The following is a 56,367-nucleotide window of genomic DNA, read 5'->3' on the forward strand; positions in this document are numbered from 1 at the left end:
ACGCACCCGTCGCGGGTGTTCACGCGCGAGCAGCTGCTCAGCGAGGTATGGGGCTACGACTACTTCGGCGGCACCCGCACGGTCGACGTGCACGTGCGACGGCTCAGGGCGAAGCTCGGCGACCAGGAGCAGATCATCGGCACGGTCCGCAACGTCGGGTACCGCTTCAACGTGTACGACGACGAGAGCCTCGTCGGCACGGGGTGACCGGCGTTCACACGCCCGACACCTCCCGGTGCTTAGATGTACCCCATGATCGATCCCGCACTCGCCGACGCCGGCCTCGGTGACGCCGAAGACGACGACTTCGATGCCGTGGAGTCCCCGGACTCGCAACTGCCCGACCACCGGTACCTGGACCGCGAGCTGAGCTGGCTCGCGTTCAACCAGCGTGTGCTCGAGCTCGCCGAGGATCCGACGTTGCCCGAGCTGGAGCGCGCGAACTTCCTGGCGATCTTCGCGAGCAACCTCGACGAGTTCTTCATGGTGCGCGTCGCCGGCCTCAAGCGCCGCATCATGACCGGCCTCGCGGTGCCGACCAACATCGGCCGCTCCCCCGTCGACGCCCTGGCCGACATCTCGCGCGAAGCACACGCGCTGCAGCTGCGGCACGCGGCCGCGTGGACCAACCTGGTGCGTCCCGCTCTCGCCGACTCCGGCATCGAGATCACCGAGTGGTCCGACCTCACCGACGAGGAGCGCAGCGCGCTGTCCGACTACTTCGGCGCGCAGGTCTTCCCCGTGCTCATGCCGCTGGCGGTCGACCCCGCTCACCCGTTCCCCTACATCTCCGGGCTGTCGCTGAACCTCGCGATCCGCATCCGCAACGCCCGCACGGGCCGTCAGGAGTTCGCCCGTCTCAAGGTGCCGCCGATGCTGCCGCGCTTCGTCGAGGTGCCGTCCACCGGGGAGATCAAGCGCTTCCTGCGCCTGGAAGAGCTGATCGCCAACCACCTCGGCGACCTGTTCCCCGGGATGGAGGTGCTCGACCACCACGCGTTCCGCCTCACCCGCAACGAGGACGTGGAGATCGAGGAGGACGAGAGCGAGAATCTCATCCAGGCGCTGGAGGCGGAGCTGCTGCGCCGCCGGTTCGGCCCGCCCATCCGCCTCGAGATCACCGACGACATGGACGACGTCACGATGGACCTGCTCGTGCGCGAGCTCGACATCACCGATCTGGAGGTCTACCGCCTTCCCGGACCGCTCGACCTGCGGGGCCTGTTCGACCTGTCACGCATCGATCGTCCCGACCTGCGCTACCCGCCGCACCTGCCCACGACCGCGGTGGCGTTCCAGCCGGCGGGATCGAGCAACCGGGCCGACATCTTCAAGGCCATCCGCAAGTCCGACGTGCTCGTGCACCACCCCTACGAGTCGTTCACGACCAGCGTGCAGGCGTTCCTGGAGCAGGCGGCGCGAGACCCGCACGTGCTGGCGATCAAGCAGACGCTGTACCGCACCTCGGGCGACAGCCCCGTCGTGCAGGCACTCATCGACGCCGCCGAGGCCGGCAAGCAGGTGCTCGCCCTGGTCGAGGTGAAGGCGCGGTTCGACGAGGCGAACAACATCGTGTGGGCACGCAAGCTGGAGAAGGCCGGCGTGCACGTGGTCTACGGGCTGGTCGGCCTCAAGACGCACTGCAAGCTCGCGCTCGTGATCCGCGAGGAGGACGGCCTGCTGCGGCACTACTCCCACGTCGGCACGGGCAACTACAACCCCAAGACCAGCCGCATCTACGAGGACTTCGGCCTGTTCACCGCCGACGCCCAGGTCGGCAAGGACCTGACCCGGCTGTTCAACGAGCTCAGCGGCTACGCGATCGAGAAGAAGTTCAAGCGCCTCCTGGTCGCGCCGCTACACCTGCGCAAGGGCCTCATCCGCCTGATCGACGCCGAGCGCCGCAACGCCGAGGCGGGCGTGCCCGCACACATCCGCATCAAGGTGAACTCGATGGTGGACGAGGAGATCATCGACGCCCTGTACCGCGCCAGCGCCGCAGGCGTGAAGGTCGACGTGTGGGTGCGGGGCATCTGCAGCCTGCGCACCGACCTCGAGGGCATCAGCGACAACATCACCGTCCGCAGCATCCTCGGCCGCTACCTGGAGCACTCGCGCATCTTCGCGTTCGAGAACGGCGGCGACCCGCAGGTCTACATCGGCAGCGCCGACATGATGCACCGCAACCTCGACCGTCGCGTCGAGGCGCTCGTGCGCGTGACCGACCCCGCGCACCTCAAGGAGCTCACGGCGTTCTTCGACCTCGCGATGGACGACGGCACGTCGTCGTGGCACCTCGGCGCCGACGGCGTCTGGGAGCGCCACGCCGTGAACGCGGACGGCAGGCCGCTGGTCGACCTGCAGGACAAGACCATGGGCATGATCCAGCGGCGCCGGCGGGCGCGGGCGGTCCGATGACGGCGCGGCAGCTCCAGCTCCCCGAGGACATCGCCCGCTCCAAGTGGGCGGACAAGGCCGTGTACGCCGCGGGTGCCGTGGTGTGGCGCCTGGTCGACGGCAAGCTGCGCATCCTGCTGATCCACCGCACGAAGTACCGGGACGTCACGCTCCCCAAGGGCAAGGTCGACCCCGGTGAGATGCTCGCGGAGACGGCCGTGCGCGAGGTGCACGAGGAGACGGGCATCCGCGTCGCCCTCGGCGTCCCCGTGGGGGTGAGCCGCTACCTGCTCGCCTCACGCAAGCAGAAGGTCGTGCACTACTGGGCGGCCGAGGCGACCGACGAGGCCATCCGGGCGTCCACGTTCGTGCCCAACCGGGAGATCGCCGCGCTCGAGTGGGTCAGCGTCAAGAAGGCCCGCGCCGCGCTCAGCTACCCGGTCGACCACGAGATCCTCGACGCGTTCGCGGCCCTCGTCGACGACGGCGTCCTGCGCACCTTCCCGGTGATCGCGCTCCGCCACGCGAAGGCCCTCCCCCGCTCGGAGTGGGACGGCGCGGACTCCGCGCGGCCGCTCACCGAACGCGGCCGACGCCAGGCCAAGGCGATCGTGGGTCCGCTCCGCGCGTTCGGCGTGCGCAAGCTCATCACGAGCGATGCGGTGCGCTGCGTGCAGACGGTCACCCCGCTGGCGAAGGCCCTGGACCGCAAGCCGGTGAAGACGGAGAAGATCAGCCAGGACGCGTGGGAGGACGGCACCGCAGACCTCCGCGCGGTCGTCGGACGCCGCATCCGCTCCGGCAAGCCCGCCGTGCTGTGCAGCCACGGCCCCGTGCTGCCCGCCCTGCTCGCCGAGATCGCCCTCGCCACCGGCACCGTGCGCGGCTCGTACGTGACCAGCGCCGCCGATCTGGAGACCGGCGCGTTCTCCGTCGTGCACGTGTCCGCCACGAATCCCGGCTCCGGGATCATCTCGATCGAGACGCACGCGCCGAAGGTCTGACACGTCGGCGACCCGCGAACGAGGGCGCTCGAGCCCGCGCGGCGCCTGGGATCGCCCCCAGAGCGTCTCCGGTCGTTCACCTGCCGTTCACCTGCGAGGGAGAGTCTCGTTAACCGTCGCCCCTAGCGTCACTGTGTGCCCTGCACCGGGCCCCAACCCTCCACGATCGAAGGATCCACAGTGAAGATCTCCCGAATCGCACGAATCGGCGCCATCGGCGCCGTCGCCGCTCTCGCACTCGCCGGCTGTGCCGCGAACGAAGGCGGCACCGGCGGCTCCACCGACGAGCCCAGCGAGTCCACGCTCTCCGGCACGATCGACGCGACCGGCGCGTCCTCCCAGACCGCAGCCCAGGAGGCCTGGGTCGCCGCGTTCCAGACCGCCAACCCCGACGTGACCGTCAACTACGAGCCCACCGGCTCCGGCACGGGCCGCGAGAACTTCCTCGAGGGCGGCAGCAACTTCATCGGCTCCGACCGCGCGTTCAACGACGAGGAGATCGCCGCCGGCGGCTTCGGCGCCTGCACGACCGACGACATCGTCGAGGTCCCGCTCTACATCTCGCCCGTCGCGGTCGCGTTCAACCTCGAGGGCATCGACACCCTGAACCTCGACGCCGCGACCATCGCGGGCATCTTCGCCGGCACCATCACCAACTGGAACGACGCCGCGATCGCCGCTCTCAACGAGGGCGTCGAGTTGCCCGACCTGGCGATCTCGCCCGTGCACCGCTCCGACCCCTCCGGCACGCAGGAGACCTTCGCGAAGTACCTCAGCGCGACCGCTCCCGACGTGTGGACCTACGAGGTCTCGGACGAGTGGCCGATCCAGGGCGGCGAGGCCGCTCAGGGCACCTCGGGCGTGAAGCAGGCCATCACCGCCGGCAACGGTGCCATCGGCTTCCTCGACGCCTCGCAGGCGGACGGCCTCGGCCAGGTCGCCGTGGGCGTCGGCGAGGAGTTCGTGCCCTACTCTGCCGAGGCCGCAGCGAAGCTCGTCGAGGCCTCGCCGCTCGCCGAGGGCCGCGGCGAGGGCGACCTCGTCTTCGACGTCGACCCGGCCTCCGCCGCGGACGGCGCCTACCCGATCGCCCTGGTCAGCTACCTCATCGGCTGCGAGCAGTACGAGGACAGCAACGTCGCGGAGCTCGTGAAGGCCTACTTCACGTACATCGCGAGCGCCGAGGGCCAGGACGCCGCCGCGGAGAACGCCGGCAGCGCCCCGATCTCGGACGGCCTGCGCGAGCAGGTCCAGGCCGCGATCGACCTGATCCAGGTCGGCTGATCCCGCCGATCCGCTGACACGGTGCCCCCGCGTCCCGACACGGACGCGGGGGCTCCGCCGGGTCAGCACCCGATCCATCTCCACCCGGCCCGAAACAGGGAGATCATGAGCACGACCGCGCAGGAGCCCACCACGGCACCGGCACCGACCCCGGCGCCGCCCGCACCGATCAAGGCCAAGCAGCGACTCGGTGACCGGGTGTTCTCCGGCACCGCACTCGGAGCGGGGATCATCATCCTCGTCGTGCTCGCCCTCGTCGCCGCGTTCCTCATCATCCAGAGCCTTCCGGCCTTCCAGCTCGACACCACCGACAACCACATCCTGCGCGGCGAATCCTTCTGGGCCTATGTCTGGCCGCTCGTCTTCGGCACGCTGTGGGCTTCGTTCATCGCCCTGATCATCGCGGCCCCCATCGCCATCGGTATCGCGCTGTTCATCTCGCACTACGCGCACCGCCGACTCGCGGCCGTGCTCGGCTACATCATCGACCTGCTCGCGGCCGTGCCGTCCGTGGTGTTCGGCCTGTGGGGCGGACTCGTGCTCGCCCCGCTGCTCCAGCCGATCTACGTCTGGCTGAACGACAACGCCTCCTGGGTGCCCTTCTTCGGCGGTCAGGTCTCCGCCACGGGCAAGACCATCCTCACCGCGGCCCTCGTCCTCGCCGTGATGTGCATCCCGATCATGACCGCCATCTGCCGCGAGGTCTTCCTGCAGACGCCGAAGCTGCACGAGGAGGCCGCCCTGGCCCTCGGCGCCACCCGCTGGGAGATGGTGCGCATGGCCGTGCTGCCCTTCGCCCGCGGCGGCATGGTCTCCGCCGCGATGCTCGCGCTCGGGCGGGCCCTGGGCGAGACCATGGCCGTGACCATGGTGCTCTCCCCCTCGGCGGTCGTGAGCTTCCTGGTGCTCACCGCCACGAACCCCACGCCGATCCCCGCGAACATCGCCCTCGCCTTCCCCGAGGCGCACGGCACGGGCGTCAACACGCTCATCGCGACCGGCCTCATCCTCTTCGTCGTGACCTTCGCGGTCAACGCCGTGGCGCGCTGGATCGTCGCCCGCCGCGCCGAGTTCTCTGGAGCGAACTGACATGACCGTCCTCACCAGCGCTCCCACGACGCCGAGCGCCTCCCTCACCTCCGGCCGCCTCCCGAAGTGGGCGCCGTGGGCTCTGCTCGGCGTCTCGTTCGCGGTCTCCGCGGCCGTGTTCGGCGTCGCCGCCGCGGGGTCGGACACGCCGCTCGCCGACTTCAACATCGCGGGCACCGTGATCGTCGGCATCCTGCTCTACATGGTGATCATCACGGTGATCTCGTCGATCGCCGAGAGCCGCCGCAAGGCCGTGGACCGGCTCATGACGGCCCTCGTCGCCACCGCCTTCCTGATCGCGCTGCTGCCGCTGGTGTCGCTGCTGTGGACCGTGGTGGCGAACGGCATCGAACGCTTCGACGCCGAGTTCTTCAGCTACTCCATGCGCAACGTGGTCGGCGACGGCGGCGGCATCGTGCACGCCATCTGGGGCACCGTGCTGATCACCCTGACGGCCACGATCATCTCGGTCCCGATCGGGCTCATGACCTCGATCTACCTGGTCGAGTACGGGCGCGGGAAGATCGCGAAGGCCATCACGTTCTTCGTCGACGTGATGACGGGCATCCCGTCGATCGTCGCCGGTCTGTTCATCTACGCCGTGTTCGCGCTGCTGCTGCGACCGGGCATCTCGATGGGCTTCATGGGCGCGCTCGCCCTCGCCGTGCTGATGACCCCGGTCGTCGTCCGCGGCAGCGAGGAACTGCTGCGCATCGTCCCGAACGAACTGCGTGAGGCCTCCTACGCGCTGGGCGTGCCGAAGTGGCTGACGATCCTCAAGGTCGTGCTGCCCACCTCCATCGCCGGCATCATGACCTCGGTCATGCTCGCGATCTCCCGCGTGATCGGTGAGACCGCCCCGCTGCTGCTGACCGCCGGCTTCACGCAGAGCCTCAACACGAACATCTTCGACGGTCAGATGATGACCCTGCCGGTGTTCGCCTACAACCAGTACATGAACCAGGGCACCAACCCCGACGCCGCTGTCGCGCGCGCCTGGGCCGCCGCCCTCACCCTCATCCTCATCGTCATGGTGCTGAACCTCCTCGCGCGTCTGATCGCGAAGTGGTTCGCCCCGAAACTCTCCGGCCGCTGAGCCCGAACCTCAGAACAGGAAACCCCGTGTCCAAGAGCATCGAAGTCAACGACCTCAACGTCTACTACGGCAACTTCCTCGCCGTCGAAGGCGTCTCCCTCGACATCCAGCCGCGCAGCGTGACGGCGTTCATCGGCCCCTCCGGCTGTGGCAAGTCCACGTTCCTGCGCACCCTCAACCGCATGCACGAGGTCATCCCCGGCGCCCGCGTCGAAGGGGAGGTGCTGCTCGACGGCAAGGACCTGTACGGCGCCGGCGTCGACCCGGTGCTCGTGCGCCGCCAGGTGGGCATGGTGTTCCAGCGCCCCAACCCGTTCCCCACGATGTCGATCAAGGAGAACGTGCTCGCGGGCGTCAAGCTCAACAACAGCCGCATGTCCAAGAGCGACCAGGACGACCTGGTCGAGAAGTCGCTCACCGGCGCGAACCTCTGGAACGAGGTCAAGGACCGGCTCGACCGCCCCGGCTCCGGCCTCTCCGGCGGTCAGCAGCAGCGTCTGTGCATCGCCCGCGCGATCGCGGTGTCGCCCGAGGTGCTGCTGATGGACGAGCCGTGCTCGGCGCTCGACCCCATCTCGACGTACGCGATCGAGGAGCTGATCGGCGAGCTCAAGAACGAGTTCACGATCGTGATCGTGACCCACAACATGCAGCAGGCGAGCCGTGTCTCGGACAAGACGGCGTTCTTCAACATCGCCGGCACCGGCAAGCCCGGCAAGCTCATCGAGTACGACGACACGACGTCGATCTTCACCACGCCGTCGGTGCAGGCGACGGAGGACTACGTCTCCGGCCGCTTCGGCTGAACCGCCGGTACGACAAGGGCCCGGGTGCGACGGCACCCGGGCCCTTCCGTGTCTGCGGCCTCAGTCGCGCGGCGAGAGCAGGTACGCGTTGAGCTCGTCCGTGAGCGCGGCATCCACCGGCAGCGGCACACCGTCGACCGCGGTGATGGCCGCCGCGAGACGCACGCTCGACACCAGCCACGCCGCATCGGCCCGGGTGAGGTCGCCCGCGGGGATGCGGTCGTAGCCGACCTCGAACCCGCGCGCGCTGAGGTGGTCGTACACGCTGAGCTGTGTGGTGCCGTGCAGGATCCCGCCGTTCGGCGCCGGGGTCGTGAACCGGTCGCCGAAGCGCAGGAGGAGCGAGGCCGTCGGCGCCTCCAGCACGAAGCCGTCGCTCGAGAGGAACACCGCGTCGTCGGCCCCGCGCCGCTTGGCCTCGCGCAGCGCCGCCATGTTCACCGCGTACGACAGGGTCTTGGCGCCCAGCAGCAGCCACGGCGCCCGCTCGGCGGCACCGAGGTCGTACCCGCGGTCGAGCGTGACCACCTTCACGCCGTCGCGGCGCACGGCGGAGAAGTCCGCGGCGGGAGCGGCCGTGACCCAGGCGGTGGGTGTGGGTCCGTGCTCCACGCCGCGACTGAGGATCAGCTTGATGACCGACTCCCCCGCGCCGAGCTGCGCCGCGGCCCGCTGCACCGCCTGCCGCCACTGCTCGAGGTTCGGCTCGGGGAGGTCGCACAGTCGCGCGGAGTGTGCCAGTCGCTCCAGGTGCGGCACGACCTCCTGCGCATGACCGTCGACCACGCCGATCGACTCGAACACGCCGTCCCCCCGCTGGGTGCTCAGCTCGCCGACGCTCAGGGCCGGAGCCGTGGCGTCGACCTGCGTGAACGTGCCGGTGTAGTCGTCGCGCTGCTCGTCGGCGGCGACGGGGTCGAGCATGAGGGCGAAGCGTCGGGTCATGCCACGAGCCTAGAACGCCGGGAATACCTGTCGCGCGCTCGCGTTACACTGGAGTGGCCGGGCCGCATAACCCCGGGCTCCAATTTTCGCCGCTGCGAGCGGCCTTCCGCCGAGAGGCGTTCTTGCGGCCCGGTCTTTCTCTGTCCGGGCGCCGGCCGCGGCGCTGTCAGGCCAGCGCGCCCATGCGCCACAGCGCTGCCGAGGCCGAGAGGTCCTGCGCGTACGTGCTCAACCGCAGCGCCCGCGTGGTCAGCTCGCTCGCGCGCTCCGGCTCCGTCACCTCGTAGTCGTCCGCGGTGTGCGTCGCGCCCGAGGCCTGCACGCGGCAGAACGCCGCCGCCCGGTCGAGCGCCACCGCGAAGTCGCCCCGGAAGGCGCCGCGCAGGATCGTGTCGATCAGCGCGACCAGCTCGTCCGGGCTCGCCGGCACCGGGGCACCCGCCACCACGGCGTCGGCGGAGGGCAGCTCGACGCGCCCCCGGTCGTACAGGAGCGCGGCGGTGCGCGGGTCGCCGTGGATCGCGAGCTGCAGCACGTACAGGCGCCACAGCGAGCCCGGCAGCGTGCGCGACGGCGCGGTGGACCACAGCTCCGCGATCTCGTCGATGCCGTGCTCGCGCGTGAACGCGATCAGCCGCTCCACGCTCGCGCCGGTCTCGTCCTCGCGCACGCGCGTCAGCAGCGCGGAGGCCGTGGCGTGCGCGACCCTGCTCTCCTGCGCGGGGTCGCTCGACCCCACGATGTTGTCGAACGCGTGGGAGGGGCGGCGCACGGGCCGGTGGTGCTGCTCGGGCATCCCTCCAGGGTACGCCCGCCGCCGCGGCTCAGGCCGTGGGGATGACGATGACCGGATCCGTGGTGGGCTGCCCGGACGGCGAGCCGCCCTCCTGCTCCACGGTCACCGCGATCGCGTCACCCGCCCGCATCTCGCCCTCGAGCAGCGCGGTCGCCGCGCCGTCCTCCGGGTCGAACACACCGGCCGCGATCGGCTCCTCGCCGCGCACGAACCACAGCTCGTACGTCTTGCCGGCGTCGGTCTCGGGCAGACCGTCCGTCACGAGCACGGCCTTGCCGACCGAGCCCGACCAGTGGGCGGTGGCCGTGGCCCCGCCGTCGAGCTCGACCGTGGCCTGCTGCGCATCGCCCGCGGCCTCGATCTCCTGCAGCGCCACGACGCTGGCGGGACGGGTGAGCTGTGCGTTGAGCGCCACCGCTCCGATGCCGACGCCGACCAGCAGCGCCAGGCACGCGGCGAGCGCGAAGGCCAGGCGGGTCCAGCGGCGCGGCCTGCGGACGGCGGGCTCCTCGGGGCCACCGGCGGACGCGACCCCGGGGGTGCTCCCCGCGGTGTCGTGCGCGTCAGTGTCGTGTGGGTCGGTGTCGCCCTGCGGCGTCCGGGCGATCTGGGCGAGCAGAGCCGCACGAACGCCGGGCGGCGGGGCGACCGGCGTCACGCCCTCACCCAGCAGCGCGACGCTGTCCGCGTCGACGTCTGCCACGGCCGCCCACTCCGGATGCTCCACGAGCGCCCGGCGGTACCGGTTCTCGTCGTCGGCGGACAGCGCGTGGAGCGCGGCACCCGCCGCGAGTTCCGCGAAGTCCTTCTCGTTCATGCCGTCACCCCCATCGCCGTGCGGAGACGGGTCAGTCCGTCTCTCATCCGTGTCTTGATCGTCCCCAGCGGCGCCCCCACGAGCGCCGAAATCTCGTTCTGACTGTAACCGCCGTAGTAGGCCAGGACGAGCGCCTCCCGCTGCGCGTCGGGAAGCCCTGACAGCGCCGCGACGACCCGCTCTCCCTCGATGCCCAGCTCCACCCGCTCCGCGACACTGTCGTGCGCGACACCGAGGTCTTTGAAGCCGGCTCGCACATCGCGGTCGGCGCTCGACTGCGATGCCCGCACCCGGTCGACGGCCCGTCGATGGGCGATGGTCATCACCCAGGTTCGTCCCTGTCCTCTGTTCGGAGCGAACCGCGAAGCGGATTGCCAGATCTCCAGGAACACCTCCTGGAGCACCTCCTCGCTCTGCGCGCGGTTGACCAGCACGCGGAGGATGAGGCCGAAGACCCGCGGGGACAGGGAGTCGTACAGCTCGGCGAAGGCAGCCTGATCACCGGACGCGACGCGGACGAGGAGGTCGGCGACGGCATCCTGCGGCGCTGCCCCGTCCTCCGGGACGTCCATCCCGTCGATGACCATCTCCATAAGCATGCCGTATCTCCTCCCCGTTCCCGTGCAGACGTCACCCGAATGTGAAGGAATAGACCTCGACACCGGCCGGGACCTCGAGCGTGAGCGTTCCCTTCGCGATGTCGCCCTGCTCGACCAGGCCGTACGAGCGAGGCGTCCCGTCGATCGCGATGGTCTGCTCCTCACCGTCCTGATCGCGCACCACGACCTCACCCGAGCCCGCCACGACCATCCGCACCTCCCCCGCGCGATACTCCAGGCGGATGCGTCCGTCGTCGCTCGCCGGGGTCACGTACTGCGTCTCGACCGTCCAGTCGCCGTCCAGCGCGAAGCTGTCGTCGGGCTGGTCCTTCGGGAACGAGAAGCTGCCCTCACCGCGGCGGTACTCGTCCCCGCCGCCGTAGTTCACGTCCTTCGACGAGCCGAGGAAGGTCTCCCGTGTCGTCGAGCCGAGCTCCGGCGTCTCGTCCTTCACGTCCGTCGCCGGCGGCAGCTGCACGTCCGGATCCGCGTCTTGCAGCAGCTCCCGGATCATCGACTCCGTCGCCGCGTAGTTGCCCTCGCCGAAGGAGATGTGGCGCACGGTGCCGTCCGCGTCGATCAGGTAGTGCGCCGGCCAGTAACGGTTGCGGTAGTTCGTCCAGGTCGACAGGGTGTTGTCGAGCGCGACGGGATACGCGATGCCGAAGTCGCGCACGCCCGCGGCGACGTTGCCCGGATCCTTCTCGAACGCATACTCCGGCGAGTGGATCCCGATGACCTGCAGTCCGGCGTCGCGGTACGCCTCGTCCCAGGCCACCACGTGCGGGATCGACCGCTGGCAGTTGATGCACGAGTACGCCCAGAAGTCGATCAGCACGACCTGCCCCCGGAGGTCCTTCAGGTCGATCGCCTCGCCGTCGGGCGTGTTCAGCCACTGCTGGATGCCCTTGATCGACGGGGCAGTGCCGCAGGACTCGAGCTCGGTCGCACCGTTCGTGCACTGGTCGAGGTCCTTGTTCTCGTCGTTGACCAGGCCACCGAGGTCCAGCGCGTCCTGCACCTGCTCGGAGTCGGCGATCTGCTCCTGCAGCGGAGCCGTGTAGTCGGGAAGGAGCCGCTGCAGCGCCTGCGGCACGTTGAACACGAGCCCCACGGCGAGTGCGATCATGGCGATGCCGGCGGCGATGCGCAGTGCGCGCTCCTTCGACCGGAAGGCGCGGATGCGCTCCACCACGCTGCGACCCGCGAGCGCGAACACCAGCAGCGGGACGGCCACGCCGATCGCGAACGACACCGTGAGGAGCACCGTGCCCACGCCGATCTGGCCGGTCGAGCCCGCCACGATGATCGCCGCGAGGACCGGTCCGGCGCACGGCACGAACACCGCGCCGAGGGCCAGTCCGACACCGAAGCCGTTGCCCCGGTTCTTCACCTCACGCTGCCCGAAGCGCTGAAACGGCCGCTCCAGGAGGTGCTGGAACCGCGGCACGATCAGGCCGACGCCGATCACGACCAGCACCGCGATGCCCACCCAACGGATGATGTCCTGCGGCAGGTTCAGCAGACCCAGGATCAGCGAACCCACGAGCGTCACCAGCGTGAAACTGAGCACGAGGCCCGCGATCACGAAGTACGGGCGGCTGCGCCGGGCGGGCACCGCCTCTCCGTCGTAGGCCGCCGACTGCGCGCCGCCGGTGAGGAAGATCACCGGGAGCACGGGCAGGATGCACGGGGAGATGCCGGTGATGAGCCCGCCGAGCAGGCCGATGATGATCAGGTCCATGAGGTCCTCGCTTCTGTCAGGCTCTGTTCGCTCCGAGCCGCCCAATGGATTGGATCGGACCCCGCGAGGGAGGATTCGCGAACTTTTTCCGAATTCGTCCCATCCGATCCCGAGACGGTTCCGAACACCGGTCAACGCCACGGAGAGGCCGTGGCTGGAGTTTCGAAGGAGCTCGACATGTTCAGCACCAAGAAGAAGGTCACCGCAGCAGTCACCCTGGGTCTGGCGAGCGCATTCCTGCTCTCCGCGTGTTCCATGGGCAGCGGCAGCACGACGGAGGAGTCGTCGGAGCCCAAGGCCCCCGAGACGTCGGAGTCGACGCCGATGGAGATGGACCCCGCCGCGAACCTCGTGGGCCCGGGCTGCGCGGCCTACGCCGAAGAGGTCCCGGACGGCGCCGGTTCCATCCAGGGCATGTCGCAGGACCCGGTCGCGGTCGCCGCGTCGAACAACCCGATGCTGACCACGCTGGTGGCCGCGGTGAGCGGCCAGCTCAACCCCGACGTGAACCTGGTCGACACGCTCAACGGTGACGAGTTCACCGTGTTCGCGCCGGTCGACGACGCGTTCGCGAAGATCGACCCCGCCACGATCGAGGCCCTGAAGACCGACAGCGCGACGCTGACGTCGATCCTCACCTACCACGTGGTGCCCGGCCAGATCGAGCCGGCCGACATCGCCGGCATGCACACGACCGTGCAGGGCGCGGACCTCGAGGTGACCGGCAGCGGTGACCAGTGGATGGTCAACGACGCCAACGTCATCTGCGGCGGCGTGCAGACCGCGAACGCGACCGTGTACCTGATCGACTCGGTCCTGATGCCCCCGGCGCAGTAAGCGCGGGGAGGTGCCGGGCGACCCGACCGGCACACGGCCTTCTCTGATCGGGAGGAGTCAGGGAAGGTGATAGGGCCGTCGGCGAGCTGTGCGCCGACGGCCCTTCGTCGTGCGCCCTAGACTGGGAGCACGGGCCTCTAGCTCAGTTGGCAGAGCATCGGACTTTTAATCCGCGGGTCGTGGGTTCGAGCCCCACGGGGCCCACCGTCATTCCTCCGTCGGCGCCGCTGCGGGTGCGTGCGGCGTCACGACCGTGGCCAGGTCGATGCGGCGCGCACCGGGGCGGTCGGCATCCCGGTAGGGGGCGAGCAGTTCGGTCAGACCGCTCTGGATCGTCGCGAGGTCGGCCTCGGTGACGTGCAGGGGCGTCTGACCGAAGCCGACGAAGCCCCGGGCCGCCGGGTCGGGGTCGGCGAGGAAGCGGTCGAACCCCGCCCCGACCTCCCCCAGGAACGTGAGGAACGCGCTGCGGAGCCGGGCGTCGTCCATCGCGCCGAGCTCGTCCTGGTCGACGTGGGCCATGCGGTCGCCGAGCGCGAGCGTACGTTCGATCGCTCCGCGGATGCGTCGCTCCTGCACGACCGCGAGGATGCCGGCGTCGACGAGCGCCGACACGTGGCGGTACAGCGTGGCCTGCGTCACGTCGGGCAGGGCCTGGCGGAGCTCGGCCGTGGTGAGTTCCCGTCCGCCGAACTGCTGCACGATGCGCAGCCGGACGGGGTGCAGGACGACGTCGGCGATCGGGGCGGATCGGGTCACGTGCGCTCCATTGTTCTCATGATGATAATGTTCTCAACGACAACCCCATCGTACGTCGAGAGGAGCGTCCATGACGCACCCACCCCTGCGCGGTCCCGCCATCGAGGTCACCGCTCTCACGAAGCGCTACGGCGAGCTCACCGCGGTCGACGGCGTCTCCTTCCGCGCCGAGCCCGGCCGTGTGACCGGGTTCCTCGGGCCCAACGGCGCCGGCAAGTCCACGACACTGCGCATGATGCTCGGCCTCGTCCGTCCCGACGCGGGCACGGCACGGTTCGACGGCGTCACCTATCGCGCCCTCGCCCGACCGAGCGGCACCGTCGGGGCCGTGCTCGACCTCGCCGCGGCGCACCCTGCGACGTCCGCCCGCGACCACCTGCGCACCTATGCCGCCCTTGGCGGGCACCGCGCGCAGCGCGTCACGGAGGTGCTCGCCCTCACCGGCCTGCACGAGGCGGCCGACCGCCGCGTCAGCGGCTTCTCCACCGGCATGCGCCAGCGGCTCGCCCTGGCCACGGCGCTGCTCGGCGAGCCGCACGCCCTGCTGCTCGACGAGCCGTCGAACGGCCTCGACCCGGCCGGCATCGCCTGGCTGCGCGCGTTCCTCCGCGACTTCGCGGCTCGCGGCGGAACCGTCGTGCTGTCCAGTCACGTGCTCAGCGAGGTGCAGCACAGCATCGACGACCTCGTGGTCATCGACCGCGGCCGGGTCGCCTGGACCGGGGCCGCGGCGAAGTTCACCGCCGACGGTCGCACGCTCGAAGAGGCGTTCCTCGCCCACACCCACGAAGGGATCGTCCGATGAACCTGCTCCGTGGCGAGGCCGTCCGCCTCCTCTCCACCCGGCTCCCCCTGTGGGCCCTGGTCGCCGCGGTCGCGAGCGGGGCGGGGCTGACCGGGCTGCTCGCCCTGATCGGCCCCGAGAACGCCACGCCTCCGCTCCCGGGAATCGACACCGCCCAGGGCGTGGGCTTCGTGGTCGGCCTGAGCGGTCTGACCCTCTTCCTGCCGGCACTCATCGGCACGATCGCGATCACGAGCGAGTTCCGCCACCGGACCATCGGAGCGACCTTCCTCGCCGCACCGCGTCGAGGACGTTTGCTGGCCGCGAAGCTCGGGATCTTCGTCCTGCTCGGGCTCGGCTACGGGGTCGCGATGGCGCTGTCGGCCGGACTCGCCCTGCTCGGCGCGGCGGCCCTGCGCGGAGCGACGCTGGGCGTGACCGCGGGGACCCTCGGGATCATGCTCACCCAGCTCGCCCTCGCGGCAGCGGTGTACACGGTCCTGGGAGTCGCAATCGGTGCGCTCGCGCGCCACCAGCTGCTCGCCATCGGGATCGTGGTCGGCTACTTCTACCTCCTGGAACCGGTGCTCATGCTCGTGCCGGGGGCGAACCTCGTGTACCCGTACCTCCCGGGGGGTGCGACGGCCGCGCTGATGGACTTCACGCTCCTCACCGATACCCTCGCGGAGCAGGTGCCCCTCGCCGCCTCCGTGCTCGTGGCGCCCGTGGTCGGAGCCGCGCTGCTCGGCGCCTACACGCTGCTCGGGAGTCTCGCGGCCGTGCTCGTCCCGCTTCAGCGCGACCTCGCGTGAGCCCGCCCTCGTATCATCCGCGCGGCCTCCTGGCCACCCCCTGTCCGCGCTCCTGGCCCCCGAGAGGGTGATGGTGCGCCCGGATCCGGGCGACTCCCCCAGCGAAAGGACAGACGATGACTCTCAGCGGAAACCGCGTGGCGTTCCTGGCGACCGACGGCTTCGAGGACAGCGAGCTGAGCAGCCCGTGGGAGGCCGTGACCGCGGAGGGCGCGAGTGCGACCATGATCGCCCCCGACGGCGCCGCCATCACCGGCAAGAACGGTCACGAGCAGGCGGTCGACCTGACCGCGGCCGATGCCTCCGCCGACCAGTTCGACGCGCTCGTCCTCCCGGGCGGCGTGGTGAACGCCGACCACCTGCGCATGGACGAGGCGTCCATCGCACTCGCCCGCTCCTTCTTCGAGCAGCACAAGCCGGTCGGGGTGATCTGCCACGGCGCCTGGATCCTGATCGAGGCGGGCGTGGTCGACGGCCGCACCCTCACGAGCTACCCCAGCCTGAAGACCGACCTGCGCAACGCGGGCGCGAGCTGGGTGGACGAGGAGGTCGTGGTCGACGAGGGCCTGGTCTCCAGCCGCACCCCCGACGACCTCCCCGCCTTCAACGCGAAGCTGGTCGAGGAGATCGGCGAGGGCAAGCACGCGGGACAGACCGCCTGACCCTCACCCGACGCGCGCCCGATGGCGCCGCACGGCCGCCCGGTTCGCGCACCTCACGGAGCAGAACCGCTGGCGGCCGTTGCGCGTCACATCGGCGACCACGTTGCGGCAGGGTGCGGCCTCGCAGCGTCCGAGCCGGTTCATGCCGCGCGTGACCAGGTGCAGCGCGGTGCCGAGGTTGATGGTCGCGCGCAGCACGAACGGCAACGACCGCACGTCGTCGCGGTAGTGCAGGTGCCACCCCTCGTCGTCGTGGTCGACGAGTCGCGGATAGGCGCCAGCGGCGGCGAGCTGCGCATTCAGCAGGGCGGCGCGCTCGTCGGGGTCGGGCGCATCGACGATGGAGAGCCAGTCGTCGATCACCGCCCGCACCGCGGCGTGGTCGCCGTCGGCGGGCGGGAAGGTCTGCGTCATCCCGAGGGCGAGCGTGCGCTCCTCGATGCCCCGCCGGTCGGCCGGCCAGTCGTTGGCCAGCGACGCGGCCAGCAGCACGGCATACTCGCCGTAAGGGTTGAGATGCATAAGACCATTACATCACGCTGGTCCCATGACCGCCGCCGACACCCTTCCCGTCCCTCTCGTCCCGCCCGTCGACCGCCACGAGCACGCCTGGCTCGTGGAGTCGCGGCACCCCACCAGCGAGGGCGTCGTGCTCTACGTGCGCTGCCTCGACTGCGGCACGCGCAGGGTCGACGTCGCCGCGCATCCGCACCTCCCGCCGCGCGCGCTGAGCCGCCCCCTCGCCGCAGCTCCCGACGGCTCCGACGCCGCCGACGCTCCCGCCGCTCCCGCCGAGGCCTGAGGTCCCCGCGCCCCGCCCGGCTCAGGCCGTGAGATCGATGAGCTTCTGCGTTGTGCGCAGGTTGCGGGCGGTCCCGGCCACCCCCAGGGCACGGTTGAGCACGCTCGTGGTGAGCTTCGTGGAGTGCACTCCGCCCGCGGCGTAGTCGATCCACAGGTCCTGGCCCACCAGCGCGATCCGCTCCCCTGGCACGAGTCGCTGCTCGACCGCCGCGACGGCACCCGGCGCGGGCGGCCCCTCCAGGAACATCGCGTGCACGAACTTGGCCTCGCCGTCGGGGAACGGCTGCGCGGCCGCCGTCGCCACGAGCTCCGCGTGTGTCCGGTGGATGACGGGCGTGTCGACGCCGAACTCTTCCGCGATCAGGCGGCGCACCGTGGCGCGGGCCGCCTCGGGGTCGTCGGGCGTCGCGCAGAGGATGTTGCCGCTGGCGATGTAGGTCGAGACGGCGGCGAGCTCCGTCCGCTCCGCCAGCACCTCGCGCAGTCGCGCCATCGGCACGCTGTTGCGCCCGCTGACATTGACCGCGCGCAGCAGCAGGACGCTGCGACTCACGCGTCGCCGCTCTCGGCCAGCACCGCACCCGCGTGCACGAGCTCGGCCAGCGCGGCCTCGCTCGAGGGGGCGGCCACCCCCGCGATCAGGTCGGTGAGGACGCGGACCCGCACGCCGTGCGCGATCGCATCCAGCGCGGAGGCGCGCACGCAGTGGTCCGTCGCGATGCCGACGACATCGGCCGACACGACTCCGGCGGCAGCGAGCACGACGCCGGCCGTGTCGCCGTCGTCGGTGACGCCCTCGAACAGCGAATACGCGGGCACACCCTGCCCCTTGCGGACGTGGTGGGTGACCGCGGTCGTGTCGAGCAGCGGGTCGTAGTCCGCGCCCGCCGTGCCCGCGACGCAATGGGCCGGCCACGTGTCGACGAAGTCGGGCGAGCCGGAGAAGTGCCCGCCGTTGTCGCCGTCCGCATCGTGCCAGTCGCGGGAGGCGAGGATCACGTCGTAGTCGGCCGCGTGCACGGCGAGAAAGGCGGAGACGGCCTCGGCGACCGCGTCTCCCCCCTCCACCGCGAGCGCCCCGCCCTCCGTGAAGTCGTTCTGGACGTCGACGATGAGGAGTGCTCTGCTCATGCCTCGAGGGTACGCCGTGCGGGCGCCGTCGACCGGGCAGCGCTTGACCCTGTCATCATGACAAGGTGTGGAATGGACGGCGGAGGCAACCATGACCGAACAGCATCCCCTCGACCCGGCGTCGCGACTGCGCGCTGCCCTGCAGTCGACCGCGTCCTCGGCGCGCCTGCAGGCCGCTCTCACGGCCGGCACCATGCCGAACCCCTGCTACATCGACGTGCTCGTCGAGCAGAGCGCGGTGGAGCCCGACTTCTTCGTGCGCGACATGCTCACGTGGGCACTCACCCGACACGACGCCGAGCCGACCGTGGACCGCCTCCTGCCGGAGCTGCGGTCACCCGTGGCGCAGGCCAGGAGCCAGGCCCTGCACACGCTGTCGAAGATCGGCGACCGTCGTGCCTGGCCCGCGGTGCCGCCCGAGCTGCTGCGCGACGACGACCCCGAGGTCGCACGCGCGGCGTGGCGCGCCGCGGCGGGGCTCGTGCCGGACGAGGAGCGGCCGGCGCTCGCGCGGGAGCTGGCGACCCAGCTCGGGCGCGGCGACCGGGAGCTGCAGCGCAGCCTCAGTCGCGCCATCGCGATGCTCGACGACGCGGGGGCCGCCGTGGCCGCCGCCGCCGCACACGATGCCGACCCCGCCGTGCGCGCGCATGCCCTGGCGACCGCGCGGCTGATCGACGACCCCGACGACGACTTCGGCGCGGCGATCCGAGAGGCGCAGCGGATCGTGGCGCTGCAGGCGTCTCCCGCTCCCGCGGAGGGCTGAGGCGTGCTGATCGGCGAGGTCGCGGCGCGCTCGGGCATCAGCGCGCGCATGCTGCGGCACTACGACCGCATCGGCCTGCTGTCGCCCAGCGAACGCACCGCGGGCGGGTACCGGGACTACTCGGACGCGGATCTTCGCCGGCTGTTCCACATCGAGAACCTGCGCTCGCTCGGCCTCCCGCTCGCGGACATCCCCGCGGCTCTCGCGGACGACGCCCGCGCGCCGTCCGACACGATCGAGCGGCTCCTGCATCGCACGCGCGCGCGGCTCGCGGTGCTCACCGAGCTGGCGGAGCGCCTCGAACAGGTGCGGTCGGGCGAGCCGCGGGACTGGTCCGACGCCCTGCGCATGGTGGAGCTCCTGCGGGGCCTGGAGGCGCCGGACGCGTCCGCGCGGCAGACGCTCGCCCTCACCGCGGACGCCGACCACGCGTCCACGGCCGTCCTCGTCGCGGCGCTGCTACGGGAGGATGACCTCAACACCGCCGGGGCCCTGCTGTGGGCGGTCGCGCGGGCCGGGGACGACGCCGTGCCGACGCTGGAGCGAGGACTGCACGACGCCGAGGCCGCGCGTCGTCACCGCGCGATGCGCGCGCTGGAGAAGCTCGACACACCACGGGCGCGGGCCGCCCTCGGCGCGCCGATCGAGCACCCCGACCGGGAGATCGCGGCCGCGGCCGCCCGAGCGCGGGGCCGCGACGGGGACACGGCTGTGATTCCCCGGCTGGTGGCGGACGTGGCAGCCGGGGTCGACGACGTCGCCGCCGCGGAGGTGCTCGAACGACTCGCGGAGGACCCCGCAGCCGCGCGGACCGTGGCCGAGCACGTGCAGCGTGCCGCCGACGGCGCCTCGGTCGTCGCGCGTCGCCGGCTCGCCGCCGCACTGGCGGGGGTTCGTGGCCTGAGCGCGGACGAGGCCCTGGGCGGATTCGCACGGGATGAGGATCGCGGGGTGGCGCTCACGGCGTCCGCACTCCTGGCACGGCGCACCTAGGCGTCGGCGCCCGTGCCACGCCCGATGGCGCAGCTCCGCACACGCAGAAACCCCCGGGATCTTGAGGATCCCGGGGGTTTCACTGAGCCGCTTGTCAGAATCGAACTGACGACCTTTTCATTACGAGTGAAATGCTCTGCCGACTGAGCTAAAGCGGCGTGCGACGCGTGAGCGGCGCGATCACCGATATTACCCTGTCTCGGCCTCGCTCGCGAATCGAGCCCGCCCTCACTCGCAGCGCAGGCCGTCCTCGGGCACCACGTCGTCGAGCAGGAATCCCTCGACCGCGTCGTCGACGCAGGTGTTGCCCTTGTTGTAGCCGGTGTGCCCTTCGCCCACACGGGTGATCAGCACGCCCTCCTCCAGCTGGTCCGCGAGCGACTCGGACCACTCGTACGGCGTCGCCGGGTCATTGGTGGTACCGACGACGACGATGGGACCGGCGCCCTCCGCCGCGATCTCCCCGCGCGTCCCCGTCGGCGGATAGGGCCACACTTCGCAGGGGTCCGGGCCGGTCCAGTAGGGCGCGATCGTGGGTGCCCCCTCCGCGATCTTCGCGGTGATCGCCGCCTCGGCCGCCGGGTCGTCCTCCACCGGATAGTCCATGCAGTTGTACGCGCGGAAGGCCTCGCTGGAGTTGTCGATGTAGGTGCCGTTCTCCCGACCGTTGTAGAAGTCGGCGAGCACGAACGCGGTCGTGGGGTCGCCCTGCAGCGCCTCCTCCAGGGCCTGGGTGAGGTAGTCCCAGCTGTCCTGCGAGTACAGCGCGGCGATGATCGCGGTCATCAGCGCATCGGCGCCCATCAGTCGTCCGTCCCCGTTCTCGAGGGGCGTGCGGTCGGCGCTGGCCAGGAGCGCTCCGAGGTCGGCCATCGCCTCGTCGACCGAGCCGCTGAACGGGCAGTTGCCCGAATCGAGGCAGTTCTGCATGTACGCCCGCAGCGCCGACTCGAATCCCAGCGCCTGCGTGGCCCCGACCTCGAGTCCCGGGACGGAGGGGTCGATCGCCCCGTCGAGCACGAGGCGTCCGGCCTTCTCGGGGTAGAGCTGGGCGTAGGTGGCACCGAGGAACGTGCCGTACGAGTAGCCGAGGTAGTTGAGCTGCTTGTCTCCCAGCACCGCGCGGATCAGGTCCATGTCGCGGGCCGCGTTGACCGTGGTGATGTACGGCAGGATGCCGTCGCTGTTGGCGTCGCACGCCTCAGCGAAGGCGCGATGCCCGTCGAGCAGCTCCTGCTCCCACTCGACGCTCCCCCGCTGGGCCTCGGGGATGCCGTAGAGGTAGTCGTCCATCTCGGCGTCGTCGTAGCAGGTGACGGCCGTCGACCCGCCTACCCCGCGAGGGTCGAAGCCGATCACGTCGTAGTTCTCGACCAGTGCGGGGCCGACCGCATAGCCGAGGCTGCTGAGTACCAGGTCGACCCCGCTCGCGCCGGGCCCGCCGGGGTTCGTGAGGAGCGAGCCGACCGCGGTGCCCTCCGCGCGATGCCGCACCACCGCGAGCTGGATCTCGCCGGAGCCGGGGTTCTCCCAGTCGAGAGGCGCCGTGACGTCGGTGCACTCGAAGCCGGTGCCGCACTCCGTCCAGTCCAGCTTCTGGGAGTAGTAGGGCAGCAGGTCGCCCGCGACACCCTCGGTGTCCGGCTCCTTCTCGCCCGCCGGGCGTGCCGACTGCTCGGGGATCATCGCGTAGAGGCAGCCCGAGAGGGCGACCGAGGCGACGGCCAGTCCGGCGATGAGCGCGGCCGCGCGACGCAGGCGCGACAGAGGGCGAGTGTTCACGGTTTCCTCCCGCTCGTGACCGTCACGAGCAAGCTCTCCAGGGCGAGCAGCGGAGCGACGTTGCGCTCCAGCGACTGCCGGGTCTCGGCAAGGTGGTCGAGGACGACCAGGGTCCGGGCGACGGGCCAGGCCGCCGCGAGATCGACGAGTTCGGGGCGCAGTTCGCTGTTGATGAGGTCGTCGCTGCGCCCGAACTGGAGCATCACGACATCACGGAACAGCGACTGCATGTCCGTGAGCACGCGGTCGATGCCGTCGCGCAGACTCCGCGTGGCCCGCTTCTTCTGCTCGTCCTCCAGGGCGGACACCTGCGGGCGGAGCGCGGGTGGCACGGCCTGCCCTTCGGCCACGCCCACGGTGCGCAACAGCGCCGCCCGTTCGTTCGCGTCGCGCTCGGCCGTGAGCGCCTTGGCGTCTTCGGTCGCCGCCTGGATGATGCGCCCGGCGACATCGACCGCGTCGTTCACACCGCGGACACCGATGACGGCGCGCAGCGTCTCTTCACGACGACGTCGTGCGGCGTCATCGGTGGCGAGCCGCTGGGCCATCCCGATGTGCCGCTGCGCGTGACGCGCCGCCTGCTCGGCGACCGCCTCATCGACCCCCGTGCGGAGGCTGATGAGTCGTGCCACATCGGCGACGTCGGGTTCCCGCAGCCGCAGCGACCGCACGCGCGAACGGATGGTGGGAAGCAGATCCGCCTCACTCGGCGCGCAGAGGATCCAGACCGTCTGCTCCGGGGGCTCCTCCAGAGCCTTGAGCAGAACGTTGGACGTGCGCTCCACCATGCGATCGGCGTCTTCGACGACGATGACGCGGTAGCGCCCGGCGGACGGGGCGAAGTACGAGCGTTCGACCAGGGATCGCGCCTCCGCGATCGTGATGATGACCTTGTCGGTGCGCAGCGCCGTGACGTCGGGATGGGTGCCGGCGAGGACCTGGCGCATGGTGGCATCGTCATCGGGACCCTCGGCGATCAGCGCCGCGGCGAACGCGTACGCGAGCGTCGACCGCCCCGACCCCGGCGGGCCGGTGATCAGCCAGGCGTGGGACAGGGCCGACGGATCGGCTGCCGCCGCGCGCAGCGTGTCGACCGCCGCGTCCTGGCCCCAGACGTCCGCCCAGGGGAATGCGGGGGCGAGAGTCGGGGGCATGTCCTCAGCCTAATCGGGACCGCCGACGCCGCGGGGACGTCTCCCGTCATCCGTGGTCGCAGCCGTCTTTGTTCGGCCTGTGGAGGATCAGTCCAGGAGCTCAGCGACGCGAGCTCGGATCCCTTCCGCGATCGCCTCGGGCTGCTGTGCGGCATCGAGCACGAGGAAGCGCTCCGGCTCCGCGGCGGCCAGGTCGAGGTAGGCCTCGCGCACGCGCTCGTGGAACTCGGCCTGCTCGGCCTCAAGGCGGTCGAAGGGCTTGTCGGCCGAGTCGAGTCGGGTGCGCGCCGCGGCGGGGTCGAGGTCGAGCAGCACCGTGAGATCGGGAAGTGCGCCCTCGGCCGCCCACAGCGACAGGTCCCGCACCTCGGCCGGGTCGAGCACCCGACCGGCACCCTGGTAGGCGACGGACGAGTCGAGGTAGCGGTCCTGCAGCACGACCTCACCGCGCGCGAGCGCCGGGCGCACGACCGTCGCGACGTGATGCGCCCGATCGGCGGCGTACAGGAGGGCCTCGGCGCGCGGCGCGATGTCCCCGCGGTGGTGCAACACGATCTCGCGGATCAGCGTGCCGACCTCGGATCCCCCCGGCTCCCTGGTGCGCACCACGGTGCGCCCGCTCTGCTCCAGCCAGTCGGCGAGAACGTTCGCCTGAGTGGTCTTGCCCGAGCCGTCCCCGCCTTCGAGAGTGATCCAGGCGCCGCGGCTCGCGGTCACGAGCCGGCCTTCTCCGCTGCCTTCGCCGCCGCGTTCGCCGCGCGCGTCGCCGCCGCCTTCTTCGCCGCGGCCGAGCGCGCCGCCGACGTGGAGCCCGCGGATTTCCCGGTCTTCTTCGCCGCCGTCGCCTTCGCCGTCGTGGCCTTTCCGTCGGCGCTCGCCTTCTTCGCCGGAGCCTTCTTCGCCGGAGCCTTCTTCGCGGCGGTACGCGAGCCGCGCTTGGGCGCAGGGCCCTTCGCGCGCTTGTCGGCCAGCATCTGCACGGCGATCTCGAACGTGATGTCCTCGGGCTTCTGGCCGCGCGGGATCGTGACGTTCGTCTCACCGTCGGTCACGTAGGGACCGAAGCGACCGTCGCGCACGCGGATGGGCTTCCCGCTCACGGGGTCGGCGTCGAACTCGGCCAGCGCGCTCGAGGCGCGACGACCTGCACCGTACTTCGGCTGGGCGTAGATCTCGAGGGCCTGGTCGAGCGTCACGTCGAAGATCTGCGACTCGCTCTCGAGCGACCGCGAATCGGTGCCCTTCTTCAGGTACGGGCCGAATCGGCCATTCTGCGCGGTGATCTCGTCGCCGGACTCCGGGTCGACACCGACCACCCGCGGGAGGCTCAGCAACTGGAGGGCCGTGTCGAGGTCGAGCGTGTCCACCGACATCGAGCGGAACAGCGAGGCGGTCCGCGGTTTGGGCGCCGTCTCCTTCTTCGCACCTCGCTTGGGCTTGGGAGCCTCGACGACCTCACCGGTCGCCTCGTCGACCGCGGCGTCGTCCGAGACCGGGTCGTTCTCCTGCACGTACGGCCCGAACCGGCCGTCCTTGACGACGACGATCTTGCCGTTCTCCGGATTCGTGCCGAGCACGCGGTCCCCCGCCACCGGGGCGTCGATCAGCTCCTGCGCCTTCTCCGCCGTCAGCTCGTCGGGCGCCAGGTCCTCCGGCACGTTCACGATGCGCGGCTTCGCGTCCGGGTTCTCCGGATCCGTGACCTCCAGGTAGGGGCCGTACTTGCCGAAGCGCAACGTCGCGGTGTCGGTGATGCGCGTGGAGTTCAGGGCCCGCGCGTCGATCTCACCAAGGTTGTCGACGACCTGCCGCAGCCCCACGTGCGACTCGGAGCCGAAGTAGAACGACTTGAGCCATTCCACGCGGTTCTGCTCGCCCCGGGCGATCGTGTCGAGGTCGTCCTCCAGCGCCGCGGTGAAGTCGTAGTCGACCAGCTCGGCGAAGTGCTCCTCGAGCAACCGCACCACGCTGAACGCCAGCCACGTGGGCACGAGCGCCTGTCCGCGCTTGACCGCGTAGCCACGGTCGAGGATGGTCTCCGGGATCGTGGCGAAGGTCGACGGACGACCGATGCCCTTCTCCTCCAGCACCTTGACCAGCGACGCCTCGGTGTAGCGCGGCTTCGGGGTCGTGCGGTGGCCCTTGGCCTCGGCGTGGGAGACGGCGAGCTCATCCCCGACGGCGACGGCCGGGAGCGACTGGTTCTCGGCGGCGTCCGCGTCGCCGCGCTTCTCGTCGCGACCCTCCTCGTAGGCCTCCAGGAAGCCCTTGAAGGTGTAGACGGTGCCGGATGCGGTGAACTCGGCCGTCTGGCCATCGGCATCCACGGCGATCGTGACGGTCGTCGTCTCGTACTTGGCGTCCGCCATCTGGCTCGCGACCGTGCGCTTCCAGATCAGGTCGTAGAGACGCTGCTCCTCGCGGTCGAGCTCGGAGGACAGCGACGACGGCGTGCGGAAGTTCTCGCCGGAGGGACGGATGGCCTCGTGGGCCTCCTGGGCGTTCTTGCTCTTCGATTTGTAGACGCGCGGCTTGAGCGGCACCGCGCTGTCACCGTAGAGAGCGACAGCCTGGCTCCGCGCCGCCTGCACCGCCTGGGTGCTCAGCGCCGTGGAGTCGGTACGCATATAGGTGATGTACCCCTTCTCGTACAGGCGCTGGGCGACGCTCATCGCCTGCTTGGCGCTCATCGAGAGCTTGCGACCGGCCTCCTGCTGCATGGTGGACGTCGTGAAGGGGGCGTACGGGCTCCGGGTGCCGGGCTTCGCCTCGACCTTGGTGACCGTTCCGGCTCCGGTGGCGTCGACGGCTCTGGCCAGGGCAGCAGCCCGTGCCTCGTCGAGCACGACGACGGCCTTCTTGAGCTTTCCGGTGTCGTCGAAGTCGGTGCCGCGGGCAAGCTGGCCCCCGTCAACCCGCACGAGGCGGATGCGGAACGAGGTACCGGTCGCGGCCGCGTCGGCGTCGACGTCCCAGTACTCAGCCGACACGAAGGCCATGCGCTCGCGCTCGCGGTCGACGATCAGACGCGTCGCCGCGGACTGCACCCGCCCGGCGGAGATCCCGGTCTTGACCTTGTACCAGAGCACCGGCGAGACGTCCCACCCGTACAGACGATCGAGGATACGGCGGGTCTCCTGCGCATCGACCAGGGCATGATCCAGCTCGCGCGTGTTCCCCACGGCGGCCTGGATCGCATCCTTGGTGATCTCGTGGAACACCATGCGCTTGACGGGCACCTTGGGCTTGAGGGTCTCGAGCAGGTGCCAGGCGATGGCCTCACCCTCGCGGTCCTCATCGGTGGCGAGCAGGAGTTCGTCGGCGCTCTTCAGCGCACGCTTCAGCTCGGCGACCGTCTTGGTCTTGCGGTCGGAGACGACGTAGTACGGGTCGAACCCGTTGTCGATGTCGATCGAGTACTTCCCGTACGCCTTCTTGTCGTCGGCGGGGATGTCCTTCTTGTCGGCGAGGTCGCGGATGTGGCCGACGGAGCTGAGCACCTCGTAGCCGTCGCCGAGGTATCCCTGAATAGACCGCATCTTCGTCGGGGACTCGACGATGACGAGCTTCTTGCCTTCAGCCAAGGGTGCGTCCTTTCTTCGAAGCACACCATACACACCGCTGTGCGGGGTACTTCACAGCGAGCGAGGGTCGCGCCGCCGTCACGGTTCCTCGGGTTGCCCGGCACGGGCGCGGGAGACGGCTGCGAGTCCAGCGTACGCCGCCGACACCGTCACGGTCGCCACGTCCCCGGCCAGCGAACACGCGATCAGGCGTGCCCCTCCGGCCTGGGCGACGTGCGCGGCCAGGTCGCACGGCGTGCGAGCCGTGGGAATCGCACCGCTGCGCGCATCGGCGGCGGCGAGCGCCGCGGCGTCCGCTGCGTCCGCTGCACGCTGTGCGGTCACGGCCGCCCCGCCGACGGCGGCGAGCCCGACGGAGAGCGTCGCGCCGACGACGAGCACGCCGGCGGCCAGCACCGTCCCCGCCATCACCGACCCCCGTCGAGAGCGCAGCTCGCGGCGCGTAGCGGGAGGCGCATCAGCGGTCCCACGGTGAGGTCGAGCGTCGCCGTCGCACAGACGAGATCGTTGACGGCGGCGAACGTCACCCTGGCGTCGGGAAGCGCCCGCCGCACCACAGCCGCGGCCGCGGCGTCGCCCTCGCCCCGCCCCAGCAGACGGGCGGCGTCCGCCGTCGCATCTTGGAGCGCGACCTGTCGTGACGATGCGGCGAGCGCCCCGACGCCGAGAAGAAGCACGAGCACGACGGCCGGCAGGGCGAGCGCCAGTTCCGCCGCCACCGCGCCGCGCTCGCCCAGCGGCCTGCTCATGACACCGTGAGCGCGCGCCGCACGAGATCGGTGAGGATGCCGCGCACCTCGTCCGACCTCATGATGACGACGAGCAATCCTGCGAACGCGACCGCGGCCATGGTGGTGATGGCGTACTCGGCCGTCGCCGCTCCCGTGTCGTCGCCGAACAGGGCGGCTGCACGACGGCGGTCGAGTCGGGGAATGGTGTTCATATTCTTCCTTCTTCCTCTTTATTGGGTGGTTCGAGCGACTCACGCAGGAATGGACGTGGAGGCGAGCACGCTGAGCATCAGCGGAGCCACCCCCAGCAGGAGGAACGCCGGCAGAGTGCAGACGCCGAGCGGCACGAGGAGTCGCGTCGAGAGCACTGCCGCGCGGAGGCGCCCCTGCACGCGCGCTGCATGTCGGTCCTGCGCCGCGGAGGCACGCAGCAGCTCGACGGCGGGAACGCCCGCCGTCCGGGACAGCTCCAGGACCCGGCGCACGCTCTCCTCCCCTCCTCGGTCCACGACCGCCGCATCTGCCACGAGCCGGAGTGCACGGTCGATCGGGGCGCCCCCGCGAAGGGCGACCGCGACGAGCTCGGCGGCGATCCCCGGCGTCCCCGACGCGGGCTGCGCACGGCGGAGCAGCCGTCGCGTCCACATGCGAGCCGCTCCGACCAGCAGCAGCCCGGCGACGGCGCAGGTCGCCCCGGCGGGTGTGCCGAGGAGCACCCCGATCGTGTCGAAGCCGAGGCCGACGCCGAGGAGCAGTCCCGCGAGGGGCATCCACAGCAGCAGTCGCGCCGTTCCGGCGGGCTCAGCCAGCGCGACGCGGACATCGTCGGCGGCGGCGGCCGCGTCGCGCAACGACCCGGCGATCGTGCGGAGGACCTCCGCGAGGGGCGCGCCCACGACGGTGGCGATCTCCCAGGCCGCGGCCAGCTCCCGCCAGCGACCGCCGGCCGCATCGATCGCAGTGACGAGCGGTGTTCCGTCGTCGACGCGCGCGAGGACCGCGATCGCATTCGGGTCGCCCGTCCCGGCGAGATGGCGCCACGCCACGAGCGGCGCTGCACCTGCCTGCAGCAGCACGGCCAGCGTCTGCACGGAGTGCGCCAGGTCGACCTCGGGCGCGGACTGCGTCGCGCGACGCCTCCTGTTCACCATGGTCGGACCTCCTCGATGCCCAGCCGATCGCTCTCCAGCACGAGTCGCCCGACGTGGGCGATGCGCCGCGTTCCGTCGGACCCCCGGTGCAGGTGGAGGACGACGGTGAACGCGCTCACGGCCTGACGAGCGAGCGCCACGGGGTCCATTCCGGCAAGCGCGCCGAGCGCCTCGAGCCGCGCGGGCACGTCCGCGACACCGCTCGCGTGCATCGTGCCGGCGCCACCATCGTGGCCGGTGTTGAGGGCGGTGAGGAGTTCCCGTACCTCCTCGCCGCGGCACTCGCCGACCACCAGCCGATCGGGGCGCATGCGCAACGACTCGCGGACGAGCCGGGCGAGTCCGATGCCGCCCGCGCCCTCGAGGTTCGCCTGGCGCACCTCGAGGGCGACGTGGTGCGGGTGCCGTGGCCGCAGCTCCGCCACGTCTTCGATCGTCACGATGCGCTCACCCGGCGGTACCGACGACAGCAGCGCCGACAGCAGCGTCGTCTTCCCCGTACCCGTCCCGCCCGTGATCAAGAGGTTCGCCCGTTCCGCGACGAGCTTGTCGAGCCAGACGTGCTGCTGCGCATCGATCGTGCCCAGTGTGGCGAGGGCGTCGAGGTCGGCCGCATGGACCCGCGGGATCCGGATGGACAGCGCCGTGCCGGTCGTGGAGACGGGGGCGAGCACGGCGTGCACCCGCACGCCCGAGCCGAGGCGCACGTCCACGCACGGCGCCTGGTCGTCGAGGTGCCGGCCGCCGAGCGCGACGAGCGCGACCGCGAGGTCGCGTACCTCCCGCTCGGTCGCTCGCCACGACGGAACGGGCTGCGCGCCGCTGCCGCGGTCGAGGAAGAGTCCGTCTGCCCCGTTGACGAAGACGTCGGTGACGGTGTCGTCCACATGGGGGGCCAGCGGCGCGAATGCGGGTTCCGCGAGGAGCACGGCATGGGGAGGGGCGGTGACCGCATTCCCCGCTGCCGCGTCTTTCGACCGGATGACGAATCGTTCAGGCATGCGGCGAGAGTAGGCACGGCGGGCGAGGCGTGCCGCCGCAGGGCGACTCCGGCATCGGCGTCTGTGCACAAGGCCTCGGCCCGGCTGCCCGTGGAGAACTCGGGGCCGCGGGTCGACAACGGAGAGGACCCGGGCAGAGGGAGCGCTCCCAAAGAGATGGGCGGCATCTCACGGGGGGAATGAGATGCCGCCCACGGCGCCGCGCGATCGGGGGAATCGGGCGCGCCAAGGCCGGAATGAGATTTCGGCTGTCGTCGAGTGTACGCAAGGCGACCGTCCTGACAAAACCAGCGCCACTACCGACTTTCGGCAGTACTCGAGGGCGTGGCACGCCGATAGATTCGCCCTGACCTGGTCGCGCCTCCCCCGTGCGACCACGCCTGCATGACCCGTATGCCGCAAAGGAGCGCCTGCCGATGAGCAGCCAGATCGACCACCTTCTCGACGAGACCCGGAGATTCCCGCCATCGGAGGAGTTCGCGGCGCAGTCCGTCGCGTCACAGGAACTGTACGAGCGCGCCGCGGCGGATCGCGAAGGCTTCTGGGCCGAGCAGTCGCGCGATCTCATCCACTGGCACACGCCGTTCACCCAGGTCCTCGACTGGAACAACCCGCCCTTCGCCAAGTGGTTCGACGACGGCGAGCTCAACGTCGCCTACAACTGCCTGGACCGTCATGTCGAGGCCGGCAACGGCGACCGCGTCGCCCTGCACTGGGAGGGCGAGCCCGGCGACAGTCGTCGCATCACGTACGCCGAGCTGACCGAGGAGGTCAAGCGCGTCGCGAACGTGCTGGAGGGACTCGGCGTCGGTCATGGCGATCGCGTCGCCATCTACCTGCCGATGATCCCCGAGGCGATCGCCGCGATGCTCGCGGTCGCACGTGTCGGCGCCATCCACTCCGTCGTGTTCGGCGGATTCAGTGCCGACAGCCTCCGCTCCCGCATCGACGACGCCGGAGCCAAGCTCGTCATCACGGCCGACGGCGGCTACCGCAAGGGCCGCGTCTCGGCGCTAAAACCCGCCGTGGACCAGGCTCTGGCCGACCGCGGCGACGGCGAGCAGCAGACGGTCGAGCACGTCCTCGTCGTTCGTCGTGGCGAGAACGAGGTGGACTGGACGGACGGGCGCGACATCTGGTGGCACGACGTCGTCCCGGCGGCCTCCGCCGAGCACACGGCTCAGGCCTTCCCCGCCGAGAACCCGCTCTTCATCCTCTACACCTCCGGCACCACGGGGAAGCCGAAGGGCATCCTGCACACCTCCGGTGGCTACCTCACGCAGGCCGCGTACTCCCACAAGTACGTGTTCGACCTCAAGCCCGAGACCGACGTGTACTGGTGCACCGCCGACATCGGGTGGATCACGGGCCACAGCTATGTGACGTACGGCCCGCTGGCCAACGGTGCCACCCAGGTGCTGTACGAAGGCACGCCCGACACGCCGCACCCCGGACGCTGGTGGGAGATCATCGAGAAGTACAAGGTCTCCATCTTCTACACGGCCCCGACGGCGATCCGGTCGTTCATGAAGGTCGGCCGCAGCGTCCCGCAGAAGTTCGACCTGTCGTCGCTGCGAGTGCTCGGATCGGTCGGCGAACCCATCAACCCCGAGGCGTGGATGTGGTACCGCGAGGTCATCGGCGCGGGCAAGACCCCGATCGTCGACACGTGGTGGCAGACCGAGACGGGCGCCATCATGGTGTCGGCGCTCCCCGGCGTCACCGCCACGAAGCCCGGCTCGGCGCAGGTCCCCCTCCCCGGGATCACCCTCGACGTGGTGGACGAGCAGGGCGTCGAGGTCGGCAACGGCAACGGCGGACTGCTCGTGATCACCGAGCCGTGGCCGAGCATGCTGCGCGGCATCTGGGGCGACCCGGAACGCTTCCGCGAGACGTACTGGGAGAAGTTCGAGAAGCAGGGCTACTACTTCGCGGGTGACGGTGCACGGCTCGACGAGGACGGCGACCTCTGGCTGCTCGGCCGTGTCGACGACGTCATGAACGTGTCGGGCCACCGGCTGTCGACGGCGGAGATCGAGTCCTCGCTCGTGGCGCACGAGGCCACCGCGGAGGCCGCGGTGGTCGGGGCGTCCGACGAGACCACGGGCCAGGCGGTGGTGGCGTTCGTCATCATCAAGGAGAGCTATCTCGCCGCCCACGACCCGGCGGGGCTCGCGCAGCAGCTCCGGCTCTGGGTCGGCGAACAGATCGGTGCCATCGCGCGCCCTCGAGACGTGTACATCGTCGGGGAGCTGCCCAAGACCCGCTCGGGCAAGATCATGCGGCGTCTGTTGCGCGATGTGGCCGAGGGCCGCGAGGTCGGCGACACGACGACCCTGGCCGACACCGCGGTCATGAGCATCATCTCCGCGCAGGTGAAGTAGCCCGCAGACGACGAACGCCCCCTCCCGTCGGAGGGGGCGTTCGCGTGTCGGGGTCAGGCGAGGCGGAACGTCACCTCGACCTCGACCGGGCTGCCGAGCGGGAGCTCGGCGACGCCGACGGCCGCGCGCGCGTGACGGCCCTCGTCACCGAAGATCTCACCGAGCACCTCGCTCGCGCCGTTGATGACGCCGGGCTGGCCGGTGAAGCCCTCGGCTGAACCGACGAAGCCGCCCACCCGCACGACACCGGCGATGCGGTCGACCCCGCCCGCGACGTCGGCGGCCGCGGCCAGCGCATTGAGGGCACACGTCCGGGCGAAGGCCTTGGCGTCCTCCGCGGAGACCTCGGCGCCGACCTTGCCCACCGCGGGCAGGGCGCCGTCGACGAACGGGAGCTGGCCGGATGTGTAGACGAGCCCGCCGTGGGCGACCGCCGGGACATAGGCGGCGACGGGAGCGGCGACGGCGGGGAGCTCGATGCCGAGCTCGGCGAGGCGCGTGGAGACGCTCATGCCTGACCCCCCTCGAACTGACGCGCGGCTTCGGCGGCGGCGGCGAGGCCCGCGTTCGCGGAGCCGTCGGTGGTCACCGGGCGCTTGAAGTACGCCACGAGGCCGCCTTCCGGTCCCTGCACCACCTGGACGAGCTCCCAGCCCTGCTTGCCCCAGTTGTTGAGGATCGCGGCGGTGTTGTGGATCAGCAGCGGCGTGGTCAGGTACTCCCACGTGGTCATGGCTCTCCTGTCGATCGGGACGCGAACAGGCCGAGCGGGCGTGTTCGTCAGAGGGTGTATTCAGGGAACTCCCCTACGATCAAGCGTATGCCCCACAAGAATCGCACGGTGAAGGGCGTGCTCGGCGGTCTCGTCGGGCTCGTCGGACTGAGCGCCGTCGCCGGTCTGCTCGTCACCGCCAGCGTCACCCCCGTCCTCGCGATGACGGGAGTCGCCGGCACCACGGCACTGACGCTCTTCGACAAGCTCCCCGAGAACCTCAGCCCCGGCACGCCGATGGAGCAGTCGACGATCTACGCCACCCAGCCCGACGGCACGCCGGTCGCCCTCGCGTCGTTCTATGAGCAGAACCGCGTCCCCGTCACGTACGAGCAGATCAGCCCGGTGCTTTACGACGCGATCCTCTCCAGTGAGGACAAGAGCTTCTACAGCCACGGCGGAGTGAATCTGGGCGCCACCATGAAGGCGCTGATCGACAACGTCCGCGGCACATCCAGCCGCGGCGCCTCGACCATCAGCCAGCAGTTCGTGAAGAACGTGCTGATCCAGCAGTGCGAGCAGGACGTGGACACCACGTCGGACACGTACTCCGAGGAGCTCCAGCAGTGCTGGCTGGACGCGACGAACGCGGTCGGCAGCAAGGGCATCGAGCGCAAGCTGCAGGAGATGCGCTACGCGATCCAGATCGAGAAGGACTTCTCGAAGAACGACATCCTGCTGGGCTACCTGAACATCGCGAACTTCGGTGGCACGGTCTACGGCATCGAGGCCGCCGCCCGGTACTACTTCTCCACGACGGCGATGAACCTGACGGTCGCGCAGGCCGCGACGCTCGCCGGCATCGTGCAGAACCCCAACACGTACCGGATCGACAAGCCGGTGGAGGGCACGTACACCGACGATGCGCAGGTCGGACACAACAACGCCGCCGACGGCTACGCGGACACCCTCAAGCGCCGCGACTACGTGCTCTACCGCATGCTCGACGACGGCAAGATCACCCAGGCCCAGTACGACGAGGCGAAGGCCTCCCCGATCGTTCCTGCGATCAACCCGCCGACGCAGGGCTGTGCGGCTGCCGGCACGAACGCCTACTTCTGCCAGTACGTGCGCTCGATCGTCCTGAACGACGAGGCATTCGGCGCCACGCCGCAGGAGCGGCGCGACCTGCTGCGCCGCGGCGGTCTGAAGATCTTCACGTCGCTGGACTACCGCATCCAGAACCCGGCGGCGCAGGAGATGGCCGACATCGTCCCGGCCAACTACGACGGCATGCACTTCGGTGCCGCGGGTGTGTCCATCGAGGTGGGCACCGGCCGGATCCTCTCGATGACCCAGAACACGATGTTCACCGAGACCCCGACCACCGATCCCGCCTACACCTCTCTCGTGTTCGCGGGCGACCGCAAGCACGGAGACTCCAACGGCTTCCAGGTGGGCTCGACCTACAAGCTGTTCACGCTGATCGACTGGCTCGAGAAGGGTCATTCGGTGCGCGAGACCCTGAACGGCCGCGTGCAGACCAACATGAAGTTCACCGCGGCCTCGTGCGGTGGGGGCACCATGACCGCGAACACCAAGGAGATCGGCAACTTCGGCGGCGGCGGCGGCTCGACCGACACCGTGCTGAACTTCACGAAGAACTCGCTCAACAGCGGGTACTTCGCGATGGCCTCCAAGCTCGACCTCTGCGACATCAACAAGGTGGCCGACCGCCTGGGCGTCACGCTGGCCAACGGCGGCAAGACCACCGATGAGAACGTGCCGTACGACGTGCTCGGCGCGAAGAACATCTCGCCCATCGCGATGGCCAACGCCTATGCCACGGTCGCGAGCGGCGGCACCTACTGCACGCCGCGGGCGATCGACCGCGTGATCGGTCCGGACGGCAAGGACCGTGAGCTGCCCGCGTCGTCGTGCACTCCCGGCGTGATCTCTCCCGAGGTCGCAGCCACGGCCGCCTACGCGCTGCAGACCGTCATGGGCGGCGGCGGCACCGGCTCGCGGGCGAACCCGGGCGACGGCACCCCGCTGATCGGCAAGACCGGAACGCACAACACGTGGTCGACCATGATGATCGAGTCGAGCACGAAGGTCGCGACGGCCGTGTGGGCGGGACGCTGGCAGGGCCAGGAGAACATCTACCGGAAGAGCTACGGTCGATGGAACCTCAACGACATGCGCTACCCGCTGGCCCGCGCCGCGCAAGCGGCCGCGAACGAGGCCTACGGCGGCGACCGCTTCCCCCAGCCGGACAACAACCTGATCCGTCAGGAGCTCAAGGCCGTTCCGAGCGTGGTCGGCATGTCGCAGGATCAGGCGCGCTCGACCCTCGAGAACGCGGGCTTCCAGGTGGCGATCGGCGGAGAGGTGGACAGCGACCTCGCGGCCGGCCTCGTCGCGGCACAGGACCCGACGGGCGAGGCTGCGACGGCTGCCACCGTGACCCTCTCGATCAGCAACGGCCGTGGTGCCGTGGTGCCGTCGAATATCGTCGGGATGTCGCGAGACCAGGCGGACGCCGCGCTCAAGGCGGCTCGAGTCGCGTCCTACGAGTTCGACAATTCGTGCAATCCGCCGGGGTCTGCGGTCGCGGTGACCAATCCGGCACCGGGCACTCCTGTCAACAGCAGCACCACCGTGGTCGTGACGTGCCAGTAGGTTCGTCGCGCTCGGCTCATCCGGCCCTCATCGCGCTCGGCGCGGTGGGGGCCGTGGGCGCCGCCGCCGCGGTGTGGGGCGTGGGCATCGAACGCTACCTCTTCACCGTGCGCGAGGTGTCCGCCTCGGCGTTCGCCCCCGGCACCCCTCCCCTGCGCATCCTGCACGTGTCCGATGCGCACATGGCACCGTGGCAGCACCGCAAGCAGGACTGGCTCGCGTCGCTCGCACAGCTGCGGCCCGACCTGATCGTCAATACCGGCGACAACCTGGGGCATGAGCGCGGGCTCGAGGGGATCCGCCGCGCGTTCGCCCCGTTCGCGGGCATCCCCGGGGTCTTCGTGCACGGCTCGAACGACGTGAACGGCCCCGCGCCGCGCAATCCGCTGCGCTACTTCTCCGGCCCCTCGCGGCGCCACCGCGAGCCGACCGTGCTCGACACGGAGTCGATGGACCGCTTCTTCACGGACGAGCTCGGCTGGACCGACCTCAACAATCGCGCGGCGCGATTGACCCTGCGCGGCACCGCCGTCGACCTGTTCGGCGTGGACGACGCACACCGCGACTGGGACCGCCTCGACGCGCTCCCCTCGGCCATCGAGGGCCTGGGCCCGCGCGAGCCCGGAACAGCGGTGCTGGGCGTCACGCACGCGCCGTATCAGCGCGTGCTCAACGGTTTCGTCGACCTCGGCGCCGACGCCATCCTCGGCGGTCACACGCACGGTGGGCAGGTCTGCCTCCCCGGCTACGGCGCGCTCGTGGCGAACTGCGACATCCCGCTGAAGCAGGCCAAGGGACTCAGCACCTGGACGCACGACGGCCGCAGCGTCCCACTGAACGTGAGCGCCGGCTGCGGGCACTCGATCTACGCGCCCGTGCGTTTCGCGTGCCGCCCGGAGGCGACGCTGCTCACGCTGATCCCCCACGCGTGATCACCGCTCCGATTGGGCGCTCAGGGGATTTCCCTGTAGACTCGGAGGGTTGCAAACGGGGTGTGGCGCAGCTTGGTAGCGCGCTTCGTTCGGGACGAAGAGGTCGCAGGTTCAAATCCTGTCACCCCGACCAGTGACACCGGAAGGCCGCCCCTACGGGCGGCCTTCTCTGTATCGGAGAGCGTGCGAAAGGGGACCGCATGGGAACGCTCCTGCCTCCGCCGCGTCGCGCCACCCGCATCTGGGCGCTCGCCCTCGGCGTCCCGTTCCTCGCGGGGCTCGCCCTGCTCACGCTCACGCCGTCCCGGGTCGAGCATGCGGTCCCGAATCTGCTCGACGTGATCGTGTCGCTCACCCACCGGCTCGGCTGGACCGCACTGACGTTCACGCGGCTGGAAGTCCTGTCGAACATCGCGGTCTTCGTGCCCCTCGGCGTCCTCGCGTTCCTGCTCCTCCCCCGCCGTGTGTGGCCGCTGTCGCTGCTGGTCGGACCGGCACTTTCTCTCGCGATCGAGACCGCGCAGCACCTCGCCCTGCCCCACCGCGATGCGACGATGAACGACGTGCTGGCCAACTCCACCGGGGCCACCCTGGGCGTGGCCCTCGCCCTCCTGTGCACGCTGCTCGCAGCTCCACGCTCTTCACGGCTGCGACCTCCTAGGCTGGAGGCATCATGACCTCGCCCGCACTCGTCGCCTTCGACCTCGATGACACCCTCGCCCCCTCCAAGGGCCCGATCGACCCGCGGATCTCCGGCCTCCTGCGCGAACTTCTCCGCAGCGTCGACGTCGCCATCATCTCCGGGGGCAACGAGCCGCAGTTCCGCACGCAGGTGATCGCCCAGCTCGCCGATGCCGACGCCGCAGCTCTCGCCCGGCTGCACCTGCTGCCGACCTGCGGCACCCGCTACCTGCGCCACGACGGCGCCGACTTCGCGCCGGTGTACGCGCACGACCTGAGCGACGACGAGAAGGCGTCTGCTCTCACGGCGCTCCGCGAGGAGGCGGAGCGGCTCGGCCTGTGGGAGACCGACCCCTGGGGCGACATCCTGGAGGACCGCGGCTCGCAGATCACGTTCTCCGCGCTCGGGCAGCGGGCTCCGCGGGAGGCCAAGCACGCGTGGGATCCGTCCGGCAGCAAGCGCGCGGCCCTGCGCGACGCGGTCGCCGCCCGACTCCCCGGGCTCGAGGTGCGCTCGGGGGGCTCCACCTCGATCGACATCACCCGCGCCGGGATCGACAAGGCGTTCGGCATGAGGCAGCTCTCCGCGCACACGGGCATCCCGTTGGACGCGATGCTGTTCTACGGCGACCGGCTCGACGAGGGCGGCAACGACTACCCGGTCCTCGCGATCGGGGTCCCGTCGATCGCCGTCGAGGGCTGGGAGGACACCGCCACCCGCCTCGAAGCCCTGCTGACCACCCTCACGTCGCGCGTCTGAGGCGGCGGCCGGTGCCGGACGCCCGGCCTGGCTTGGCTCTAGCATGGCGTCATGGATGCCCTGCAGATCGTCGTCCTCGTCGCAGCGCTGGCTAGCCTCGTGTGCTGGATCCTGTCGCTGATCACCCGTGACACGTCGTGGGTCGACCGCGCGTGGTCGATCGTCCCCGTTGTCTACGTCTGGATCTTCGTGGCCGGTGCCTTCACCGCCGACGCCGGATCAGCGCGCATCGTGCTGATGGGGATCCTGGCGACGGCCTGGGGCGCGCGGCTCACGTTCAACTTCGCCCGCAAGGGCGGCTACACCGGCATGGAGGACTACCGCTGGGCGATCCTGCGGAAGCGGATGCGCCCGTGGCAGTTCCAGGTGTTCAATCTGCTGTTCATCATCGGGTACCAGATGACCCTGCTCGTGTTGATCACCCTTCCGGCATGGCTGGCCGCCCAGCACCCCACCGCGTTGACCGGGTGGGACGCGTTGTTCACGATCGCGTTCCTCGGGTTCCTGGTCGGCGAGACGGTCGCCGACCAGCAGCAGTGGAACTTCCACCAGCGCAAGAAGCAGGCTGGCGGTGACCTCGCGCCCGGCTTCGCGACGACCGGGCTGTTCCGCTACAGCCGACACCCCAACTTCTTCTTCGAACAGGCGCAGTGGTGGGCGTTCTACGCGCTGGGCGCGACCGCGGCCGCCACCGCGGGGGCCGGGGTGCTCGGGGGCGTGCTGAACCCCACGATCGTCGGCGCCGCGCTCCTGACGGTGCTGTTCCTCGGCTCGACGATTTTCACGGAGTCGATCACCGCGTCGAAGTACCCCGCATACGCCGACTACCGGCAGACCACGTCGATGCTCGTGCCGTGGCCACCGCGGCGCCGCGCCGTGGCCCCGCAGCCGTAGCGGAACCCGGCACGGCGACGTCAGCGGACGACGGCCCCCGCGGCGTCGCGCGCGACAGGCACCAGACGCGTCAGCTGCGTGACGTGGGCCGGCTCGAGCTCCGCCAGCGACGCGACGCCGAGGAGACGCATGGTCCGCTCGATCTCACTGCGCAGGATCGCGATCGTCCGGTCGACGCCCTGGCGGCCTCCCGCCATCAGGCCGTAGAGGTACGCGCGGCCGATCAGCGTGAAGTCCGCCCCGAGCGCGACCGAGGCCACGATGTCGGCGCCGTTCATGATGCCGGTGTCGATCATGACGGTGAAGTCGTCGCCCACGGCCCGGCGCACCTGGGGCAGCAGGTGGAACGGGATCGGCGCGCGGTCGAGCTGACGACCGCCGTGGTTCGACAGCACGATGCCGTCGACACCGGCGTCGCGCAGTCGCACGGAGTCCTCGACGTTCTGCACGCCCTTGATCACGATGCGACCGGGCCAGATGTCACGGATCACCGCGAGATCGTCATAGCTGATCGTGGGGTCCATCGCGGCGTCGAGCAGCTCGCCGACCGTGCCGCCGGTGGAGCTCAGCGACGCGAACTCCAGCTTGGGCGTGGTCAGGAAGTCGAACCACCACCAGGGCCGCGGGATCGCGTTGACGATCGTGCCGAGCGTGAGCTGCGGCGGGATGCTGAAGCCGTTGCGCTTGTCGCGCAGCCGGGCACCGGCGACCGGGGTGTCCACCGTGAACTGCAGCGTGTCGAAGCCCGCGGCGGCGGCACGGCGTGCCAGCTCGTACGAGATCTCGCGGTCGCGCATGACGTAGAGCTGGAACCAGTTGCGCCCGTGCGGGTTCGCGGCCTTGACCCCCTCGATCGAGGTCGTGCCGAGCGTGGACAGCGTGAACGGGATGCCCGCCGCGGCCGCAGCGCCGGCACCGGCGACCTCCCCCTCGGTCTGCATGAGCCGCGTGAACCCGGTCGGAGCGATGCCGAACGGCAGCGCGGACGGCCCGCCGAGGATCTCGACCGTCGTGTCGACATCCGGCGCGGGCTTGAGGATGCCGGGGTGGAACTCCACGTCCTGGAACGCCTGGCGGGCGCGGCTCAGCGACAGCTCGCCCTCCGCCGCGCCATCGGTGTAGTCGAACGCCGCCTTGGGCGTGCGGCGCTTCGCGATCGTACGGAGGTCGTCGATCGTGAGAGCCGCGTCGAGCCGGCGCTTGCGGCCGTCGAGCTCGGGCTTCTTGAACTTCATGAGCTCCAACAGCTCGGCGGGGTTGGGGAGCTGGCGCTGGACCATGGCGTGCCTCTCAGTCGTGGGGGTGGATGTCGCGGGTGAGCCCCGCGGACGTGTAGTAGCCGGTGATGTGGGCGCGGACCAGCGCGCGGGCGGCCTCCGCATCGCCCGCGTCGATCGCGGCGACGAGGGCGTGGTGTTCGGCGCGCAGCCGTGTCGCCATCGTGTCCCAGTCGGGGATCGCGGCGGCTCCGGCGCGCACATACGACTCGATCGACGACCGCAGCCCCGCCATCATCGCGGCGATGACCGTGTTGCCACTGCCCTCGGCGAGCGACAGGTGCAGCTGGGCGTCCAGGGCGAGGAACTCGGACGGGGTCAAGCCCGCGGCGTCCATCGCGTGCAGCAGCTCGTGGGCCTTCGCGGTGTCGCCGCCGCCTCCGGACGCCAGGGCCGCGACGACCGCGTCCTCCAGCACCAGGCGGGTGCGCACCACATCGTCGAGCGGGAAGCCCTGCGCCGCGACCTGCAGCCGCAGCAGCGCGGACATGCCCCCGGTCGGCGTCGCGATCACGATCGCTCCCGCCTGCGGGCCCGATCCGGTCGCGGTGCGGATGAGGCCGAGCACCTCGAGCACGCGGAAGGCTTCGCGCACGCTGGAGCGTCCGACACCCAGGTCGCTCGCCAGGTCGCGCTCCGACGGCAGCCGGTCGCCGGGGCCGAGGCGTCCGTCGAGGAGGTCGCGCTCGATGTGCTCGAGCACGAGTCGCCATGCTCGCGCCGGCTGCTCCGCCATCCCGCCTCCTGTGGTCTGACCACAGCGTACCCCGTGTGGTCAGACCACGCAAAGCCGCCCGCCTCGCGAGGAGACGGGCGGCAGCGAGAGCGATCAGGTCACCCCAGGCGCCCGCCCGACTCCTCCAGGTAGCAGGTGCCGCACAGCGACTCGTAGGTGGTGAGCTCGGGCGACGCGGAGCCGTCCGCGCCCTCGTCGATCGCGACCTGATCTCCGTCGAACACGAAGCGTCCGCCGACGACGCGGCCGTTGAACACCGCCTTGCGCCCGCAGCGGCAGATGGTCTTGAGCTCCTCCAGCGAGTGCGCGATCGCCAGCAGCCGCGCGGAGCCGGGGAACGCGTGGGTGAGGAAGTCGTTGCGGATGCCGTAGGCCATCACGGGGATGCCGTCTTCCACCGCGACCCGGAACAGGTCGTCGATCTGGGAGGCCGTGAGGAACTGCGCCTCGTCCACCAGCAGGCACGCCACGTCGATCGGGGCCGTCGGCAGCAGCTCCTCCTCGGTCGAGCGCCGCATGCGCGTACGATGCTCCGCGAACAGCGCCCGCGCGTCGTCCTCCGGCCCGATCAGGAAGTCCACCTGCCGCGTGACACCGAGGCGGCTCTCGATCTCCGCCGCGCCCTTGGTGTCGATCGCGGGCTTGGCGAGCAGCACGTGCTGGCCCCGCTCCTCATAGTTGTAGGCAGCCTGCAGCAGGGCGGTCGACTTGCCCGAGTTCATCGCGCCGTAGCGGAAGTAGAGCTTCGCCACGGTCCGGTCTCAGGCGTTGATGCCGAGGGCGGCGGCGGTCGCCGCCGTGGACTCCTCCGCGAGCGCCGGATCGGCGTTGAGCTTCTGGCCGAAGGTCGGGATCAGCTCGCGCAGCCGCGGCTCCCACGCGGGGAACTCGCCCGGGAAGCACTTCTTGAGCAGATCGAGCATGATCGGCACGGCCGTGGAAGCCCCCGGAGAGGCGCCGAGCAGCCCCGCGATCGAGCCGTCGCCGGCGGCGACCACCTCGGTGCCGAACTGCAGCACGCCGCCCTTCTTCGCATCCTTCTTCATGACCTGCGCGCGCTGACCGGCGTTGATGAGCGTCCAGTCCTCGTCCTTCGCGGTGGGCATGAACGTGCGCAGGCTGTCGACCTTCTTGCGGTGGTTCTTCATCAGCTCGCTGATCAGGTAGGTGATCAGATCGGGGTTCGCGAACGCCACCCGCAGCATCGGCCACAGGTTGTGCGCGCGCACCTGCGTCACGATGTCGAGCATGGAGCCGTTCTTGAGGAACTTCGGGCTGAAGGTCGCGAACGGGCCGAACATCAGCGACGCCTCGCCGTCGACCACGCGGGTGTCGAGGTGCGGCACCGACATCGGCGGCGCACCGACGGACGCCTGCGAGTACACCTTCGCCTTGTGCTGAGCGACGATCTTCGGGTTCGTGGTCTTGAGGAACTGCCCACCGATCGGGAAGACACCGTAGCCCTTGATCTCCGGGATGCCCGACCGCTGGAGCAGCTTGAGCGCCCAGCCGCCCGCCCCGACGAACACGAACTTCGCCTTGATCTGGTTGGGCGTGCGCCCCACCGTGGTGCGGTAGTTGAGGAGCCAGGTGCCGTCCTTCTGGCGCTTGAGAGACTTCACCTCGTGGTTCGTGCGCACCGAGACGCCGGACTCGCGGAGGTGATCGAACAGCTGGTGCGTCAGGGCACCGAAGTCGACGTCGGTGCCCGCGGGCACCCGGGTGGCGGCGAAGGGCTCGCCCTTGCGTCGCTTCTGCATCAGCAGCGGCGCCCAGGTGTTGATGACGCGGGAGTCCTCGCTGTACTCGATGCCCGCGAACAGCGGCTGCTCCTTGAGCACCTCGTAGCGGTTCCTGAGGTACGCCACGTCTTTCTCCCCGCGCACGAACGTCATGTGCGGGGTCGCGTTGATGAACGTCGACGGCGCGTCCAGCACACCCTTCTCGACGAGCGACGACCAGAACTGCCGGCTCTGCTGGAACTGCTCGTTGATCGACACGGCCTTCGCGGGGTCGAGCGGAGCATCGCCCTGCTGCGGCATGTAGTTGAGCTCGCAGAGCGCGGCGTGCCCGGTGCCCGCGTTGTTCCAGGGATTGGAGCTCTCCTGCGCCACGTCGGACAGCCGCTCGAAGGCGACGATCTTCCACTCCGGCTGCAGCTCGTGCAGCAGAGTACCCAGGGTGGCGCTCATGATGCCACCACCGATCAGCACGACATCGACGTTTTCAGTCACCCGACCAGTCTAGGGCGTGGCTCGGGGCCGATCGTCCGCCGGGCGACCCCGCTCGGGCACGCCGAAGCCCGCTCCCCCGTGCGGCGGGAGCGGGCTCGGCGTCGTCCGTTCTCAGTTGCGCAGAGCGGTGTACGTCAGGTCGAAGCTCATGGTGGCACTGCCCGGATTGTTCTCGTGCACCTCCGCCGACATGACGTTGACGCCCGGCCGGAGCAGCGACACCGGCACCGTGAAGGACACGCGACTGGCCGCCGCCTTGCCGGGTGCCACCGAGGACGACGCGAACGTCGTCTGGCGGAGGGTCGCATCGGCCGGAAGATTCGACCGCCCGATCTCCACGCCGTTGAGGTAGACGGCCACCCCGTCATCGGCGATCACCGACACGGTTCCGTCGTGCAGACCCGTCAGGTCGTCGACCGTGAAGGCGGTCCGGAAATGCGCGCTCTGCGGTTTGACCGCGAGGCCGTCCGGGTCGATGTCCGTCGCCGCACCGGCGACCCCACGCGCCAGCACCGCGGGGCCCGTGTGCCAGGCGGACGCGTCGAACTCCACCGTGTTCCAGTCCGCGGGGAGCGGATCGGCGGAGTACCGCCACGACCACGTCGCACCGTTGGCGATGAACGTGTCCGTCGACGGCTGCCCGGGCTGCACGGCTGCGTCCGGGGTGACGGCCTCGTCGGGCGCGACCGGAGCGGGAGCGGGGGCCGGAGCAGCGGCGTCGGCGGCCGCGGCGACACCCGCCGTGGTCGCGGAGCGGTTGCCCGCCGCATCCCGCGCCCGGACGTAGTACGTCGCAGCCTCCGACGACGCCGGCGCCGTGTAGCTCGCCGCCGTCGTCGACGCGATCACGCGGTTGCCGCGCAGCACCTCGTAGGTGACCGAGCTCGAATCCGAGATGCGGTTCCACGTCAACGTCGTCGCCCCGCCGGCCGGGGTGACCGTGAGGCCCGTCGGCACGGCGGGGGCGACGGAGTCCCTCGGAGCGAACCGCACGAAACCACCGGACCATTGCCGGGAACCACCCGCACGGACCGAGCGGGTGATGTCGCCACCCGCCCACAGCACACCCGTGCTGTCGAAGAACGAGGCCCAGGCACCGTGCCCCTCGCGCGCCTGAAGATCGGGCGCGAACTCGTACACGTGTCGACCCGTCACCGCGTCCCAGACGCCGATCAACGACATGTCGTCGATCTCCGAGGCAGTCGTCGGCGTCTCCGGGTTCGTGTAGGCGTCTTCATACACCCAATCACCGCAGTGACACCCGGCGGCGATGAGGGTCGAGTCCGCGTTCTGGGCGATCGTCTGGAAGTCGCCACCCTTCAGCGTGACGTTTCCACTGATCAGGCGGAAGTCGGTGCGGTCGTAGGAGAACAGGGAGTGCTGGGATCCGCCGAGCCACAGTCGACCGCCCGTCTCGGTCACCGCGTTCTGATAGACCCACCCCGTGGGGTTCCCCACGGCGTCGTACATCGGTCTGCTGAACGTCGGCGTCCAGTGCGGCGTGACACCGGCGGCACCCGCCGTGGTCTGCAGGGCCGCAGCGCTGGTGGTCGTGATCGCCCCCTGCATGGTGAAGTAGCCGGCGAAGTACGCACGATCGCCGGCCGCCGACGCGTCCACGGACATGCTCGTGCCGTTGAGGTTGGCATTCCAGGCCGTGTCCGGCCGTCCGGTCGTGAGGTCGATCCGGCCCCCGTCCCACGCGCTCGCGCTGACGGTCGACGAGGCCGCCCGAAGGTGGGTGAACGAACCGGCGACATACAGGTAGTCCCCCTGCACGTCGAAGTCCCGCACGTACGGCACCGCCCCCGCCGCCCGATGCTCGGCGACGACCTGCGGACCGGACAGCTGCCCGGTCGCCGGGTCGAGGAAGGCGATCGCGGCCTGCGGAACGCCGTTCACCGTCGAGAACTGGCCGCCGATGGCGACCCGCCCGTCGGGAAGACCGGCGATCGCCTTCACCTGCCCGTTCAGGACGGGCCGGAACGACGAGACCCACGCGCCCGTGCCGAGGGCGAACGCGGCAAGGTAGGGCTGCGCCACCTGACCGGCGCCCGCCTCCGACTGCTGGACCGTGGCGAAGTTCCCGCCGACGAACACGTTGCCGCCCGCCTCGCCGAAGGACGCCACCTCGGTGTTCGCCTCCCCGGACAGCCCGTTGGCGAGCCCGGCGACACCCCACGTCGTGGTCATGGCGTTGCTGTTGGGAATCGCGGACTGCGTGATGGCCGGAGCACCCTGGGACCCGATCGTGCCGTAGTCGAGGTCTATGGTCATGAGCTTCGGCTGAAGGAACACCTGGGCGAAGGGGCGCGCCTTGCCCCTCGTGCCCGCCGGAGCCCACAGGTACGACGAAGGGTCTTCGTTCCCCGACACCTGCGCCCCGAACGACCAGCCGTTGCGGAAGCGGTACGGCAGATCGCCCTCCTCGAAGCGGACGCGCTTGGTGCCGGTGTCGACGCCGAACACGGCCGACGTCCCGCCGCTGCCGGTGGTCTTCGACCGCTCCCCCGGGTTCTTGAAGGAGAACGACGTGAGAACGTGCCCGCCGCCCATCGTCCACACCCAGCGGTCGCGGTTGGCGAAGGAGAAGCGCACCTCCTGCCACGCCGAACCCGCCGTGTCGAGCGCGCGACGGACACGCACGCCCTCCTGCAGCGCGTCGACGCGACCGCCGTCGAGCAACCCGTCGATCGTCTTCGACGACAGCTGCGCGGGCGCGAACGCCGCAGTGCCCGCCGGGGTGTCGCGGATCTGCTCGGGTGTTCCCACACCGTTGTAGCCCTCCTTCCACCCCTCGCGGCCGCGGCCGATGAGCACCCATCCGCCTCCGCCGGTGGTCTGATCGCAATAGAACTGCTGTGGCGCCACGAGCCGCGGAGTCACCAGCCAGTACACGCCGTCCGGCGCGGTCGGATCGTTCTGCTTCACCTCCCAGCACGACGCTGCGGCCGTCTCCTGCGTCAGGCCATCGGGAGCCGCCGCCGCAGACGCCGGCGCACCCCCGACCACCAGCGAGCCCGCGATGGTCGCCGTCACCGCGGCCGCCGTCGCCAGGGCACGACGGAATCGTGCCCCCCGTGATCTCCGATCGAGACCCATTCGTCCTACCCCCAGAATCCACGCCCCTCCGCGCGCAGGCGCCGCGGCGCCTGCGCCCCCGCGGAGGGACGACCAGGAGCCGCCCCGATCGGGACGGCCCGGCTAGGAGGTCTCCGTCGGGACCCGCGGATGCGCGGAGCGGCGACCTCGGCCGGCTAACACGTTACCTGCCGAGCGGTTCGATCCTTGAGCATGCCGATATGCGATGACGTCAGGTCCCGCTGTCCCCGTGGGCGGGACGGTCCCGCGCCCCGGGTCAGCGCACGGGGGCGAGGCGCTCCGCGAGCACCTCGGCGATCTGCACCGCGTTCAGCGCGGCTCCCTTGCGGAGGTTGTCGTTGCTGAGGAACAGCACGAGCCCCTTGCCCTCCGGCGCGGACTGGTCGGCGCGGATACGACCGACGAAACTCGGGTCCTTGCCGGCGGCCTGCAGGGGCGTCGGCACCTCATCGAGCACGACCCCGGGGGCCGCGCTCAGGACCTCGCGCGCGCGCTCGGGCGTGATGTCCCGCGCGAACTCGACGTTGATCGAGAGGGAGTGACCCGTGAACACCGGCACCCGCACGCACGTCCCCGCCACGCGCAGACCCGGGAGCTCGAGGATCTTACGGCTCTCGTTGCGGAGCTTCTTCTCCTCGTCGGTCTCGTTGTCACCGTCGTCGACGAGGTTGCCCGCGAACGGGATGACGTCGAACGCGATCGGTGCCACGTACTTCTCAGGCTCCGGGAAGTCGACGGCAGAACCGTCGTGCACCAGCTCCAGGGTGTTGCCCTGAGCCAGCACGCCCTCGACCTGGCCCAGCAGCTCCTGGGCGCCGGCGAGACCGGAGCCGGAGACCGCCTGATACGTCGAGACGATGAGCCGTTCGAGCCCGGCCTCGGCGTCGAGCGCCTTGAGCACCGGCATGGCCGCCATCGTGGTGCAGTTCGGGTTGGCGATGATGCCCTTCGGACGGGCGTCGATCGCGTGCGGGTTGACCTCGCTCACCACGAGCGGGACCTCGGGGTCCATCCGCCACGCGCTCGAGTTGTCGACCACGACCGCGCCCGCCTCGGCGAACCGCGGCGCGTAGGCACGGCTCGCGGTCGCGCCGGCGGAGAACAGGGCGATGTCGATGCCCGCGGGGTCCGCCGTCTCCACGTCTTCCACGATCACGGTCGCGCCGCCGAACTCGATCGCGGTGCCCGCGGATCGCGACGACGAGAACAGGCGCAGCTCGCGGATCGGGAACGACCGCTCCGCGAGAATCTCGCGCATCACGGTGCCCACCTGGCCGGTGGCGCCGACGATGGCGACGGAGAGTCCTGAATCGGAGATGCGGGTCATGAGGTTCCTTGGCTTCGTGCGGTACGGCGTACGAGGCTTCGGGCGCGGCGACGGGATGCGGAGGCCACGCCTGGCGCCGGTGTCAGGGTTTCGGCGAGTCTACCGTGCCGACAGCGGCCGACCGCCCGCGTGACGGCGCCGTGACGACGTCGGCAGGATCCGGGCGGCCGATGGCAGGATCAGCGACCGGTGCCGGCGTGGACCGTCGCCTCGGCCTCGCCGTCCAGCCCGTAGGCGGTGTGCACGGTGCGGGCCGCCTCGGCCAGGTCGTCGGCGCGCAGGACCACCGAGATGCGGATCTCCGACGTGGAGATCATCTCGATGTTGATGCCGCCCTCCGACAGCGCCTCGAACAGCGTCGCCGACACACCCGAGTGCGTGCGCATGCCCGCACCGACGACCGAGAGCTTGCCGATCTGGTCGTCGTGCACCAGGTTCAGGAAGCCGACCTCGGCCTGCTCCCCCGCGAGGGCCTTCAGGGCTGCGGTGGCATCCGCCTTCGGCACCGTGAACGAGATGTCGGTGCGTCCGGTGGACGCGGCCGACACGTTCTGCACGATCATGTCGACGTTCGCGCCCGACTTCGCGACGATCTTGAAGATGTCGGCGGCCTTGCCAGGAACGTCGGGCACGCCCGCGACCGTGATCTTGGCCTGGCTGAAGTCCGTGGCGACTCCGGCGACGATGGGCTCTTCCATGGCTGCTCCCTCGGCTTCGCGAGGGTTCTTCATGCCCTCGCCCAGAACGTACGTGCCCTCGGCCGACGAGAAGGTCGACCGGGCGTGGATCAGGACGCCGTGACGGCGTGCGTACTCGACCGCGCGGATGTAGAGCACCTTCGCACCGTTCGCCGCGAGCTCGAGCATCTCCTCGCTCGACACGTGGTCGAGCTTCTGCGCCCTCGGGATCACCCGCGGGTCCGCGGTGAAGATGCCGTCGACGTCGCTGTAGATCTCGCAGACGTCGGCGTCGAGCGCTGCCGCCAGGGCCACGGCGGTGGTGTCGGAGCCGCCACGGCCGAGGGTGGTGATGTCGCGGGTGTCGCGGTTGAAGCCCTGGAACCCGGCGACGATCACGATCGCACCCTCGTCGAGCGCCTCACGGAGCCGCACCGGCGTGACGTCGACGATGCGCGCGGCGCCGTGCTGCGAGTCCGTGATCATCCCGGCCTGGCTGCCCGTGAAGGACCGCGCCTCGAAGCCCATCGAGTGGATCGCCATCGCCAGCAGCGCCATCGAGATGCGCTCACCGCTGGACAGCAGCATGTCGAGCTCGCGCGGTGCCGGGATCGGCGCCACCTCGTTGGCGAGGTCGAGCAGCTCGTCGGTCGTGTCGCCCATCGCGCTGACCGCGACCACCACGTCGTGGCCCGCACGACGGGTGTCGACGATGCGCTTGGCGACGCGCTTGATGCTCTCTGCGTTCGCGACGGACGAGCCGCCGTACTTCTGCACGATGAGGGCCACGTTCACTCCCGGGGATGACGGGCGGATCCGCCCACGCTCATTCTACGGATCGCGCACATGCCCGACCGCGCATGTGACGGACGCGGACCCTTCACCGGTTGCGCGACTCACCGCAGGGCGCGGGCGCTAGAGGGCGAGGGGCGGGGCCGGGGTGGAGGACGGCGGCGGCACGGGGCGCAGCCGGCCGCCGGTCGCGGCGAACCAGCAGCCGACGATGATCAGCGGGAAGCCGATCAGCAGACCCGGCGTGAGCGGCTCGGACAGGACGATCGCGCCCAGCACGATCGCGACCACCGGGTTGACGTACGTGAACAGCGGAGCGCGCACCGGCCCCACCTCCCGGATGAGGGCGAAGAACGCCAGGAACGCCAGCGCCGTGCAGATCACCGCCAGGGCGAGCAGCGCCCCGAGCGAGGGCAGCGTCGGCACCTCGTGCTGTGTGAGGAGACCGATCGGCAGATAGACGAGGCCGATCATCAGCAGGGACAGCGTGATGGTGCCCAGCGACGGCACGTCGGCCAGCTTTCGCGCCACGATGAAGGGCGCGATCGCGTAGAGCACCGCGACCAGCAGGACCTCACCCGCCGCCAGCAGACTCACGTCGCCGCCGAACAGACCGGGGCCGGCCACCACGATCGCGACGCCGACGAAACCCACGAGCAGACCGATGCCCCGGGCGGGGCGCAGCACGCCGCGGTCGCCGCCTCCGAGCGCGATCAACGCCGCGAACAGCGGAACCGTCGCGACCAGGAGCCCCGTCATCCCCGACGGCAGCGTCATCTCCGCGTGACCGAGGAGCACGAAGGGCCCGGCCATCTCGACAGCGCCGAACGCGAGCACCCAGGGCCAGTGCCGGAGCGCCGCGCGCAGGGCTCCGCTGCGCAGCGCGAACGGCAGCAGCAGCAGCGCCGCGATCAGCGTGCGGCCCGCGACGATCGCCGGCGGGGAGATCGACTCCACCGCGATGCTGATGAACAGATAGGGCACGCCCCACAGCAGGGCCATGACTCCGAAGAGCAGCCAGCCCCGGCGCGTGAAGCCGGAGTGCGGGGTCACAGCACGCGCCGCCCCTCGAAGGCACGACCGAGCGTGACCTCGTCGGCGTACTCGAGGTCGCCGCCCACGGGCAGCCCCGACGCCAGGCGCGACACCGTGATCTGCATCGTGGTCAGCAGCCGGCTCAGATAGCTCGCGGTCGCCTCGCCCTCCAGGTTGGGGTTCGTGGCGATGATGACCTCCTGCACCGTGCCGTCGGCGAGGCGCGTCATCAACTGTGCGATGCGCAGATCGTCCGGTCCGATGCCCGCGATCGGGCTGATGGCGCCGCCGAGCACGTGGTACAGGCCACGGAACTCACGCGTGCGCTCGATCGCCGCCACGTCTTTCGCATCCTCGACCACGCAGATGAGCGCCTGATTGCGACGGGGATCACGGCAGATCGCGCACCGCTCCTGCTCCGCGACGTTGCCGCAGATCTCGCAGAAGCGCACGCGCACGCGGATCTCGGTGAGCAGCTCGGCCAGCCGTGCCACGTCGAACGTGGGCGTCTGCAGGATGTGGAACGCGATGCGCTGCGCGGACTTGGGCCCGATGCCGGGAAGCCGGCCGAACTCGTCGATCAGCTCTTGGACGATGCCGTCGTACATCAGGAGAACCTCGTGGGGGGCTCGTAGGGCTCTTCGCGAAGGAACGTCGCTCCGAGCACCTGGCGGATCACGGCCTCACCGTAGCGCTGCACGCCCCCGGCGGCGGGGGTGCGCTCGACCACGACGGGCGGGGTGGCGACCGACGGAGCGGCGGCCCTGGACGGCTGCGCGGTGGGGCGCGCCGCTGGTGGGGCGGACGGGGATCGCGGCTCGTACGCCGGCTCGTACGACGGGTCGTAGGGCGGCTCGTCGTCGAAGGCGGGCGCCTCGTCGTCTCCGGGCAGCGGCGGCTCGTCGCGGTCCACGGCACCGTCGGCCGGTGGAGCGGGCGCGGACGAGGCGGCCTCGACCTCTTCGGGCTCCTCGTCGACCGCGAGCGCCGGGGCGGCGGCGGCCACCGGCTCCGCGGTGGGGATCGCGGCCACGGCCCACTCGGTCACGGGCGCGGCGGAGTCGCTGCGGACCTGCGGGCGGGCTCGCGCCGCTGAGGCAGGCTCCGATGCGGGTGCGGCGTCGGCGGGGGCGCTGGACCCGGAGGATGCGGGCTGGCGCGGCGCTCCCCCCTGCGGCATCGGCGCCGGCAGATACTTCACCCGGACGCCGACCTCCTGCTCGATCGCGGAGCGCAGGTGGTCGGACGGACCGGAGCCGGGCGTGGTGCCCTTGAACTTCGCCACGTCGTGCTGGCTCGTGAACCCGAGCGTGAGCACCTCGGAGTCGGTGTCGTACGCGAGCGGCTGCACCGCGGTGGCGAGCAGCCACGACGTGCGGCTGATGCCCTCGAGCCGGGTGAGCACCGCCGGCCACGCCGCGCGGATGCGGTCGAACGTGACCGGGCCGGCGGGGGGCGGCGAAGACACGGACGGCGCCGACGCGGTGTCGTCGGCGGCGGCCGAGCCTCCGGCGTCGGAGCCCCCGGAGGCGGAGGTGGAGGTGGAGGCGGAGGTGGAGGTGGAGCGATCGGGGCTCGCGGGACCGGAGGCCCGATCGGACGACACCGCCTCATTCGCCGCGGAGGACGCGGGCGCTGCGGGAGCCGACGCGGCCGGTGCCACGGTCGAGGCGGGCGTCGGCACAGCGGGAGCAGCGGACGGCGCCGGGGCCGGTGAGGGTGCAGCGGGAGCCCCGGACGAGGTGGGCGTCGCCGACGTTCCCGGCGCGACAGACGCCTGCGCCATGGCCGGTGCGGGTGGCACGGCAGACGGTGCTGCGGCCGCGGCCGACGCGGGAGCCGCAGCCGGCGCGGGGGCCGATCCCCCGACCGCGGACGACGCGGTGCCGGGAGCAGCGCCAGCGCCCGAGGCCTCCGCCAGCACTCTCGCGACCATGAGCTCGAGGTGGAGGCGGGGCGACGTGGCGCCGGACATGTCGTCGAGGGCCGCGCTCACGACGTCGGCCGTGCGCGAGAGCCGGAGCGCCCCGAACGCCTCGGCCTGGCGGCGCATGCGGTCGAGCTCGTCCTCCGCGATGCCGCGCAGCACCGCGGACGCCCCCGAGCCCACGGCGGCGATCACGATCAGGTCGCGCAGGCGTTCGAGCAGGTCGTCGACGAAGCGCCGCGGATCCTGCCCGGTCTGCACCACGCGGTCGATCGCGGGGAAGGCCGCGGCGGCATCGCCCGCGGCGAGCGCATCGACGATCTCGTCGAGCAGCGCCCCGTGCGTGTAGCCGAGCAGTGCCACGGCGCGCGCGTAGCCCACGGTGACCGTCTCCGACCCGGCCGGGGAGTCGGACCCGGCGATCAGCTGGTCGAGCAGCGACAGCGTGTCGCGGGGACTGCCGCCGCCCGCACGCACGACGAGCGGCAGCACGCCCTGCTCGACGACCACGCCCTCCTCGGCGCACAGCTTCTCGACGTACTCGAGCATCGCGGCGGGCGGCACGAGCCGGAACGGGTAGTGGTGCGTGCGCGAGCGGATGGTGCCGAGGACCTTCTCGGGCTCGGTGGTCGCGAAGATGAACTTCACGTGCTCCGGCGGCTCCTCCACCAGCTTCAGGAGCGCGTTGAACCCCTGCGGCGTGACCATGTGCGCCTCGTCGAGGATGAAGATCTTGTAGCGGTCACGGCTCGGGGCGAAGGTCGCCCGTTCGCGCAGGTCGCGGGCATCGTCGACGCCGTTGTGGCTCGCCGCGTCGATCTCCACCACGTCGAGCGACCCGCCGCCCGCGCGGGACAGCTCCACGCAGCTCGGGCACGTGCCGCACGGGGTGTCGGTCGGGCCCTCGGCGCAGTTCAGGCAGCGCGCCAGGATGCGGGCCGACGTGGTCTTGCCGCAGCCGCGCGGACCGGAGAAGAGGTAGGCGTGACCCACGCGGTCTCCGCGCAGCGCCGTCATGAGCGGATCGGTCACCTGCGACTGCCCGATCATCTCGCCGAACGTCTCGGGGCGGTAGCGGCGGTAGAGGGCTGTGGTCACCACCCCAGCCTACGGCGTGCCACCGACGTTCGGCGGGTCGCGCCCCCTCCTCGACGGAGGAGGCGCGGCCCGGCTCAGTCGATCGGCTCGACGACCGGAATCGCGGTCGTGATCACCGGCACCGAGGCCGACAGGCGCGTGCCGTCGTCGCGCCGCGCATCGGCGAACTCCCGCAGCGTCGGCCGCCCGGCGATCACGGGCCCCTGGTCGGCCAGCCGCACCACCGCCGGGTCCTCCAGCGTCGCGAAGTACGCGGTGTCACGCACGCTGAAGGGCACCGGAGGGCCGCTGCGCACCTCGACCCGCAGCTCCTCGCGCGTGACCGTCACGGTGAGCGCCGACCCCTGCCACTGCAGCGGGAACGACAGCGACGGCCACCCCGCCGGGAGCCGCGGGTCGAAGCTCAGGTCGCCCGCGTAGTCGCGCATGCCGCCGAAGCCGCACACCAGCGCCGTCCACACCCCGCCGGCCGAGGCCACGTGCACGCCGTCCGACGCATTGTGGTGCAGGTCGTGCAGGTCGACGAACAGCGACTGCTCGAAGTACTTCTGCGCCAGGTCCTGGTACCCCACCTCCGCGGCCAGGATCGACTGCACCACGGCCGACAGCGTCGAGTCGCCCGTGGTCAGCGGGTCGTAGTAGTCGAAGTCGGCCTTCTTCTCCTCCGGCGTGAAGTGGTTGCCCTGCAGGAACAGCGCCAGCACCACGTCGGCCTGCTTCAGCACCTGGAACCGGTAGATGACCAGCGGGTGGAAGTGCAGCAGCAGCGGCCGCTGATCCGCCGGCGTGTTCGCCAGATCCCACACCTCGCGCTCCAGGAACAGCGAGTCCTGCGGGTGGATGCCCAGGCTCTCGCTGTACGGGATGTACATGGCCTCGGCCGCCCGCTCCCACGACTCCGCCTCGCCCGGCCCCAGCCCCGTGCGCTCGACCAGTGCCGCGTAGTCCTCGGGGTAGCTGTCGCGGATCTCGCGCACCACCTTGGCCGCGTAGCGGAGGTTGTAGCGCGCCATGACGTTCGTGTACAGGTTGTCGTTCACGACCGTCGTGTACTCGTCCGGCCCCGTGACGCCGTGGATGTGGAACGTCTGCAGGCCGTCACCCGCGTCCGACTGCTCGACCAGCCGCGCACCGCGCCAGAATCCGAGCGTCGCCCACAGCCGCGCCGTCTCGATCGCGATGTCGGCACCCTCGCGGCGCAGGAACGCCTCGTCGCCCGTCGCGCGCACGTACTTGCCCAGCGCGAAGCTGATGTCGGCGTTGATGTGGTACTGCGCCGTGCCGGCCGCGTAGTACGCCGACGCCTCCTCACCGTTGATCGTGCGCCACGGGAACAGCGCGCCCGCCTCGTTGAGCTGCGCCGCCCGCCGACGGGCGGCGGGAAGCATCTTCACCCTGGCGCGCAGCGCGTTGTACGCCCACCGCGGGGTCGTGTAGGTCAGGAACGGGAGCACGTAGATCTCGGTGTCCCAGAAGTAGTGGCCGCTGTAGCCCGACCCCGTGAGGCCCTTCGCCGGGACGCCGGCCCCGTCCGCGCGCGCCGAAGCCTGCGCGAGCTGGAACAGGCACCAGCGCGTGGCCTGCTGCAGGTCGTCACGCCCGCCGATCTGCACGTCGCTGCGCTCCCAGAACGCGTCGAGCCACTCGCGCTGCCGCCGGAACACCGACTCCACGCCCTCATCGGTCGCGCGATCGAGCGAACGACGGCACCGGTCGACCAGCTCCCGCGTCGGCACGCCCCGCGAGGTGTGGTAGCTGACGAGCTTCGTGATGGTGATCGGCACGCCCGCCTTGGCCTGCACCCGGAACACGTTCTTCGCGATGTCCGGCTCGCACAGAGTCCTGGCGTTGTACTGGTTCTCGGTCTCGACGATGTGGTCGGCCACCACCGCGACGGTCATGCCCGACGCCGCGACCCGGTACGACAGCGCCGAGCGCAGCCCGTCCTGCCAGTGCTCCGCGGGCTCCAGCACCCGGTCGGCGATGCGCTCCGCCTTGCGCGGGTCGAAGCCCGCGCCGCTCTTGGCTCCGATCGGCGTCCCCGCGTAAACACCGGCGCCGTCCTGGCGGTTCAGCAGCTGGCAGCTGATCGTGACGGGCGCATCCGCGTTCTCCACCACGACCTCGAGGCGCAGCACCGCGAGGTGACGCTCCTCGAAGCTCACCAGCCGCTGATCCCGCATGCGGACCCGCTTGCCCGACGGCGTCTCCCACACCACGCGACGCTCCAGCACGCCCGTGCGCATGTCGAGGGTGCGGGCGTACTCGCGCACGTCGGCGTCGTCGAGCGAGATCGGCTCGTCGTCGACGTACAGCCGCATCACCTTGGCGTCCGGCGCGTTCACGATGGTCTGCCCCACCTCGGCGAAGCCGTAGGCCTGCTCGGCGTGGCGGATCGGCCAGGTCTCGTGCAGCCCGTTGATGAAGGTGCCGTGCTCGTGCGCACCGCGGCCCTCGATGTGGTTGCCGCGCAGGCCGAGGTAGCCGTTGCCGACCGAGAACAGCGTCTCGCCGACACCCTCCTCCGAGTAGTGCGTCTCGATCAGACGCCACGGGTCGACGGGGAAGCGGTCGCGGTCGATCATGCGGTCTCCGGGATGTCGGTGCGGGTGTCGGGAAGCAGGGCGGCGAGGTCGTCGACCACGTGCGTGGCGCCGGCGGCGCGCAGCGCGTCGGCACCGGTGCCGCGGTCCACGCCGATCACGGTCGCATAGCCGGCGGCGGCGGCGGACGCGGCACCGGACGTGGCGTCCTCGACCGCGACGCTGCGGGCGGGGTCGACGCCCAGGCGGACGGCACCCGCCGCGAACATGTCCGGCGCGGGCTTGGAGGCCAGGCCGTCGTGCTCCGCGACCACGCCATCGACCACGACGCGGAAGAACGAGCGGATGCCGGCGGCGGCGAGCACCTCCTCGGCGTTCTTCGAGCTCGACACGACGCCCATCGGCACACCGGCCGCGTGCAGCCGCTCGACCAGAGCGAGCGAGCCGGGGAACGGGGCGATGCCCTGCCCGCGCAGCGACGCCGCGAAGGCGGCGTTCTTGCGGTTGCCGATCCCGCACACGGTCTCGGCCGAGGGGTCGTCGTCGACGGATCCCCACGGCACCTCGACGTTGCGGCTGCGCAGCAGGCTCGCGACCCCGTCATAGCGCTTCTTGCCGTCGACATACGCGAAGTAGTCCTCGTCGGTGTACGGCGGGGTGATGCCCCAGCGCGCGAACACGTCGTCGAAGACGGCCTTCCACGCCCTCATATGCACCTCGGCGGTCGGCGTGAGCACGCCGTCGAGATCGAACAGCACTCCATCGGCGAGGAGCAGGTCGGGCAGCGCTTCTGGCACAGGGCCTCCAGGAGAAGGGCGAGGGACGGATCGGCACCTCTCCGTGCCACTGTGCCAGCGTAATGCGGGCGGCACGCACGGGGTAACCCCGCAGCCGCGATCAGAGCAGCTCGGCCGTCTGCCTGGCGATCTGGAGCTCCTCGTCGGTCGGCACCACCAGCACCGTCACGCGCGACGCGTCGGTCGAGATCACCCGGATCCCGCGCTCTCTGGCGGTGTTGCGCTCCTGGTCGAGCTCGACGCCCGCGA

The 56,367-nt window shown here is 70.8% G+C and carries 53 protein-coding genes and 3 tRNA genes (2 of these 56 cut by a window edge); 22 read left to right on the plus strand and 34 right to left on the minus strand.

The window, feature by feature from the left end:
* The 7 genes from ACWGQ1_RS01850 to pstB all read left to right on the plus strand — a co-directional run.
* Positions 1–207, plus strand: partial view of a winged helix-turn-helix transcriptional regulator gene (locus ACWGQ1_RS01850; protein ID WP_136031479.1) — the 3' portion only. The gene continues 477 nt to the left of window position 1, outside the view; 207 of the gene's 684 nt are visible here — the last part of the coding sequence; its start codon lies off the left edge, out of view; it ends in the stop codon at positions 205–207.
* A gap of 45 nt (positions 208–252) precedes the next feature.
* Complete coding sequence (locus tag ACWGQ1_RS01855) at positions 253–2,418, plus strand: RNA degradosome polyphosphate kinase (protein ID WP_136031477.1); 2,166 nt, start codon at positions 253–255, stop codon at positions 2,416–2,418.
* Positions 2,415–3,401, plus strand: a complete 987-nt coding sequence (locus ACWGQ1_RS01860) for an NUDIX domain-containing protein (RefSeq protein WP_452312242.1) — start codon at positions 2,415–2,417, stop codon at positions 3,399–3,401. Before ACWGQ1_RS01855 ends, ACWGQ1_RS01860 begins: the two co-directional genes overlap by 4 nt.
* 180 nt (positions 3,402–3,581) lie before the next feature.
* A complete protein-coding gene (locus tag ACWGQ1_RS01865) occupies positions 3,582–4,685 on the plus strand; it encodes a phosphate ABC transporter substrate-binding protein PstS (protein ID WP_136031472.1) in 1,104 nt (367 codons plus the stop codon).
* Positions 4,686–4,790: 105 nt separating this feature from the next.
* Complete coding sequence (gene pstC, locus ACWGQ1_RS01870) at positions 4,791–5,774, plus strand: phosphate ABC transporter permease subunit PstC (protein WP_136031470.1); 984 nt, start codon at positions 4,791–4,793, stop codon at positions 5,772–5,774.
* 1 nt (position 5,775) lies between these two features.
* The gene (gene pstA / locus ACWGQ1_RS01875) at positions 5,776–6,870 is read left to right on the plus strand and encodes a phosphate ABC transporter permease PstA (protein WP_136031468.1); all 1,095 of its coding nucleotides are present in this window, start codon (positions 5,776–5,778) and stop codon (positions 6,868–6,870) included.
* A gap of 26 nt (positions 6,871–6,896) precedes the next feature.
* On the plus strand, positions 6,897–7,676 hold the full coding sequence (gene pstB / locus ACWGQ1_RS01880; RefSeq protein WP_136031466.1) for a phosphate ABC transporter ATP-binding protein PstB: 780 nt from the start codon (positions 6,897–6,899) through the stop codon (positions 7,674–7,676).
* A 60-nt stretch (positions 7,677–7,736) separates the two neighbouring features.
* On the opposite strand, the gene ACWGQ1_RS01885 is transcribed toward pstB, so the two are convergent.
* From ACWGQ1_RS01885 to ACWGQ1_RS01905, 5 genes are all read right to left on the minus strand, one after another.
* Positions 7,737–8,621, minus strand: coding sequence for an aminodeoxychorismate lyase (locus ACWGQ1_RS01885; RefSeq protein WP_136035811.1), 885 nt, complete (start codon positions 8,619–8,621; stop codon positions 7,737–7,739).
* A gap of 166 nt (positions 8,622–8,787) precedes the next feature.
* Positions 8,788–9,417, minus strand: coding sequence for a DNA-directed RNA polymerase subunit beta (locus ACWGQ1_RS01890; protein ID WP_452312243.1), 630 nt, complete (start codon positions 9,415–9,417; stop codon positions 8,788–8,790).
* Between the two features lie 28 nt (positions 9,418–9,445).
* A complete protein-coding gene (locus tag ACWGQ1_RS01895) occupies positions 9,446–10,234 on the minus strand; it encodes an anti-sigma factor (protein WP_247982027.1) in 789 nt (262 codons plus the stop codon).
* Entirely contained in the window at positions 10,231–10,833 is a 603-nt protein-coding gene (gene sigK, locus ACWGQ1_RS01900) for an ECF RNA polymerase sigma factor SigK (protein ID WP_247982028.1), read from the minus strand. Before sigK ends, ACWGQ1_RS01895 begins: the two co-directional genes overlap by 4 nt.
* Positions 10,834–10,864: 31 nt before the next feature.
* Positions 10,865–12,577, minus strand: a complete 1,713-nt coding sequence (locus ACWGQ1_RS01905) for a cytochrome c biogenesis protein DipZ (protein ID WP_247982029.1) — start codon at positions 12,575–12,577, stop codon at positions 10,865–10,867.
* A gap of 177 nt (positions 12,578–12,754) precedes the next feature.
* Here ACWGQ1_RS01905 and ACWGQ1_RS01910 point away from each other — a divergent pair, with 177 nt between their 5' ends.
* Positions 12,755–13,414 carry a fasciclin domain-containing protein gene (locus ACWGQ1_RS01910; RefSeq protein WP_136031456.1) on the plus strand — a complete coding sequence of 220 codons (660 nt, stop codon included), beginning with the start codon at positions 12,755–12,757 and terminating at the stop codon, positions 13,412–13,414.
* Between the two features lie 131 nt (positions 13,415–13,545).
* Positions 13,546–13,618, plus strand: a tRNA-Lys gene (locus tag ACWGQ1_RS01915).
* Positions 13,619–13,621: 3 nt separating this feature from the next.
* Here ACWGQ1_RS01915 and ACWGQ1_RS01920 read toward each other — a convergent pair.
* Positions 13,622–14,173 carry a helix-turn-helix domain-containing protein gene (locus ACWGQ1_RS01920; RefSeq protein ID WP_136044506.1) on the minus strand — a complete coding sequence of 184 codons (552 nt, stop codon included), beginning with the start codon at positions 14,171–14,173 and terminating at the stop codon, positions 13,622–13,624.
* Positions 14,174–14,243: 70 nt separating this feature from the next.
* On the opposite strand from ACWGQ1_RS01920, the gene ACWGQ1_RS01925 reads away from it, so the two are divergent.
* The 3 genes from ACWGQ1_RS01925 to ACWGQ1_RS01935 all read left to right on the plus strand — a co-directional run bounded on the left by ACWGQ1_RS01925 (position 14,244) and on the right by ACWGQ1_RS01935 (position 16,431).
* Entirely contained in the window at positions 14,244–14,978 is a 735-nt protein-coding gene (locus ACWGQ1_RS01925; protein WP_452312244.1) for an ATP-binding cassette domain-containing protein, read from the plus strand.
* On the plus strand, positions 14,975–15,769 hold the full coding sequence (locus ACWGQ1_RS01930) for an ABC transporter permease (RefSeq protein WP_452312245.1): 795 nt from the start codon (positions 14,975–14,977) through the stop codon (positions 15,767–15,769). The genes ACWGQ1_RS01925 and ACWGQ1_RS01930 overlap by 4 nt, the downstream gene beginning before the upstream one ends.
* Before the next feature lie 116 nt (positions 15,770–15,885).
* Positions 15,886–16,431: a DJ-1/PfpI/YhbO family deglycase/protease gene (locus ACWGQ1_RS01935; RefSeq protein ID WP_452312246.1), complete on the plus strand. Its 546-nt coding sequence runs from the start codon at positions 15,886–15,888 to the stop codon at positions 16,429–16,431.
* 3 nt (positions 16,432–16,434) lie between these two features.
* Here the strand turns inward: ACWGQ1_RS01935 and ACWGQ1_RS01940 are convergent, their stop codons facing one another.
* Entirely contained in the window at positions 16,435–16,953 is a 519-nt protein-coding gene (locus tag ACWGQ1_RS01940; protein ID WP_452312247.1) for a CGNR zinc finger domain-containing protein, read from the minus strand.
* Between the two features lie 25 nt (positions 16,954–16,978).
* On the opposite strand from ACWGQ1_RS01940, the gene ACWGQ1_RS01945 reads away from it, so the two are divergent.
* On the plus strand, positions 16,979–17,233 hold the full coding sequence (locus ACWGQ1_RS01945) for a hypothetical protein (protein WP_452312248.1): 255 nt from the start codon (positions 16,979–16,981) through the stop codon (positions 17,231–17,233).
* A gap of 21 nt (positions 17,234–17,254) precedes the next feature.
* Here the strand turns inward: ACWGQ1_RS01945 and ACWGQ1_RS01950 are convergent, their stop codons facing one another.
* Together ACWGQ1_RS01950 and ACWGQ1_RS01955 are read right to left on the minus strand one after the other, a co-directional pair.
* A complete protein-coding gene (locus ACWGQ1_RS01950) occupies positions 17,255–17,788 on the minus strand; it encodes a DUF1697 domain-containing protein (RefSeq protein WP_452312249.1) in 534 nt (177 codons plus the stop codon).
* Positions 17,785–18,366: an isochorismatase family protein gene (locus ACWGQ1_RS01955; RefSeq protein ID WP_452312250.1), complete on the minus strand. Its 582-nt coding sequence runs from the start codon at positions 18,364–18,366 to the stop codon at positions 17,785–17,787. Before ACWGQ1_RS01955 ends, ACWGQ1_RS01950 begins: the two co-directional genes overlap by 4 nt.
* 91 nt (positions 18,367–18,457) lie before the next feature.
* Between ACWGQ1_RS01955 and ACWGQ1_RS01960 the strand changes: the two genes are divergently transcribed.
* Both ACWGQ1_RS01960 and ACWGQ1_RS01965 read left to right on the plus strand, forming a co-directional pair.
* Positions 18,458–19,132, plus strand: coding sequence for a HEAT repeat domain-containing protein (locus tag ACWGQ1_RS01960; protein WP_452312251.1), 675 nt, complete (start codon positions 18,458–18,460; stop codon positions 19,130–19,132).
* Between the two features lie 3 nt (positions 19,133–19,135).
* A complete protein-coding gene (locus ACWGQ1_RS01965) occupies positions 19,136–20,125 on the plus strand; it encodes a MerR family DNA-binding transcriptional regulator (protein ID WP_136032183.1) in 990 nt (329 codons plus the stop codon).
* An 85-nt stretch (positions 20,126–20,210) separates the two neighbouring features.
* On the opposite strand, the gene ACWGQ1_RS01970 is transcribed toward ACWGQ1_RS01965, so the two are convergent.
* The 10 genes from ACWGQ1_RS01970 to ACWGQ1_RS02015 form a co-directional block, all read right to left on the minus strand.
* A tRNA-Thr gene (locus ACWGQ1_RS01970) sits at positions 20,211–20,283 on the minus strand.
* 70 nt (positions 20,284–20,353) lie between these two features.
* Positions 20,354–21,907, minus strand: coding sequence for an alpha/beta fold hydrolase (locus ACWGQ1_RS01975; protein ID WP_452312252.1), 1,554 nt, complete (start codon positions 21,905–21,907; stop codon positions 20,354–20,356).
* Entirely contained in the window at positions 21,904–23,061 is a 1,158-nt protein-coding gene (locus tag ACWGQ1_RS01980) for a DNA polymerase III subunit delta' (RefSeq protein WP_452312253.1), read from the minus strand. The genes ACWGQ1_RS01975 and ACWGQ1_RS01980 overlap by 4 nt, the downstream gene beginning before the upstream one ends.
* 87 nt (positions 23,062–23,148) lie before the next feature.
* A complete protein-coding gene (tmk, locus tag ACWGQ1_RS01985) occupies positions 23,149–23,778 on the minus strand; it encodes a dTMP kinase (RefSeq protein WP_452312254.1) in 630 nt (209 codons plus the stop codon).
* Positions 23,775–26,645 carry a type I DNA topoisomerase gene (gene topA / locus ACWGQ1_RS01990; protein ID WP_247637607.1) on the minus strand — a complete coding sequence of 957 codons (2,871 nt, stop codon included), beginning with the start codon at positions 26,643–26,645 and terminating at the stop codon, positions 23,775–23,777. The genes tmk and topA overlap by 4 nt, the downstream gene beginning before the upstream one ends.
* 78 nt (positions 26,646–26,723) lie before the next feature.
* Positions 26,724–27,053 (minus strand): Rv3654c family TadE-like protein, encoded by a 330-nt coding sequence (locus ACWGQ1_RS01995; protein WP_136032176.1) that lies wholly within the window; start codon positions 27,051–27,053, stop codon positions 26,724–26,726.
* Entirely contained in the window at positions 27,053–27,394 is a 342-nt protein-coding gene (locus tag ACWGQ1_RS02000) for a TadE family type IV pilus minor pilin (RefSeq protein WP_247982041.1), read from the minus strand. Before ACWGQ1_RS02000 ends, ACWGQ1_RS01995 begins: the two co-directional genes overlap by 1 nt.
* Positions 27,391–27,588, minus strand: coding sequence for a DUF4244 domain-containing protein (locus ACWGQ1_RS02005; protein WP_136032173.1), 198 nt, complete (start codon positions 27,586–27,588; stop codon positions 27,391–27,393). The genes ACWGQ1_RS02000 and ACWGQ1_RS02005 overlap by 4 nt, the downstream gene beginning before the upstream one ends.
* A gap of 39 nt (positions 27,589–27,627) precedes the next feature.
* Positions 27,628–28,527, minus strand: coding sequence for a type II secretion system F family protein (locus tag ACWGQ1_RS02010; RefSeq protein ID WP_136045425.1), 900 nt, complete (start codon positions 28,525–28,527; stop codon positions 27,628–27,630).
* Positions 28,521–29,528: a TadA family conjugal transfer-associated ATPase gene (locus ACWGQ1_RS02015; RefSeq protein WP_136045426.1), complete on the minus strand. Its 1,008-nt coding sequence runs from the start codon at positions 29,526–29,528 to the stop codon at positions 28,521–28,523. Before ACWGQ1_RS02015 ends, ACWGQ1_RS02010 begins: the two co-directional genes overlap by 7 nt.
* Before the next feature lie 416 nt (positions 29,529–29,944).
* Between ACWGQ1_RS02015 and acs the strand changes: the two genes are divergently transcribed.
* Positions 29,945–31,912: an acetate--CoA ligase gene (gene acs, locus ACWGQ1_RS02020; protein ID WP_136032166.1), complete on the plus strand. Its 1,968-nt coding sequence runs from the start codon at positions 29,945–29,947 to the stop codon at positions 31,910–31,912.
* Between the two features lie 53 nt (positions 31,913–31,965).
* On the opposite strand, the gene ACWGQ1_RS02025 is transcribed toward acs, so the two are convergent.
* Positions 31,966–32,424: an Atu1372/SO_1960 family protein gene (locus tag ACWGQ1_RS02025; RefSeq protein ID WP_452312255.1), complete on the minus strand. Its 459-nt coding sequence runs from the start codon at positions 32,422–32,424 to the stop codon at positions 31,966–31,968.
* The gene (locus ACWGQ1_RS02030; protein ID WP_136032162.1) at positions 32,421–32,645 is read right to left on the minus strand and encodes a hypothetical protein; all 225 of its coding nucleotides are present in this window, start codon (positions 32,643–32,645) and stop codon (positions 32,421–32,423) included. The genes ACWGQ1_RS02025 and ACWGQ1_RS02030 overlap by 4 nt, the downstream gene beginning before the upstream one ends.
* An 87-nt stretch (positions 32,646–32,732) precedes the next feature.
* Here ACWGQ1_RS02030 and ACWGQ1_RS02035 point away from each other — a divergent pair, with 87 nt between their 5' ends.
* The 6 genes from ACWGQ1_RS02035 (at position 32,733) to ACWGQ1_RS02060 (ending at position 38,573) form a co-directional block, all read left to right on the plus strand.
* Entirely contained in the window at positions 32,733–35,306 is a 2,574-nt protein-coding gene (locus tag ACWGQ1_RS02035; protein WP_240753190.1) for a transglycosylase domain-containing protein, read from the plus strand.
* Positions 35,297–36,238 carry a metallophosphoesterase gene (locus ACWGQ1_RS02040; RefSeq protein ID WP_452312256.1) on the plus strand — a complete coding sequence of 314 codons (942 nt, stop codon included), beginning with the start codon at positions 35,297–35,299 and terminating at the stop codon, positions 36,236–36,238. The genes ACWGQ1_RS02035 and ACWGQ1_RS02040 overlap by 10 nt, the downstream gene beginning before the upstream one ends.
* A gap of 56 nt (positions 36,239–36,294) precedes the next feature.
* Positions 36,295–36,371: transfer RNA gene (locus ACWGQ1_RS02045), tRNA-Pro, on the plus strand.
* A gap of 67 nt (positions 36,372–36,438) precedes the next feature.
* Positions 36,439–36,915 carry a VanZ family protein gene (locus ACWGQ1_RS02050; protein ID WP_136032158.1) on the plus strand — a complete coding sequence of 159 codons (477 nt, stop codon included), beginning with the start codon at positions 36,439–36,441 and terminating at the stop codon, positions 36,913–36,915.
* Entirely contained in the window at positions 36,912–37,679 is a 768-nt protein-coding gene (locus ACWGQ1_RS02055) for an HAD-IIB family hydrolase (protein WP_452312257.1), read from the plus strand. The genes ACWGQ1_RS02050 and ACWGQ1_RS02055 overlap by 4 nt, the downstream gene beginning before the upstream one ends.
* 51 nt (positions 37,680–37,730) lie before the next feature.
* The gene (locus tag ACWGQ1_RS02060; RefSeq protein WP_452312258.1) at positions 37,731–38,573 is read left to right on the plus strand and encodes a DUF1295 domain-containing protein; all 843 of its coding nucleotides are present in this window, start codon (positions 37,731–37,733) and stop codon (positions 38,571–38,573) included.
* 20 nt (positions 38,574–38,593) lie between these two features.
* Here ACWGQ1_RS02060 and ACWGQ1_RS02065 read toward each other — a convergent pair whose 3' ends face one another.
* The 13 genes from ACWGQ1_RS02065 to ACWGQ1_RS02125 all read right to left on the minus strand — a co-directional run.
* Complete coding sequence (locus ACWGQ1_RS02065; protein ID WP_136032153.1) at positions 38,594–39,853, minus strand: alpha-hydroxy acid oxidase; 1,260 nt, start codon at positions 39,851–39,853, stop codon at positions 38,594–38,596.
* 10 nt (positions 39,854–39,863) lie between these two features.
* A complete protein-coding gene (locus ACWGQ1_RS02070) occupies positions 39,864–40,586 on the minus strand; it encodes a FadR/GntR family transcriptional regulator (RefSeq protein ID WP_136032151.1) in 723 nt (240 codons plus the stop codon).
* A 98-nt stretch (positions 40,587–40,684) separates the two neighbouring features.
* Positions 40,685–41,338 (minus strand): thymidine kinase, encoded by a 654-nt coding sequence (locus tag ACWGQ1_RS02075; protein ID WP_136032149.1) that lies wholly within the window; start codon positions 41,336–41,338, stop codon positions 40,685–40,687.
* A 9-nt stretch (positions 41,339–41,347) separates the two neighbouring features.
* Positions 41,348–42,778: a malate dehydrogenase (quinone) gene (gene mqo / locus ACWGQ1_RS02080; protein ID WP_240745413.1), complete on the minus strand. Its 1,431-nt coding sequence runs from the start codon at positions 42,776–42,778 to the stop codon at positions 41,348–41,350.
* Between the two features lie 153 nt (positions 42,779–42,931).
* Positions 42,932–45,859 (minus strand): fibrinogen-like YCDxxxxGGGW domain-containing protein, encoded by a 2,928-nt coding sequence (locus tag ACWGQ1_RS02085; RefSeq protein WP_452312259.1) that lies wholly within the window; start codon positions 45,857–45,859, stop codon positions 42,932–42,934.
* A 319-nt stretch (positions 45,860–46,178) separates the two neighbouring features.
* Complete coding sequence (locus tag ACWGQ1_RS02090) at positions 46,179–47,249, minus strand: aspartate-semialdehyde dehydrogenase (protein ID WP_136036897.1); 1,071 nt, start codon at positions 47,247–47,249, stop codon at positions 46,179–46,181.
* A 179-nt stretch (positions 47,250–47,428) separates the two neighbouring features.
* A complete protein-coding gene (locus tag ACWGQ1_RS02095) occupies positions 47,429–48,715 on the minus strand; it encodes an aspartate kinase (protein WP_136032141.1) in 1,287 nt (428 codons plus the stop codon).
* A gap of 126 nt (positions 48,716–48,841) precedes the next feature.
* Positions 48,842–49,771, minus strand: a complete 930-nt coding sequence (locus ACWGQ1_RS02100) for a DMT family transporter (RefSeq protein ID WP_136032139.1) — start codon at positions 49,769–49,771, stop codon at positions 48,842–48,844.
* Positions 49,768–50,361, minus strand: a complete 594-nt coding sequence (gene recR, locus ACWGQ1_RS02105) for a recombination mediator RecR (protein ID WP_136032137.1) — start codon at positions 50,359–50,361, stop codon at positions 49,768–49,770. The genes ACWGQ1_RS02100 and recR overlap by 4 nt, the downstream gene beginning before the upstream one ends.
* Positions 50,361–52,778, minus strand: coding sequence for a DNA polymerase III subunit gamma and tau (locus ACWGQ1_RS02110; RefSeq protein ID WP_452312260.1), 2,418 nt, complete (start codon positions 52,776–52,778; stop codon positions 50,361–50,363). Before ACWGQ1_RS02110 ends, recR begins: the two co-directional genes overlap by 1 nt.
* A 74-nt stretch (positions 52,779–52,852) precedes the next feature.
* Positions 52,853–55,363 (minus strand): glycoside hydrolase family 65 protein, encoded by a 2,511-nt coding sequence (locus ACWGQ1_RS02115; protein ID WP_136044210.1) that lies wholly within the window; start codon positions 55,361–55,363, stop codon positions 52,853–52,855.
* Positions 55,360–56,118, minus strand: coding sequence for a beta-phosphoglucomutase family hydrolase (locus tag ACWGQ1_RS02120; protein WP_136034889.1), 759 nt, complete (start codon positions 56,116–56,118; stop codon positions 55,360–55,362). The genes ACWGQ1_RS02115 and ACWGQ1_RS02120 overlap by 4 nt, the downstream gene beginning before the upstream one ends.
* Positions 56,119–56,218: 100 nt before the next feature.
* On the minus strand, positions 56,219–56,367 hold the 3' end of the coding sequence (locus tag ACWGQ1_RS02125) for an acetate/propionate family kinase (protein ID WP_452312261.1). The gene runs 1,072 nt beyond the window's last position; the window shows 149 of its 1,221 coding nt (coding positions 1,073–1,221); its start codon lies off the right edge, out of view — the gene reads right to left on this strand; its stop codon occupies positions 56,219–56,221.

Source organism: Microbacterium sp. NPDC055599, assembly GCF_053618975.1.

What these genes read in the sequence shown, in the direction of transcription:
- ACWGQ1_RS02010 (WP_136045425.1), bottom strand. Translation starts at nt 28,527, where the DNA reads ATGGTGAACAGGAGGCGTCGCGCGACGCAGTCCGCGCCCGAGGTCGAC.
- sigK (WP_247982028.1), bottom strand. Translation starts at nt 10,833, where the DNA reads ATGCTTATGGAGATGGTCATCGACGGGATGGACGTCCCGGAGGACGGG.
- ACWGQ1_RS01895 (WP_247982027.1), bottom strand. Translation starts at nt 10,234, where the DNA reads ATGAACGAGAAGGACTTCGCGGAACTCGCGGCGGGTGCCGCGCTCCAC.
- ACWGQ1_RS01860 (WP_452312242.1), top strand. Translation starts at nt 2,415, where the DNA reads ATGACGGCGCGGCAGCTCCAGCTCCCCGAGGACATCGCCCGCTCCAAG.
- acs (WP_136032166.1), top strand. Translation starts at nt 29,945, where the DNA reads ATGAGCAGCCAGATCGACCACCTTCTCGACGAGACCCGGAGATTCCCG.
- ACWGQ1_RS01935 (WP_452312246.1), top strand. Translation starts at nt 15,886, where the DNA reads ATGACTCTCAGCGGAAACCGCGTGGCGTTCCTGGCGACCGACGGCTTC.
- ACWGQ1_RS01905 (WP_247982029.1), bottom strand. Translation starts at nt 12,577, where the DNA reads ATGGACCTGATCATCATCGGCCTGCTCGGCGGGCTCATCACCGGCATC.
- ACWGQ1_RS02025 (WP_452312255.1), bottom strand. Translation starts at nt 32,424, where the DNA reads ATGAGCGTCTCCACGCGCCTCGCCGAGCTCGGCATCGAGCTCCCCGCC.
- ACWGQ1_RS02000 (WP_247982041.1), bottom strand. Translation starts at nt 27,394, where the DNA reads ATGAGCAGGCCGCTGGGCGAGCGCGGCGCGGTGGCGGCGGAACTGGCG.
- ACWGQ1_RS02090 (WP_136036897.1), bottom strand. Translation starts at nt 47,249, where the DNA reads ATGACCCGCATCTCCGATTCAGGACTCTCCGTCGCCATCGTCGGCGCC.
- recR (WP_136032137.1), bottom strand. Translation starts at nt 50,361, where the DNA reads ATGTACGACGGCATCGTCCAAGAGCTGATCGACGAGTTCGGCCGGCTT.
- ACWGQ1_RS01855 (WP_136031477.1), top strand. Translation starts at nt 253, where the DNA reads ATGATCGATCCCGCACTCGCCGACGCCGGCCTCGGTGACGCCGAAGAC.
- ACWGQ1_RS01885 (WP_136035811.1), bottom strand. Translation starts at nt 8,621, where the DNA reads ATGACCCGACGCTTCGCCCTCATGCTCGACCCCGTCGCCGCCGACGAG.
- ACWGQ1_RS01930 (WP_452312245.1), top strand. Translation starts at nt 14,975, where the DNA reads ATGAACCTGCTCCGTGGCGAGGCCGTCCGCCTCCTCTCCACCCGGCTC.
- ACWGQ1_RS02005 (WP_136032173.1), bottom strand. Translation starts at nt 27,588, where the DNA reads ATGAACACCATTCCCCGACTCGACCGCCGTCGTGCAGCCGCCCTGTTC.
- ACWGQ1_RS02115 (WP_136044210.1), bottom strand. Translation starts at nt 55,363, where the DNA reads ATGATCGACCGCGACCGCTTCCCCGTCGACCCGTGGCGTCTGATCGAG.
- mqo (WP_240745413.1), bottom strand. Translation starts at nt 42,778, where the DNA reads ATGAGCGCCACCCTGGGTACTCTGCTGCACGAGCTGCAGCCGGAGTGG.
- ACWGQ1_RS01890 (WP_452312243.1), bottom strand. Translation starts at nt 9,417, where the DNA reads ATGCCCGAGCAGCACCACCGGCCCGTGCGCCGCCCCTCCCACGCGTTC.
- ACWGQ1_RS02030 (WP_136032162.1), bottom strand. Translation starts at nt 32,645, where the DNA reads ATGACCACGTGGGAGTACCTGACCACGCCGCTGCTGATCCACAACACC.
- ACWGQ1_RS02050 (WP_136032158.1), top strand. Translation starts at nt 36,439, where the DNA reads ATGGGAACGCTCCTGCCTCCGCCGCGTCGCGCCACCCGCATCTGGGCG.
- ACWGQ1_RS02035 (WP_240753190.1), top strand. Translation starts at nt 32,733, where the DNA reads ATGCCCCACAAGAATCGCACGGTGAAGGGCGTGCTCGGCGGTCTCGTC.
- ACWGQ1_RS02060 (WP_452312258.1), top strand. Translation starts at nt 37,731, where the DNA reads ATGGATGCCCTGCAGATCGTCGTCCTCGTCGCAGCGCTGGCTAGCCTC.
- ACWGQ1_RS01960 (WP_452312251.1), top strand. Translation starts at nt 18,458, where the DNA reads ATGACCGAACAGCATCCCCTCGACCCGGCGTCGCGACTGCGCGCTGCC.
- ACWGQ1_RS01955 (WP_452312250.1), bottom strand. Translation starts at nt 18,366, where the DNA reads ATGAGCAGAGCACTCCTCATCGTCGACGTCCAGAACGACTTCACGGAG.
- ACWGQ1_RS02055 (WP_452312257.1), top strand. Translation starts at nt 36,912, where the DNA reads ATGACCTCGCCCGCACTCGTCGCCTTCGACCTCGATGACACCCTCGCC.
- ACWGQ1_RS01980 (WP_452312253.1), bottom strand. Translation starts at nt 23,061, where the DNA reads ATGCCCCCGACTCTCGCCCCCGCATTCCCCTGGGCGGACGTCTGGGGC.
- pstC (WP_136031470.1), top strand. Translation starts at nt 4,791, where the DNA reads ATGAGCACGACCGCGCAGGAGCCCACCACGGCACCGGCACCGACCCCG.
- pstA (WP_136031468.1), top strand. Translation starts at nt 5,776, where the DNA reads ATGACCGTCCTCACCAGCGCTCCCACGACGCCGAGCGCCTCCCTCACC.
- ACWGQ1_RS01910 (WP_136031456.1), top strand. Translation starts at nt 12,755, where the DNA reads ATGTTCAGCACCAAGAAGAAGGTCACCGCAGCAGTCACCCTGGGTCTG.
- ACWGQ1_RS01925 (WP_452312244.1), top strand. Translation starts at nt 14,244, where the DNA reads ATGACGCACCCACCCCTGCGCGGTCCCGCCATCGAGGTCACCGCTCTC.
- ACWGQ1_RS02015 (WP_136045426.1), bottom strand. Translation starts at nt 29,528, where the DNA reads ATGCCTGAACGATTCGTCATCCGGTCGAAAGACGCGGCAGCGGGGAAT.
- ACWGQ1_RS01995 (WP_136032176.1), bottom strand. Translation starts at nt 27,053, where the DNA reads ATGGCGGGGACGGTGCTGGCCGCCGGCGTGCTCGTCGTCGGCGCGACG.
- ACWGQ1_RS02070 (WP_136032151.1), bottom strand. Translation starts at nt 40,586, where the DNA reads ATGGCGGAGCAGCCGGCGCGAGCATGGCGACTCGTGCTCGAGCACATC.
- ACWGQ1_RS02065 (WP_136032153.1), bottom strand. Translation starts at nt 39,853, where the DNA reads ATGGTCCAGCGCCAGCTCCCCAACCCCGCCGAGCTGTTGGAGCTCATG.
- ACWGQ1_RS01945 (WP_452312248.1), top strand. Translation starts at nt 16,979, where the DNA reads ATGACCGCCGCCGACACCCTTCCCGTCCCTCTCGTCCCGCCCGTCGAC.
- ACWGQ1_RS01940 (WP_452312247.1), bottom strand. Translation starts at nt 16,953, where the DNA reads ATGCATCTCAACCCTTACGGCGAGTATGCCGTGCTGCTGGCCGCGTCG.